Annotated in this window: 52 protein-coding genes (1 of these 52 only partly in view); 27 read left to right on the plus strand and 25 right to left on the minus strand. The window is 67.6% G+C overall.

Features of this window, described 5'->3' with window-relative positions; all coding sequences use genetic code 11:
- Positions 1-170 precede the first annotated feature (170 nt).
- The 7 genes from NOV74_RS07160 to NOV74_RS07190 all read left to right on the plus strand — a co-directional run bounded on the left by NOV74_RS07160 (position 171) and on the right by NOV74_RS07190 (position 8,994).
- On the plus strand, positions 171-1,214 hold the full coding sequence (locus tag NOV74_RS07160) for a rod shape-determining protein (protein WP_371748422.1): 1,044 nt from the start codon (positions 171-173) through the stop codon (positions 1,212-1,214).
- 18 nt (positions 1,215-1,232) lie between these two features.
- Positions 1,233-2,120: a rod shape-determining protein MreC gene (gene mreC / locus NOV74_RS07165; protein WP_257310589.1), complete on the plus strand. Its 888-nt coding sequence runs from the start codon at positions 1,233-1,235 to the stop codon at positions 2,118-2,120.
- Positions 2,117-2,605, plus strand: a complete 489-nt coding sequence (locus NOV74_RS07170; protein ID WP_257310590.1) for a hypothetical protein — start codon at positions 2,117-2,119, stop codon at positions 2,603-2,605. The genes mreC and NOV74_RS07170 overlap by 4 nt, the downstream gene beginning before the upstream one ends.
- Positions 2,605-4,476: a penicillin-binding protein 2 gene (mrdA, locus tag NOV74_RS07175; protein ID WP_257310592.1), complete on the plus strand. Its 1,872-nt coding sequence runs from the start codon at positions 2,605-2,607 to the stop codon at positions 4,474-4,476. The genes NOV74_RS07170 and mrdA overlap by 1 nt, the downstream gene beginning before the upstream one ends.
- Positions 4,473-5,558, plus strand: a complete 1,086-nt coding sequence (gene rodA, locus NOV74_RS07180; RefSeq protein WP_257310593.1) for a rod shape-determining protein RodA — start codon at positions 4,473-4,475, stop codon at positions 5,556-5,558. Before mrdA ends, rodA begins: the two co-directional genes overlap by 4 nt.
- A gap of 16 nt (positions 5,559-5,574) precedes the next feature.
- Complete coding sequence (gene ligA / locus NOV74_RS07185; RefSeq protein ID WP_257310595.1) at positions 5,575-7,575, plus strand: NAD-dependent DNA ligase LigA; 2,001 nt, start codon at positions 5,575-5,577, stop codon at positions 7,573-7,575.
- A 63-nt stretch (positions 7,576-7,638) separates the two neighbouring features.
- Entirely contained in the window at positions 7,639-8,994 is a 1,356-nt protein-coding gene (locus NOV74_RS07190) for a serine/threonine-protein kinase (protein ID WP_257310597.1), read from the plus strand.
- An 11-nt stretch (positions 8,995-9,005) separates the two neighbouring features.
- Here NOV74_RS07190 and NOV74_RS07195 read toward each other — a convergent pair whose 3' ends face one another.
- Positions 9,006-9,392 carry a hypothetical protein gene (locus tag NOV74_RS07195; protein ID WP_257310600.1) on the minus strand — a complete coding sequence of 129 codons (387 nt, stop codon included), beginning with the start codon at positions 9,390-9,392 and terminating at the stop codon, positions 9,006-9,008.
- A 69-nt stretch (positions 9,393-9,461) separates the two neighbouring features.
- On the opposite strand from NOV74_RS07195, the gene NOV74_RS07200 reads away from it, so the two are divergent.
- The gene (locus NOV74_RS07200; RefSeq protein WP_257310602.1) at positions 9,462-10,616 is read left to right on the plus strand and encodes a trans-sulfuration enzyme family protein; all 1,155 of its coding nucleotides are present in this window, start codon (positions 9,462-9,464) and stop codon (positions 10,614-10,616) included.
- 184 nt (positions 10,617-10,800) lie between these two features.
- Here NOV74_RS07200 and NOV74_RS07205 read toward each other — a convergent pair whose 3' ends face one another.
- Positions 10,801-11,325: a class IV adenylate cyclase gene (locus NOV74_RS07205; RefSeq protein WP_257310604.1), complete on the minus strand. Its 525-nt coding sequence runs from the start codon at positions 11,323-11,325 to the stop codon at positions 10,801-10,803.
- A 50-nt stretch (positions 11,326-11,375) separates the two neighbouring features.
- Between NOV74_RS07205 and NOV74_RS07210 the strand changes: the two genes are divergently transcribed.
- The 3 genes from NOV74_RS07210 to NOV74_RS07220 all read left to right on the plus strand — a co-directional run bounded on the left by NOV74_RS07210 (position 11,376) and on the right by NOV74_RS07220 (position 14,888).
- On the plus strand, positions 11,376-12,680 hold the full coding sequence (locus NOV74_RS07210; protein WP_257310605.1) for a hypothetical protein: 1,305 nt from the start codon (positions 11,376-11,378) through the stop codon (positions 12,678-12,680).
- A 111-nt stretch (positions 12,681-12,791) separates the two neighbouring features.
- Positions 12,792-14,201, plus strand: coding sequence for a response regulator (locus tag NOV74_RS07215; RefSeq protein ID WP_257310606.1), 1,410 nt, complete (start codon positions 12,792-12,794; stop codon positions 14,199-14,201).
- 42 nt (positions 14,202-14,243) lie between these two features.
- Complete coding sequence (locus NOV74_RS07220; protein WP_257310608.1) at positions 14,244-14,888, plus strand: RomY N-terminal domain-containing regulatory protein; 645 nt, start codon at positions 14,244-14,246, stop codon at positions 14,886-14,888.
- A 28-nt stretch (positions 14,889-14,916) separates the two neighbouring features.
- Here NOV74_RS07220 and NOV74_RS07225 read toward each other — a convergent pair whose 3' ends face one another.
- Positions 14,917-15,828 (minus strand): YoaK family protein, encoded by a 912-nt coding sequence (locus NOV74_RS07225; protein WP_257310610.1) that lies wholly within the window; start codon positions 15,826-15,828, stop codon positions 14,917-14,919.
- A 72-nt stretch (positions 15,829-15,900) separates the two neighbouring features.
- On the opposite strand from NOV74_RS07225, the gene NOV74_RS07230 reads away from it, so the two are divergent.
- From NOV74_RS07230 to NOV74_RS07240, 3 genes are all read left to right on the plus strand, one after another.
- On the plus strand, positions 15,901-16,908 hold the full coding sequence (locus NOV74_RS07230; RefSeq protein WP_257310612.1) for an asparaginase: 1,008 nt from the start codon (positions 15,901-15,903) through the stop codon (positions 16,906-16,908).
- Positions 16,909-16,993: 85 nt separating this feature from the next.
- Positions 16,994-18,262 (plus strand): serine--tRNA ligase, encoded by a 1,269-nt coding sequence (gene serS, locus NOV74_RS07235; protein ID WP_257310614.1) that lies wholly within the window; start codon positions 16,994-16,996, stop codon positions 18,260-18,262.
- 68 nt (positions 18,263-18,330) lie between these two features.
- The gene (locus NOV74_RS07240) at positions 18,331-19,032 is read left to right on the plus strand and encodes an ABC transporter ATP-binding protein (protein ID WP_257310616.1); all 702 of its coding nucleotides are present in this window, start codon (positions 18,331-18,333) and stop codon (positions 19,030-19,032) included.
- A gap of 14 nt (positions 19,033-19,046) precedes the next feature.
- Here the strand turns inward: NOV74_RS07240 and NOV74_RS07245 are convergent, their stop codons facing one another.
- Positions 19,047-20,951: a peptidylprolyl isomerase gene (locus NOV74_RS07245; RefSeq protein ID WP_257310618.1), complete on the minus strand. Its 1,905-nt coding sequence runs from the start codon at positions 20,949-20,951 to the stop codon at positions 19,047-19,049.
- A gap of 77 nt (positions 20,952-21,028) precedes the next feature.
- On the opposite strand from NOV74_RS07245, the gene def reads away from it, so the two are divergent.
- Entirely contained in the window at positions 21,029-21,532 is a 504-nt protein-coding gene (def, locus tag NOV74_RS07250; RefSeq protein WP_257310620.1) for a peptide deformylase, read from the plus strand.
- On the plus strand, positions 21,529-22,449 hold the full coding sequence (gene fmt / locus NOV74_RS07255; protein WP_257310622.1) for a methionyl-tRNA formyltransferase: 921 nt from the start codon (positions 21,529-21,531) through the stop codon (positions 22,447-22,449). The genes def and fmt overlap by 4 nt, the downstream gene beginning before the upstream one ends.
- Positions 22,450-22,555: 106 nt before the next feature.
- Here fmt and NOV74_RS07260 read toward each other — a convergent pair whose 3' ends face one another.
- From NOV74_RS07260 to NOV74_RS07270, 3 genes are all read right to left on the minus strand, one after another.
- Positions 22,556-25,378 carry a tetratricopeptide repeat protein gene (locus NOV74_RS07260; protein ID WP_257310624.1) on the minus strand — a complete coding sequence of 941 codons (2,823 nt, stop codon included), beginning with the start codon at positions 25,376-25,378 and terminating at the stop codon, positions 22,556-22,558.
- 97 nt (positions 25,379-25,475) lie between these two features.
- Positions 25,476-25,892 carry a cytidine deaminase gene (locus NOV74_RS07265; RefSeq protein ID WP_257310626.1) on the minus strand — a complete coding sequence of 139 codons (417 nt, stop codon included), beginning with the start codon at positions 25,890-25,892 and terminating at the stop codon, positions 25,476-25,478.
- 25 nt (positions 25,893-25,917) lie between these two features.
- Positions 25,918-26,856 (minus strand): DUF58 domain-containing protein, encoded by a 939-nt coding sequence (locus NOV74_RS07270; protein WP_257310628.1) that lies wholly within the window; start codon positions 26,854-26,856, stop codon positions 25,918-25,920.
- Positions 26,857-26,916: 60 nt separating this feature from the next.
- On the opposite strand from NOV74_RS07270, the gene NOV74_RS07275 reads away from it, so the two are divergent.
- The 5 genes from NOV74_RS07275 (at position 26,917) to NOV74_RS07295 (ending at position 30,468) form a co-directional block, all read left to right on the plus strand.
- Entirely contained in the window at positions 26,917-28,491 is a 1,575-nt protein-coding gene (locus NOV74_RS07275) for an amino acid permease (protein WP_257310630.1), read from the plus strand.
- Between the two features lie 19 nt (positions 28,492-28,510).
- Positions 28,511-29,161, plus strand: coding sequence for a riboflavin synthase (locus tag NOV74_RS07280; protein WP_257310631.1), 651 nt, complete (start codon positions 28,511-28,513; stop codon positions 29,159-29,161).
- A gap of 105 nt (positions 29,162-29,266) precedes the next feature.
- Positions 29,267-29,677, plus strand: coding sequence for a hypothetical protein (locus tag NOV74_RS07285; protein WP_257310632.1), 411 nt, complete (start codon positions 29,267-29,269; stop codon positions 29,675-29,677).
- A gap of 18 nt (positions 29,678-29,695) precedes the next feature.
- Positions 29,696-30,064, plus strand: coding sequence for a hypothetical protein (locus NOV74_RS07290; protein ID WP_257310633.1), 369 nt, complete (start codon positions 29,696-29,698; stop codon positions 30,062-30,064).
- A complete protein-coding gene (locus NOV74_RS07295; RefSeq protein ID WP_243287267.1) occupies positions 30,061-30,468 on the plus strand; it encodes a hypothetical protein in 408 nt (135 codons plus the stop codon). The genes NOV74_RS07290 and NOV74_RS07295 overlap by 4 nt, the downstream gene beginning before the upstream one ends.
- An 18-nt stretch (positions 30,469-30,486) precedes the next feature.
- Here NOV74_RS07295 and smpB read toward each other — a convergent pair whose 3' ends face one another.
- Entirely contained in the window at positions 30,487-30,942 is a 456-nt protein-coding gene (gene smpB / locus NOV74_RS07300; protein WP_257310636.1) for an SsrA-binding protein SmpB, read from the minus strand.
- Between the two features lie 45 nt (positions 30,943-30,987).
- On the opposite strand from smpB, the gene NOV74_RS07305 reads away from it, so the two are divergent.
- Positions 30,988-31,644, plus strand: a complete 657-nt coding sequence (locus NOV74_RS07305) for a DedA family protein (protein ID WP_257310638.1) — start codon at positions 30,988-30,990, stop codon at positions 31,642-31,644.
- Positions 31,645-31,762: 118 nt separating this feature from the next.
- Here NOV74_RS07305 and pip read toward each other — a convergent pair whose 3' ends face one another.
- The 5 genes from pip to gmhA form a co-directional block, all read right to left on the minus strand.
- Positions 31,763-32,725, minus strand: a complete 963-nt coding sequence (pip, locus tag NOV74_RS07310; protein WP_257310640.1) for a prolyl aminopeptidase — start codon at positions 32,723-32,725, stop codon at positions 31,763-31,765.
- A gap of 303 nt (positions 32,726-33,028) precedes the next feature.
- Positions 33,029-33,916, minus strand: a complete 888-nt coding sequence (locus NOV74_RS07315; protein WP_257310642.1) for a DMT family transporter — start codon at positions 33,914-33,916, stop codon at positions 33,029-33,031.
- Positions 33,913-35,103 carry a radical SAM family heme chaperone HemW gene (hemW, locus tag NOV74_RS07320; RefSeq protein ID WP_257310643.1) on the minus strand — a complete coding sequence of 397 codons (1,191 nt, stop codon included), beginning with the start codon at positions 35,101-35,103 and terminating at the stop codon, positions 33,913-33,915. The genes NOV74_RS07315 and hemW overlap by 4 nt, the downstream gene beginning before the upstream one ends.
- Positions 35,093-35,824 (minus strand): DUF4124 domain-containing protein, encoded by a 732-nt coding sequence (locus tag NOV74_RS07325; protein WP_257310645.1) that lies wholly within the window; start codon positions 35,822-35,824, stop codon positions 35,093-35,095. The genes hemW and NOV74_RS07325 overlap by 11 nt, the downstream gene beginning before the upstream one ends.
- A 6-nt stretch (positions 35,825-35,830) precedes the next feature.
- Positions 35,831-36,394: a D-sedoheptulose 7-phosphate isomerase gene (gmhA, locus tag NOV74_RS07330; protein WP_257310646.1), complete on the minus strand. Its 564-nt coding sequence runs from the start codon at positions 36,392-36,394 to the stop codon at positions 35,831-35,833.
- An 89-nt stretch (positions 36,395-36,483) separates the two neighbouring features.
- Here gmhA and NOV74_RS07335 point away from each other — a divergent pair, with 89 nt between their 5' ends.
- Complete coding sequence (locus tag NOV74_RS07335; protein ID WP_257310647.1) at positions 36,484-37,446, plus strand: hypothetical protein; 963 nt, start codon at positions 36,484-36,486, stop codon at positions 37,444-37,446.
- On the opposite strand, the gene NOV74_RS07340 is transcribed toward NOV74_RS07335, so the two are convergent.
- From NOV74_RS07340 to NOV74_RS07370, 7 genes are all read right to left on the minus strand, one after another.
- A complete protein-coding gene (locus NOV74_RS07340; RefSeq protein ID WP_257310648.1) occupies positions 37,443-37,862 on the minus strand; it encodes a hemerythrin domain-containing protein in 420 nt (139 codons plus the stop codon). The genes NOV74_RS07335 and NOV74_RS07340 overlap by 4 nt on opposite strands.
- Positions 37,863-37,969: 107 nt before the next feature.
- Positions 37,970-39,346, minus strand: a complete 1,377-nt coding sequence (locus tag NOV74_RS07345) for a rhodanese-like domain-containing protein (RefSeq protein WP_257310649.1) — start codon at positions 39,344-39,346, stop codon at positions 37,970-37,972.
- Between the two features lie 155 nt (positions 39,347-39,501).
- Positions 39,502-41,139, minus strand: coding sequence for a DNA methyltransferase (locus tag NOV74_RS07350; RefSeq protein WP_257310650.1), 1,638 nt, complete (start codon positions 41,137-41,139; stop codon positions 39,502-39,504).
- A gap of 702 nt (positions 41,140-41,841) precedes the next feature.
- A complete protein-coding gene (locus NOV74_RS07355) occupies positions 41,842-44,391 on the minus strand; it encodes an FtsK/SpoIIIE family DNA translocase (RefSeq protein ID WP_257310651.1) in 2,550 nt (849 codons plus the stop codon).
- Between the two features lie 45 nt (positions 44,392-44,436).
- Entirely contained in the window at positions 44,437-45,801 is a 1,365-nt protein-coding gene (locus NOV74_RS07360) for a polysaccharide deacetylase family protein (protein ID WP_257310652.1), read from the minus strand.
- Entirely contained in the window at positions 45,798-46,148 is a 351-nt protein-coding gene (locus tag NOV74_RS07365; RefSeq protein WP_257310653.1) for a 6-pyruvoyl trahydropterin synthase family protein, read from the minus strand. Before NOV74_RS07365 ends, NOV74_RS07360 begins: the two co-directional genes overlap by 4 nt.
- A 61-nt stretch (positions 46,149-46,209) precedes the next feature.
- Positions 46,210-46,878 carry an HD domain-containing protein gene (locus NOV74_RS07370; protein ID WP_257310654.1) on the minus strand — a complete coding sequence of 223 codons (669 nt, stop codon included), beginning with the start codon at positions 46,876-46,878 and terminating at the stop codon, positions 46,210-46,212.
- An 88-nt stretch (positions 46,879-46,966) separates the two neighbouring features.
- On the opposite strand from NOV74_RS07370, the gene NOV74_RS07375 reads away from it, so the two are divergent.
- From NOV74_RS07375 to NOV74_RS07385, 3 genes are all read left to right on the plus strand, one after another.
- Positions 46,967-47,239, plus strand: coding sequence for a (2Fe-2S)-binding protein (locus NOV74_RS07375; RefSeq protein ID WP_257310655.1), 273 nt, complete (start codon positions 46,967-46,969; stop codon positions 47,237-47,239).
- 60 nt (positions 47,240-47,299) lie between these two features.
- The gene (bfr, locus tag NOV74_RS07380) at positions 47,300-47,776 is read left to right on the plus strand and encodes a bacterioferritin (protein ID WP_257310656.1); all 477 of its coding nucleotides are present in this window, start codon (positions 47,300-47,302) and stop codon (positions 47,774-47,776) included.
- An 87-nt stretch (positions 47,777-47,863) separates the two neighbouring features.
- The gene (locus tag NOV74_RS07385; RefSeq protein ID WP_257310658.1) at positions 47,864-49,615 is read left to right on the plus strand and encodes a protein-disulfide reductase DsbD family protein; all 1,752 of its coding nucleotides are present in this window, start codon (positions 47,864-47,866) and stop codon (positions 49,613-49,615) included.
- Between the two features lie 80 nt (positions 49,616-49,695).
- On the opposite strand, the gene NOV74_RS07390 is transcribed toward NOV74_RS07385, so the two are convergent.
- The 3 genes from NOV74_RS07390 to nth are packed head-to-tail and all read right to left on the minus strand — an operon-like array spanning position 49,696 to position 53,124.
- The gene (locus NOV74_RS07390; RefSeq protein ID WP_257310660.1) at positions 49,696-50,736 is read right to left on the minus strand and encodes a TlpA family protein disulfide reductase; all 1,041 of its coding nucleotides are present in this window, start codon (positions 50,734-50,736) and stop codon (positions 49,696-49,698) included.
- A gap of 55 nt (positions 50,737-50,791) precedes the next feature.
- Positions 50,792-51,556, minus strand: a complete 765-nt coding sequence (locus NOV74_RS07395) for a TlpA family protein disulfide reductase (protein ID WP_257310662.1) — start codon at positions 51,554-51,556, stop codon at positions 50,792-50,794.
- A 32-nt stretch (positions 51,557-51,588) separates the two neighbouring features.
- Complete coding sequence (gene nth, locus NOV74_RS07400; protein ID WP_257310664.1) at positions 51,589-53,124, minus strand: endonuclease III; 1,536 nt, start codon at positions 53,122-53,124, stop codon at positions 51,589-51,591.
- Positions 53,125-53,200: 76 nt separating this feature from the next.
- Here nth and NOV74_RS07405 point away from each other — a divergent pair, with 76 nt between their 5' ends.
- Positions 53,201-54,061 carry a bifunctional 5,10-methylenetetrahydrofolate dehydrogenase/5,10-methenyltetrahydrofolate cyclohydrolase gene (locus NOV74_RS07405; RefSeq protein WP_257310666.1) on the plus strand — a complete coding sequence of 287 codons (861 nt, stop codon included), beginning with the start codon at positions 53,201-53,203 and terminating at the stop codon, positions 54,059-54,061.
- Between the two features lie 420 nt (positions 54,062-54,481).
- Here NOV74_RS07405 and NOV74_RS07410 read toward each other — a convergent pair whose 3' ends face one another.
- Positions 54,482-55,027: a GNAT family N-acetyltransferase gene (locus NOV74_RS07410; protein WP_257310667.1), complete on the minus strand. Its 546-nt coding sequence runs from the start codon at positions 55,025-55,027 to the stop codon at positions 54,482-54,484.
- Positions 55,028-55,037: 10 nt separating this feature from the next.
- On the minus strand, positions 55,038-55,359 hold the final stretch of the coding sequence (gene kdsA, locus NOV74_RS07415) for a 3-deoxy-8-phosphooctulonate synthase (protein ID WP_257310668.1). 509 nt of this gene lie beyond the right edge of the window; the window shows 322 of its 831 coding nt (coding positions 510-831); the start codon falls outside the window, past its right edge — the gene reads right to left on this strand; it ends in the stop codon at positions 55,038-55,040.

The following is a 55,359-nucleotide window of genomic DNA, read 5'->3' on the forward strand; positions in this document are numbered from 1 at the left end:
CTCCGCAGGCTGCCCCGCAGCCTGCGGAGTGGGGCCCCACAGGGAGCGAGGTCGAGGAACTTCTGGCGGCCGAGGAGTAAGACGGTCCCGGGGGATTTGCCTGCCAGGTCTTCGGCGGCTGGCCCGAGGGGGCAGTTCATGCCACCCTAAGAGGTTCTAGGGAGCCACCAGTGGCCAGCATTTTCTCCAGTCAGTTCTGGTCCAATATCTTCAATTCGGACCTCGCCATCGATCTTGGCACCGCCTCGACCCTGATCCATACCAAGCAGGCTGGTCGCATCGTCATCTATGAGCCTTCCATCGTGGCCGTGAACACGGTCACCCATGACGTGGAGGCCGTCGGTGACGAGGCCAAGCAGCTGTTGGGCCGGGCCCCTCAGGGCGTTCGGACCATCCGGCCCATGAAGGACGGCATGATCTTCGAGGTGGACGCCGCCGAGAAAATGCTGGCCCAGTTCATCTCCAAGGCCCGCCCCAACCGCGGCATCGCCCGCACCCGCATCGTGGTGAGTGTGCCGCCCCGGGCCCACCAGGTGGCCCGCCGCGCCGTGAAGCAGGTCTGCTATGACGCCAAGGCCGGAGAGGTCTTCATCGTGGACCAGACCATGGTGGCCGCCATCGGCGCCGGGCTGGCCATCAACGAGAAGCGCGGCTGCATGATCGTGGACATCGGTGGCGGCACCACGGATGTGGCCGTCATCAGCTACAACGGCAAGGTGTTCTCCGACTCCATCCTCATCGCCGGTGACGAGATGGACGAGGCGGTGGTCAAGTACATCCGCGAGAAGTACAACGTTCTGATCTCCGAATCCTCGGCCGAGGAAGTGAAGTGGACGCTGGGCTCGGCCTTCCCCTCGGACCTGACGCGCACCATGGAGGTAAGCGGCCGGGACCAGTTCGAGGGCCTGCCCAAGACGCTCACCCTCAACGATGCCGAAATCCGCGAAGCCCTGGCCGAGCCCATCAACGCCATCATCGACCTGGTGCGCAAGGCCCTGAACGAGACGCCTCCCCAGCTGGCGGCCGACCTCATCGACCGGGGCATCTGCCTCACGGGCGGTGGTTCCCTGATCCAGGGCCTGGACGAGCGGCTGCGCAAGGAGACCCACTTGCCGGTCTTCCGAGCCGAGGATCCCCAGACCGCCGTGGTGCGCGGCACCGCGCTGCTGCTGGAGAACATCCCGCTCCTGCGCCGCATCCAGATCCTCGATTAGCCTCCGCCCGGAGGGGGCATGGTCGTCCACAGGTCCAAATGGGGATGGAGTCGCGCGGGGTGGCAACGCCTCGTCTTGATCCTCCTTTGGCTGGGTCATGGCATCTGGGTGCTGCTCGGTCCCTACCCTGGCGGGCATTGGACGAGACTGGCGGACACCCTGGCGCGGCCGTCCCAGCACCTGGCCTCCCGCTGGGCCCAGTGGCGGACCACCCGCAAGGAGGCCGCCCGCGATTTCGTGGAAACCCGCGCCGAAAATGTGCGGCTGACTGCCGAACTCGCTCAGCTCCGCACGCAGGCTGCCCAGGAGGCCCCCCGGCTGGCGGAGGCGGATGAGGCCGTGCGGCTCCTGGGGCTGAAGCGGCAGATTCCCCTGGAGCTGAAGGCTGCACGGGTCATTTTCAGCACGCGGCCCGCCACATACGGGGGTCTCATCCTTGACCGGGGCCGGGACCTGGACCTGGTACCGGACCAGGGGGTGCTGGTGCCCGAGGGCATCGTGGGCCGGCTCTGGTCCGTGGGCCCCACCCAGGCCAAGGTGCTGCTCGCGGACGCGCCCAACGCTTCCGTGGCCGTGATGCTCATGCGGAGCCGCGCGACGGGCGTGCTGCAGGGCCTGGGCTCGGGGCGCGCCCTGATCCGCTACATCAGCAACCAGGAAGTGGTGCAGGTCGGCGAGGCCGTGCTGACCTCCGGCCTGGACCGGGTGTTTCCGCGCGGACTCCTGGTGGGGTATGTGGCTGAGGTGGTCCCCGGTGACCTGGAACTGCGCGTGCAGGTCAACCTGTCGGCCCCCCTGGACCGGATCTCCACGGTGCTTCTGCTACCTTTCCAACCCCCGCTGGAAGTGCAGCCGCCCTTCGTCGTGCAGGAACCGAAACCCCAGCGCAAAAAGGGGACGCCATGAGGATCGCGGCCCCCTCCGCCACTCGGCAGAACCTGCTGTGCGCCGTCACTCTGGGCCTTGTGTTTCTCACCGCCCCCTTCCCGCGGATCCAGTTCGTGGTCCACGTCCTGCTGGTGCTGGCCTTGGCGCCCCGAGCTGGGTCCCCCCTTGCTGGCGCGCTCTGGGCCGGGGCCGCGGGCTGGGCCCTGGAGGGCACCCTGCGGCTCTACCCCCACCTGGGGGGCACCGCCTGGGCTGACATGACCCTGGCCCTGCTGGCGGGCTGGATGGCCGGGCGCTGGCCCCTGGAGGGCGTGAAGGGCTGGTTCGCACGCCTGGCGGGGTTGCTGGCAGCGCATACCCTGCTGGTTCATTTGGCGGTGCGTCTGGCTTCAGGCCCGCATCCCTGGGGCTTCGGCTGGCTCTGGGCCCTGGTCAGCCTGCCGGTGTGGGGCTGGGCCGTCTGGCGCCTGATGTACACCGGGCCTTCGCCGCGGCTGGGCTGATGGACCCCCGGCAGCGCCCTCTCCTTCACCGCCGCCTTGGGGTGCTCAAGGCCCTGGCCTGGAGCCTGGTGGCCACGCTGATCCTGATCTATGCCTGGCTGCAGCTGGTGCGGCACGCCGAGTTCAAACAGCTGGCCATGCAACAGGCGGTGAAGATCCGACCCATCGCCGCGCCCCGGGGGCTGGTTCTGGACCGCAACGGCTTCCGCCTGGTGGACAATCGCCGGGCTTTGCATCTCGTCATCCAGCGGGAGGATCTGCCCACCCGCCCCGAGGTGATCCAGTCCCTGGCCTTGGCCCTGGAGCTGGAACCCGCCGCCCTGGCGCGGAAGATCCAGAGCTACCGCTTCGCCGGCAAGGGCCGGCCGCTGGTGCTCAAGGAGAACCTGGACGACGCGGGCATCGCGTTGGCGGAGCGGGTTCGGGCCCGCTTTCCCTTTCTCAGCGTGGATGTGGCGCCCCGGCGGGTCTACCTCGGCGATGAGCTGGCGGGGCATGTGCTGGGGTACGTGGGGGAAGTGGATGAAGAGCTGATGAAGGCCAAACCCGGCGTCTTCCATCTGGGCGAGACCATCGGCAAGGAGGGCTTCGAGGCCAGTGGCAACGACAAGCTCAAGGGCGTGGACGGGCAGAAGCGCATCCTGGTGGACCAGCTGGGCACGGAGGTCGCCAATTTCGGCCAGACCGACGCGACTCCGGGCCGCAGCCTCTACCTCACCCTGGACGCGGGCCTGCAGAAGGTGATGCAGGACGCCTACGGCGAGGAAGCTGGCGCGGCCGTGGTGCTGGACTTGAGGGATGGCGGGATTCTGGCCATGTACTCCAGCCCTTCGTACGATCCGAATTTGTTCCTCAACCGGCTCAGCCAGGAGATGGTGGACCGCTACCTGAACAATCCGACGCGACCCATGTTGAACCGGGCCATCCAGGGCATCTACGCCCCGGGCTCCACCTTCAAGCTGCTGGTGGCGCTGACGGGCCTGGAGAAGGGCGTCATCACGCCCCAGACGGTCATCTACTGTGCGGGCAAGAAAAATTTCTACGGCCGTGATTTCCGTTGCGACAAGCCCACGGGCCACGGCGGCCTGAACCTGGTGCAGGCCATTGCCCAGAGCTGCGACGTCTACTTCTACGAAGTCGCCTCGCGCTTGGATATTGATGATCTCTATGCCACGGCCGAGAAATACGGCTTCACGGATCGCACCGGCGTGGACCTGCCCCAGGAGAAGCGCACCCGCATTCCCAGCCGAGCCTGGAAGCGCAAGGCCTCGCCCCGGGATCCCAAGTGGTACGCGGGCGAGACCATCAGCGTGGGCATCGGCCAGGGTGCCGTGGGGGTGACGCCCATTGGTCTGGCGCGCTTCTACGCCACCCTCGCCACGAAGGGGAAGGTGCTCACGCCCCATCTCTTCTACGGCTTCCGCGATGACCAGAGCAACCAGCTGACACCCGCCCCGCCCCCGCCGCCCAGGGACACGCCCCTGGATCCCAGGATCTGGTCGGTGCTGGACGAAGGCCTCTATGAAGTGGTGAAGGACGGTACCGCCCGGGCCTCGGCCCTGACCGACATCACCATGGTCGGCAAGACGGGCACGGCCCAGGTGGCGACCTTCGTGGACAAGGCCCACTACGCGCGCCAGGCCAAGCACTTGAAGGATCATGCCCTGTTCGCCGGCTATGCCCCCCGGGAGCATCCCCAGATCGCCTTCGCGGTGGTGGTGGAGAACGCGGGCTTCGGCGCCGACATGGCGGCGCCGATCGCGAAAAAGCTGGTCCAGTACTGGTTCGTGGACCGCCTGAGGAATCCCCTGCCACCGCCGCGCGGCCGGATGGTCGATCCCTTCGCCCCGGCTCAAGAGGCGGAACAATGAAGGATCGCGTCCGCGCCCTGGATTCCCGCCTGCTCTGGGTCATCCTGGCCCTGATCGTCCTGGGCACGTTGACCCTCTATTCAGCGGGCCGGAACACGCCCCAGGCCACCATCTGGATCAAGCAGACCGTCTGGAACCTCATGGGCATGGCGCTGATGCTCCTGCTGGCGGCCACGGATCCGCGCCGCATCTTCCGCTACAGCTTCATCGCCTACCTGGTGGGGCTCGTGGCCCTGGCCGCTGTCCTGGTGGTGGGCAAGAAGATCGGCGGCGCCACGCGCTGGTTCGTCGTCGCGGGCCAGACCTTCCAGCCCTCGGAGCTCATGAAGTGGGTGACCTTGCTGTACGTGTCCCAGCGCCTGGGCTCGCGGCCCGCGAATACGATCGGGCGCCTCGAACTGCTGGGTGCTGTGGGCCTGGTGGTCTTCCCGATGCTGCTCATCCAGCGCCAGCCCGACCTCGGCATGGCCCTGAGCTTCCTGCCCATCCTGCTGATCATTCCCCTGATGAAGGGGTTGCGGGCGCGCTGGGTGATCGCCCTGATCCTGCTCGTCACTGTGGGAGGTTTCGGTGCCTGGAAGTTCGCCCTCAAGCCCTACCAGAAGCAGCGGGTGATGATCTTCCTGGATCCTTCCAGCGATCTCCAGGGCAAGGGCTACCAGGTGAACCAGAGCCGCATCGCCATCGGCGCGGGGGGGCTCATCGGGAAGGGCTTCATCAGTGGCTCCCAGACCCAGCTGAACTTCCTCCCCGTGAAGACCACGGACTTCGCCTTCAGCGTGTGGGCGGAGGAGCGCGGCTTCCTGGGGGTGCTCCTGGCCCTAGGCCTCTTCGGCCTCCTGCTCAGCCGGATCCTCGATGCCGCCAAGGCCGCCCACACGAACACCGAGACCTATTTCTGCGCCGGCGCCGCAGGCATCTTCGCCCTGCATCTGATGGTGAACGTGGGCATGGTGGCCGGCGCCCTGCCCAACAAGGGCATGGTGCTGCCCTTCTTCAGCGCCGGGGGCAGCAGCACCCTGAGCTTCTTCCTCGCGCTGGGCCTCATCATGGGCATCCTGTACCGGTCCAGGGTGAAATGAGGGCGAGGGTGAAGTGATGGACCTGCGGCAGCGCATGAAGGATCTGGCGGACCAGGTGCGGATGCACCGGCACCGGTACTACGTGCTGGACCAGCCGGTGGTGTCTGATGCCGAGTACGACGCCCTGGAGCGGGAGCTGCGCGACCTGGAGGCGACTCATCCCGAGCTGGCGGATCCCAACAGCCCCACCCTGCGCGTGGGGGCGCCACCCATCGACGCGTTCGAGAAGCGCCGCCACGCCGTCCCCATGCTGAGCCTGGATAACGCTTACTCCGAAGCCGAGCTGCGGGAGTGGGAGGCCAAGTGGCGCCGGCTCGCGCCTGATGCCCATCCCCGCTACGCCGCAGAATTGAAGGTGGACGGGTTGTCGCTGTCCCTCCGTTACGAGAACCGATTGCTCGTGGAGGCCCTCACCCGCGGCGATGGCGAGACGGGCGAGCTGGTGACCGAGAATGCGCGGACTCTCTCCGACATTCCGCTGCGACTACCCGGGGACGCCCCGGAATCACTCACGGTGCGAGGCGAGGTGTTCCTGTCCCGCAAGCGTTGGGAGGAGCTGAACCGGCAGCGGGACACCCGGGGCGAAGCCCGCTTCGCCAACCCCCGCAACGCCGCCAGCGGCACCATGAAGCTGCTGGACAGCCGCGAGGTCGCAGCGCGCGGCCTGTCTTTCCTCCCTTGGCAGGTGCTCTGGAGCGAAGGCCGCGAGGAGGACCACGCCCGGTCCATGGCCCACCTGGGCGAGTGGGGTTTCGGGGTCATGCCCGGCCACGCCACCGGCGACCTGGAAGCCGTGCTCGCCTTCATTTCGGATCAGGCCCAAGCCCGCCTGAAGCTGCCTTTCGATACGGATGGCGTGGTGTTGAAGATCCTGGATGCCGCGCTTCAGCAGCGCCTGGGCGCCACGGATCGTGTGCCCCGCTGGGCCATCGCCTTCAAGTATCCGGCCACCCAGGTCACCACCACGGTGCTGGGCATCACCTGGCAGGTGGGACGGACGGGCAAGCTCACACCGGTGGCCGAGCTGGAGGCCGTGGAAGTGGCGGGCTCCACAGTCCGCCGCGCGACGCTGCACAACGCCGACGAGCTGGCCCGGCTTGGCCTGAAGATCGGTCATCGCGTGTTCATCGAAAAGGGCGGAGAGGTCATCCCCAAGGTGGTGGCCCTGGTGCCCGGTGAGGAGGCGCGCGATCTGCCCCCCCCCCTCATTCCCGCGACCTGTCCTGTGTGCGGGGGCGAGGTGGGCAAGGCGGACGACGCCGAGGTGGCCATCCGCTGCCTGAACCCCGAGTGTCCGGCCAAGCTGGTGGCGCGGCTGCTGCACTTCGGCGGCCGGGCAGCCCTGGACATCGAAGGCATGGGCGAGGCCCTGGTCGAGCAGCTCGTGGCCTCGGGGCGCTTCGAGCAGCCGTGGGACATCTTTGGGCTGCTGGGGGAACCCATGCAGGGCCTGGCCTACTTGTCGGGCCTGGAGCGCATGGCCGAGAAGTCGGCGCAGAACGTCCTGGACGCCCTGGCCGCCGCCCGCACGAAGCCTTTAGTCCGCTGGATCCACGCCCTGGGCATCCCCATGGTGGGGGCTCGCACGGCGGAGCTGCTGGCGGAGGCCTACCCCGACCTGGAAGCGCTGTGGCTGGCGGAGGAAGGCCGCCTGCAGGCCGTGGAGGAGGTGGGGCCCAAGGTCGCCGCGGCCCTCCGGGCGTTCGCAGCGCTGCATCCGGACCTGCCAGCCCGCCTGGCTGCCCTGGGCGTGCACCCGACCGCACCGGAGCCCAGGGATCTGAGCGGCCTGCCCCTGGCGGGCCAGGTTGCGGTGGTGACTGGCACCCTGCCCACCTTGTCCCGAGAGGAAGCAGAAGTGCGGCTGAAGCAGCTGGGCGCGAAAGTCACCAACAGTGTCTCCGCGAAGACCACCCTGCTGGTGGCCGGGGAGAAGGCCGGCTCCAAGCTCGCCAAGGCCGAGGCTCTGGGCATTCCGGTGCGGGACGAGGCCTGGCTGCTGGGGCAAGGGGGCTGACAAAGGCCTGGACGGGAACTCGGGAGGCATCCCATCATCAGGGCCGCATTCCTGGAAAGTCCCGTGCTGACGCGTCTTGGCAAGTTCGACATCATCCGGCTGCTGGCCCAGGGGAGCATGGGCGATGTCTACGTGGGCCGGGATCCGATCCTCGGCCGGGAGGTGGCCATCAAGGTCATCCAGGCCTCGGCCGCCGCGGGGCCGGAGGCCCGGGAACGGTTCGCCCGGGAGGCCCGCGCCGCCGGGGCGTTGAACCATCCGAACATCGTGACCATCCACGAAATGGGCGAAGAGCAGGGCGTGCTCTACCTCGCCATGGAGCTGGTGAAGGGCGAGGATCTGGGCACGCTCATCCGGGCGGGCACCCTCACACCGCATGACATCCTCGAGGTGCTCGCGCAGGTCTGCGACGGTTTGGCTGTGGCCCACCGGCACCAGGTGCTGCACCGGGACATCAAGCCCTCCAACATCCGCGTCCTTTGGGATGGGAAATCCCTCCAGGCCAAGGTGCTGGATTTCGGTGTGGCCAAGATCTTCAACACTGATACGACGGACGAGGGCACGGTGTTCGGCACCGTGAACTACATGGCGCCGGAGTATCTCCAGAGCGGGCGCGCTGACGCCCGCAGTGATCTCTTCGCCGTGGGGGTGATTCTCTACGAAGCGCTGACGGGCAATCCTCCCTTCGATGGGCCGAGCCCGGGTTCCGTGATCTATCGCCTGTTGCACGAAGCGCCGCCGCCCCTGCTGCCGACCGCCTTCCTGGGCATCAGCCGCGATGTGCAGAGCCTGCTGAATTGCGCCCTGGCCAAGGAGCCGGCGAACCGGTTCCAGGTCGCCGAGGAACTGGCCGCCGCGCTGCGGGCGGCCAAGGATCCACACTGGCGCTGGAGCCAGGTGGAGCTCACGCCAGCTTCCCCAGCCTCTCGCCCGGTACCGGGCCCACCCGTCATGGCCCCTGGGAACATGCCAGCCCGGCCGCCGAAGGAAGAGCCCACGGGAATCCCCGCAAGAGCCGTCCCGCCCGGGAAGCTGCTGCGTGAAACAGCCGAACCCAGTCGGGTGATGGGTAGTGGCCCCATCCACCCTCCGGTCCAGGAGATGCCTCCGCAGCCAAGCTCGGCGGGGCGGGCCGAGGTCCGCAAGGACGTTCTCGAAACCACCCGACGGCAGCTGCTGCAGGCCATCAAGAACGACCCCGCCAATGCCAGGGCCCATGCGTTGCTGCTGGTCACGCTCTACCGCTTGGGGTGGATGGACGCGGTGATGCAGAGCCTGCGCCGAGCCAGGAATGGCGGCATCCCCGCCTCAAACCTGCTGGCAGTGCCTCGCTGTGCCCAGCTCGTGGACGAGGAGGCGAGGAGTTGCCGCCTCCCCCTGGACCTGCACCAGGAGTTCATGGCGTACCTGGGGAGCTGAGCGGCTTCGGTTCAGCGTTCCTGGAGCTCGAGGAGCCGCCAGTCGCCGCCGGCCTTCCGCCAACGCAGCCCGAAGGAGCGCCGGGAGGCGTCCTGGGGCAGGAGGCCGCCGCTGCGACCCGTGATGAGCAGGTCCACCTCCTGGAAGGCCTCGTTCCCGGTCACGGTGACCTCGTTGCGGACCACGGTCAGGCCCACCTTTTCCTGCCGGAAGATGCCCATGAGGAAGAGCCGTGCGGCGGGCTTGTCCATCCCCTCGGGCCCTCGGAAGCCGGCGTCCAGGGGCTCGGCGGCCGCGGCGGCGTCCCCGGCCTCCACCGCGGCCACGCAGGCGCCGAAGGCCTTCCGCACCTGGTCCTCGGGTTTGTCGGATCGGCAAGCCAGGAGGGTCAGAACCATAGACACCGAAGCGATGCTTTTCCTCATGGCGGCTCCCCCTCACACTGATGGATCACGAAGGATGGTCCCATGAACTCCGAAGGCCGTTTCGACACCCGCTGCATCCACGCCGGCCAATCGCCGGATCCCACCAGCGGCGCCATCATGACGCCGGTCTTCTTCACCAGCACCTACGTGCAGGAGGGCCTGGGCCAGAACAAGGGCTTCGACTACGCCCGCGTGCGCAACCCCACCCGCGATGCCCTGGAGGCCAACCTGGCGGCCCTCGAGGGCGGGGCCCACGGCATGGCCTTCGGGTCGGGCATGGCGGCGGTGCAGGCCATCTTCGAGCAGCTCTCCAGTGGCGACCACGTGGTGCTGGGCGACAACGTCTACGGCGGCACCTTCCGCCTGCTGGACAAGGTGATGACGCGCTTCGGCCTCACCTACACCCAAGTGGACACGGGCGACCTGGCGGCCTTCAAGGCGGCGCTGCGGCCCAACACCAAGCTGGTGATGCTGGAGACGCCCACCAACCCCATGCTGGGGCTCACGGACATCCCCGGGGTGCGTCAGGTCATGACCCTGATGGGCTGCAAGGCCGTGCTGGCCGTGGACAACACCTTCGCCACGCCCTACAACCAGCGGCCCCTGGAGCTGGGCGCCGATCTGGTCTTCCACTCCACCACCAAGTACCTGAATGGCCACAGCGATTCCATCGGCGGCATCGCCATCACCAACCGCGAGGACCTCGCCGAGGGCCTGCGCTTCCACCAGAAGGCCGCCGGCGGCATCCTCTCGCCCATGGAATCCTGGCTCATCCTGCGGGGCACCAAGACGCTGCACCTCCGCATGGAACGCCATAACGCGAGTGCCCTCACCCTCGCCCGCTGGCTGGAAGCCCGGAAGGACCTCAAGGCTGTCTACTATCCTGGCCTGGAGTCTCATCCCCAGCACGCCCTCGCGAAGCAGCAGATGAAGGGCTTCTCGGGCATCGTCAGCTTCGACACGGGCGACGCCGAGCGCACGCGGCGCATGGCGTCCTCGTTCAAGGTCTTCTCCCTGGCCGAAAGCCTAGGCGGCGTGGAGAGCCTCGTCTGCCACCCCGCCAGCATGACCCACGGCAGCGTGCCCGAGGCCGACCGCCAGCGCCTCGGCATCAACGACAACCTGCTGCGTCTCAGCGTGGGCGTGGAGGACGTCCAGGATCTGATCGAAGACCTGGAGCAGGTATTGAAGGTCTAAAACAAAAGCGGAACACAGAGGACACAGAGTTTGCACAGAGGACGCAGAGAAGAACAAGAATGGCCTTTTTCTGTGTTTTCTGTGTTTTCTGTGTTTTCTGTGTTTTCTGTGTTTTCTGTGTTTTCTGTGTTTTCTGTGTTTTCTGTGTACCTCTGCGGCCTCTGTGTTCCAGCATCCTTGATGCTTAACCCAGGCCGTGCGCCTCGTACAGCTCGGGGTAGCTGCGGGGTTCGGCGCGGTCGGGGGCGAGCCCCAGGCCCTCCATGGCGGCGCGGATGGCCTGGGGGTCGCCCTCCAGCTCCAGATAGCAGCCGAAGGGGGTCTCGTCGAGACAGGCCTCCAGCTCATCCCGCTCCCACACAGCCCGGACCTTCTCCATGCGCATGACGGGGACGTAGCCCAGGGCTCGGAGGATCGCCTCGATGGCTTCGCCGTCCTCGATGCCAGTCTCGTGCTCGGGGCGGATCTTCAGCATCGCGTCGGGGACCTTGGGGCCCTTCCAGGTCAGGCGTACGGTCCCAGCGAAGCGTCGGGTCCGCAGGGCCGAACTGGCGGCCCGCAGCTCGCCGTTCCGGTCCCACAGCACGCTCACCTCCGCCTGGGCGGGGACGACCTCGCGGAAGCCGAGGGCCTCGAGCAGGGGCCGATAGGGCCCCGTGGCCGGGATGCGCAGCTTCAGCTCGGTTTCCACGGCGGGTTTGTGCTTCATCGCGGCGCGTCTCCAATCAGTCATGATGGTTCTGTTTCCGCGGCCACCACGTGATCCCACAACGGTACATCATCGCCACCCTCTTCATTGCCGCCATGCTGCTGCTCTTCGCGGTGGTGCAGGCGCCGCGTCCGGTCAGCTCGGGGGGGGTGTCCGCCGTGGAGATGCCGGCTGTCATGAGTCTCGGGAACTACGAGTCCCTGGCGGAGCTGCGGTTGGAGGACGGCTGGGCCCCTCGTTTTCAGGGAACCCTGGATCCGGATCAGTCCGACCCCTGGCCCTTTGAAGGGGGCTTCGGCACCCCCTGGGAGCCCGCCTCACCTTACCTTGGGGACCAGGGTCTGGCTCTGAACGGCCCCCAGGGACGCAGCGAGGTGGTGCTTTGGAAAGGGCTGGAGTGGCGCCGCTACCGCTTTGACGCCCCCCTTGCCTCGGCACGGCTCGATCCGGTCAAGGGCAACCGGCTGCTCGTGACCCTGCAGATGGGGAATGGCCACTTCGAGACCCGGTTGCTGGAGGTGCCCGAGGGCCGGGTGCTCTGGTCCACGGAGTCTGGTCCCTGGAGCCGCTTCAGCTGGGATGGCAAGAGCGTGCTGTTGGGCTTCTTTGAAAAGGTGGAACCCAAGGGGGAATCCCGCCTGCTGGTCAGCGCCCTCCCCCTGGATGCGGATCTGGGTGAACCCACCCTCGCCGCTTGGGATGAGCCGGGCCTCCCGCCGCCACCCCGCGGCCTGGCCACGAAGGCGGAGGCCCTGTCCGACGATGGCCGGGACCTGCCGGGCGCCCGCCTCGAACTGCCCTGGCACGCCGGGGACCGGCTCTGGTTGCCGCGAGCGGACCGCCTCTGGTACGGCGGTGTCCAGGGTTGGGCGGCCTGGATTCTGCAGGGCGGTCGATGGCGTCGCGCCGCGGCGGGTCCGGGCCTGCTGACGGCCCAGCCACCCCAACGCATGGCCCTGGCGGCGCCCCTCCCGGTGGAAGGGATGCTGCGGAGCACCTGCCCGTTGAACGCGGTGGAATGGACGCCGGTGCCGGAGGGGTCGCTGCCCTGGCCGGCCTGGGACGCGGCCTGGGCCTGGCGGGAGAACGGTGCCTTTGATGCTTGGGATCAGCGGTGGAACGAAAGCGCGCTGCCGCCCGAGCGCCAGCGCCAAGCCCTGCTTGAGACCTATCGCCCAGAGTGGCGAACGGCCGTGAACCTGCGGGCTTCCGTGAAGGGCTGGCTGCCGGGTGGCCCCGAGGTCGCCCTGCGGGAACCCCTGGGCGTCGCGTGGATCTGGGTGGGGGACCGGGTGCTGCTGGTCCGCCTGGTGGAGGCGGAACGGGTACGGGTCTTGAAGAAGCTGCTGCGCTAGCGTCAGGTTTCAGACTGCCTGCCGATCCATTCGATTGCCATGGAAGTGCAGATTTCTGGTAGCGTTGTGCCCAGCCTCTCTTTCTTCCTTCAGGCCTCCCGAGGTAACCAGATGCCCCGCCTCCTCCTCGTGGACGACAACCCCAGCATCCACCGCATCGCCGAATCCCTGCTGGCCCCCACGGATGTGGAACTGGTCTGCGTCGATTCCGCCGCGGAGGCCCTGGATCGGTTCGGCCGTGGGGAGCACTTCGACGTGGCCCTCGTGGATACGGCCATGCCCGGCATGGATGGCTGGGCTCTGCTGGCCCGCCTGAGGGAGATGGAAGCGACGGCCCACCTGCCCATCGCCCTTATGGCCGGGGTGCTGGATCCCGTGGATCCCGTCAGGCTGGCCAAGGCGCCGATCCAGGGTTTCCTGAAGAAGCCCATCGAGCTGCGTGAGCTGGGGGACCGCGTGAGGGCCCTGCTGGCCATGCCGGTTGTGGGTGCCGAGCCTCCAGCTGCCGAACCCCCGGCCTTTGTCCCTGCGCCGGCGGCCTTTGTCCCCGAACCACCAGCCTTGACCCTTGAGTCATTGGGCTTCGCCGCCGAGCCGCCGAGTTTCGCCGATCGGCCCGCCGCGGCGGCCCCGGAGCTGGCCAAGACGGCTGAAATGGCCTTGCCGGACCTCTCGCCGGACTTTTCCTTCGAAGGGATGGATGCCCTGTCTCCTCTGGCATTGGCGTCGGAACCGGCGCGCCCAGCTCAGGAACCAGCCCAGGATGAGGATCTGCTGATTCTTACGGCCGAGGATCTCTGGCCCGAGGAAAGCGCTGCCGAGGCCATCCCAGTTCCCGCCGCAGAGCCTGTGGCGGTGGCGGAAGTGCACCTCGAGTTGGAAGAACTGGATCTGGAGAGCCTCCACGGCCTGACTTCGGCGCCCCTTCCCTCTGAACCGGCGCCCGCCCCACGAGGGCTTGAGGCCCCACCTGCTCCGCCGGTTGAAGCCGCGGCCCCCGTGGCCGAGGCCCTGGCTGAGGAAAGCCTGGTCTTCACCAATCTGGAATCCCTGGACGATCTGGGGGCCGGGCTGGAGTTGGCACCGCTGCCCGGGTCGCCCATGGGAGCCGTGGCCCCTGCGGCCCCTCCCATCATCGGTGGCGTGGCCTTTGCCGGCCTTGCGGCCGCGGCCGCCCCCCTGCTGGAGAAGGCCCAGGAAACCCACGAGGTGCCAGTGGCGGTAGCCCCGACGACCCCCGTTCCTGCGCCCCGTCAGGAGCTTGCCGAAGCCGCCTGGCCCATGCCGGTCCCTGAGCCCAAGCCGGTGCCCTTGGTGGATTCGGCACCTGCCGTCCCTGGTCAGGTTCCTGCCGCGCCCGGTCAGGCCGCGCTCACACCCGGGCAGGTCCAGGCGCTTTTGGCGGATCCAGCCGTCATGGATGTCCTCGTGAAGGCCGTGGTGGCGCGCATGGGCGATCAGGTGGTTCGGGAAATTGCCTGGGAAGTAATGCCGGAACTGGCGGGAAGATTGCAGAGGTAGGTCCATGACGCGTCCTGCCTCTCCGTCCTCCAGGCCTCTCCCATGATCACCGGCTACAACACGGACGTCCGCCATGGGAACCGGGTCTACCACGTGCAGACCGAGGATAAGGGCCTGTCGAACCCCAGGATCGAAACCCTCATTTATGTGGGCGGCGAGATCCTCGACAGCTACCGGTCCTCGTACGAGGATCTGCTGGCCGCTCCGCCCATAACTGATGGCGCCATCCAGGGCCGCATGGATGAGCAGCACCGGGCGGTGATCCGGGAAATCAAGAACGGCAAGTACGACCTGACACCGCCGGACCTGCTGGAAAAGCAGGCCTTCAACGACCGGCCCTTGGACCAGGCCATCCTGGAATTCCTCCAGTTGGAAGGCGATGTGGACACCCTGGAACTGGTGCTGGACCAGCCTCTGAAGCCCGCCTTCGGAGAGTCCTTTCAGGTGCGGGTGCGGGCACGCCTCTGCCAGAGCCAAAGCCCCGTGGCCGATGCCGAAGTGTCGGTCAAGCTGGTGTCCAGTCTGAAGAAGGCCACCAGCCTGCTGTCGGGGCGCACCGGAAGCGATGGCCACTTCACCGGGGAGGTCCAGCTCCCTCCCAGCCAGCCGGGCCAATGCGCGGTGGTGGTCAGCTGCACTTGCGAACAGGGCTTCGATGAACTGAAGGCGTTGGTGGTCGCGCTTTAGACGGCTGTCAGGCGTCGGCGAACAACATTCAGCGGTCCGGAGTGGCTTGGTCGGGATCCCACTGGCGCCGGAGGCGATGCAGCAGCAGGCGCACTTCCAGCAGCAGGGGGCGGGCCGCGAGGAACCACAGGAAGCCGGCCAGGGGCACCGTGACCTTGAAGCCGATGTGCCGGAAGCCCAGCGCGCCGGTGACGCCGCCCGCCATGAAGGAGACCAGGATCAGCAGCAGGAGGGTCAGCTTCTGGCGGTTGGCGACAATGCGTTCCCGACCCTGCCGGTGGTGGACGTTCACGTAGGTGAGGCGGCTCAGCTCGATGCCGATGTCCGTGACCGTGCCCGTGAGATGGGTGGTGCGCACGGCAGCGCCCGAGATGATGGAGGTGACCGTGTTGTGCATGCCCATGATGAAGCAGAGCAGCATCACGGTGCTGGGCAAGGTGAAGCGGATCTCCTGCTGAAGGCGGTTCCCCATGAAGCCGAAGACCATCATCAGCACGGCCTCGATCACCAAGGTCAGGGCGTAACGGCTGCGCATGCGTCGGCGCTGTCCGAAGCTGATCAGGGTGGTGCAGAAGAAGGCCCCGGCGAGGAAACTCAGCATCATGGCCAGGGCTGCGAGGGCGGTGACGAGGTCGCCGTCGGCCAGCTCGTCCGCCATGGCGGAAACCACACCGGTCACGTGGGACGTGTAGTGGCTGACAGCCAGGAAGCCGCCGGCATTCACCGCGCCGGCCACAAAGGCCATGGCCCAGGCCAGCTGCCGGTTGAGCGATTCCGAACGGAGCGCCCCTTCCCGCACCAGCAGCTTCTCCTGGATGGGCAGGGTGGCCAGCGCCGTCTCCACGGCCGCTTGCAATTGCTGACCCGATAGACGCTTCCTCAGCAGCCGCCGGAGGTAGCGGCCTGCAATCATCTGGAAATAGCGGGGAATGCGGCGCATGCAGAGCGTTCAGTCTACCGGGCCGGAGCCGCCTGTGGCCTGCAACCAGGGTCCAGACGGTAGACTCCTCTCATGCGCACGATCCTTCTCCTCCATACCGGCGGCACCCTGGGCATGATGCCCAGTGGCGATCCAGCGTCCCTAGCCCCCGGGCGGTTCCTGGACCACCTGCTGGAGCAGGTGCCGGAACTGGGCCAGATGGCCAAGCTGTCCGTGGAGGTACCCTTCAACCAGGATTCCTCCTGCCTGGAACCGTCGGACATCCTGGCGCTGGCCTCCCGGGTGCGCGCCGCAGCCCAGGATTTCGATGGCTTCGTCATTATCCACGGTACGGACACCATGGCCTTCACCGCCTCCTGCCTGGGCTTCCTCCTGGCGGACCTGGGGAAGCCGGTCGTCCTCACGGGCAGTCAGCGCCCACTCGCCTTCGTGCGCAGCGACGCCCGCAGCAACCTCGTCAATGCCGTGGACCTGGCGTGTCGGGGCCTCCCCGAGGTGGGTATCTGCTTCGGCACTCACTGGATCCGGGGCGTGGCAGCCGACAAGCTCAGCGTCCACCAGTTTGAGGCCTTCCAGAGCCCGAACCTGCCGCCCCTGGCCGAGATCGGGGCGGAGATCCGTCTGCATCCAGAGGTGGGCCAGTTCGTCCGCCAGGTGCCTGCGGGGCTGGGCGACGCCCTGGATCTGGCCGTCCACACCCTGACGCCCCATCCGGGCATGGCCTGGAGCTTGGCCCCGAAAGGGGCCCGGGCCCTGCTGATCCAGGCCTTCGGTGCCGGCAATCTGCCCATGGGCCGGGGGGACCTCCGGGCCACGCTGGAGGACGCCCAGCGGCGGCAGCTGCCGGTGGTGGTGATATCGCAGTGTCCCTATGGCGGCGTGGACCTCTCGGCCTACGAACTGGGGCGGCAGATCGAAGACATGGGCGCCATCTCCGGCAGCCTGCACACCCGCTGGGCCGCTCTCGCCAAGCTGGGCCTGGTGTTGGGCGCCGGAGGCGGAATTGAAGAAGTCAGGGAGGCGTTCGGGGTCCGGTGGGCTGGTGAACCGATGCCCGAAGGGGCGTGGACTCAGGCCTGAGTTCCGGCCAGAGGCAATCTCCAAAACACGCCCATGGCGCATTTTGGAGCCAGGTAAACTGATGGATCATTAGGAAAACCTCCCCATGATTGATGCCAACCTTCTGCGCAACGACCTCGATGCCGTGGCGGCGCGCCTGGCCGAACGGGGCTACTCGCTGGACCGGGCACGCTACCAGGAGCTGGACCAGCGCCGCCGAGTGGTGCTCCAGGAAGCCGAGGCCCTGAAGGCCGAACGCAACCGCGTGAGCGATGAGGTCGGCCGCCTCAAGCGGGCTAAGGAAAACGCAGATCACCTCATCGCCCAGCAGCGAGAGGTGGGCGATCAGCTCAAGACGCTGGAGGCCGCCGAGCGGGAGATCGAGGCCGCCTTCAGGGATTTCCTGGCGGACATCCCCAACCCGCCACATGCCAGCGTGCCCCCGGGCCGCGACGAGCACGCCAATGTGGAGATCAAGCGCTGGGGGCAAATTCCGGAGATCGCCACCCCCCGCGATCACGTGGACCTGGGCACGGCCCTTGGCATCCTGGACCTGGACCGCGCAGCCAAGCTCAGCGGTGCGCGCTTCGCCGTGCTGAAGGGCCTGGGGGCCAAGCTGGAGCGATCCCTCATCAGCTTCATGCTCGATCGCCAGACCGGCGCGGGCTACACCGAGGTGATCCCGCCCTATCTGGTGAACGCCGACAGCATGTACGGCACGGGCCAGCTGCCCAAGTTCGAGCAGGACCTCTTCAAGACCTCGCGCGGGGACGGCGGCGCGCTGTACCTCATCCCCACGGCGGAAGTCCCCGTCACCAACCTCTACCGCGACGAGATCCTGCCCGCGGAAGCACTGCCCCTGCGCCACTGCGCCTTCACGCCCTGCTTCCGCAGCGAGGCCGGCAGCTACGGCAAGGACACCAAGGGGATCATCCGCCAGCACCAGTTCCACAAGGTGGAGCTGGTCACCTTCGCCGCCTCGGACCAGGCCGAAGCGGAACTGGAACGACTCACGGAAAACGCCGAGGCCATCTTGGAAGCCCTGGGCCTGCCCTACCGCCGCGTGCTGCTCTGCACGGGCGACATGGGCTTCAGCAGCCAGAAGACCTACGACCTGGAGGTGTGGCTGCCCTCGCAGAACACCTACCGCGAGATCAGCTCCTGCAGCTGGTTCGGGGACTTCCAGGCCCGCCGCGCCAACATCCGCATGAAGGGCAAGGAGGGCAAGCCCGCCTTCGTGAACACCCTGAACGGCAGCGGCCTGGCCGTGGGCCGCACCTGGGTGGCCATCCTGGAGAACTACCAGCAGCCGGATGGCAGCGTGGTGGTGCCCGAGGTCCTGCGGCCCTACCTGGGGGTCGAGGTGATCCGCTGAGGTCAGGGTCCGTCCTTTGCGCTGAAGGCCTGCGCCTTCAGCGCCTGGGAAAGGATGTGTTGAGGGATGTGTCCTTCTCTATCGCCCCAGGCGAAGCCTGGGGCGTGTTCGGCGCCAGCGGGGCGGGGAAGACCACCCTCCTGAACCTGGTGCTGGGACTCCTGGAACCCACCGAAGGCCGGATTCTGCTCGACGGCGTGCTCTGGTCGCCCCTTCCCGAAGGGGAGCGCCGGCACCGCCGCCCCCGGATCCAGGCCATATTCCAGGATCCCCTGGCCAGCCTGCCACCCCACCGCACGGGCTGGGAGATCCTCCAGGAGCCGCTGGAAATCTGGAACCGTGGGACCTCGGCCTCCCGGCGCGAGGCCGCGGCGCGCGTGGCGGCCCAGGTGAGGTTCCCTGAGGCAGCTCTGGAACAGCGCCCTGCGGCCTGGTCCGGTGGCCTGGCCCAGCGGCTCTGCCTGGGTCGCGCCCTCATGCTGGAGCCGGCCCTGCTGGTGCTGGACGAGCCCTTCTCGGCCCTGGACCCCACCCTGACCGGGCACTTGATGTCCCTGCTGCTGGACCTGAAGCGAGGAGGCACGGCCCTGCTCTTCGTGAGCCATGATCTGGCCTCGATCCAGGTCCTCTGCGACCAGATACTCGTGCTGAGGGAGGGTCAGCCTCTCGGGCAGGGGGCTATTGGACAGTTGCTGTCCGATCAACCCCACTCGCATCTGGAACAGCTATCAGCTGCCAGCTATCGGCTACCAGGAACTGCTAGCCGATAGCTGACAAGCGAGAGCTACTCCTCCACCGACACCTGCGCGGCGTCGGGGTTCACGTAGATGCCACCGAAATGACCCCAGAAGCTGCTGAGGCCGGGGCGCAGGCGGCCCTGCTGGTCCAGGGACTGCAGCTCGGCGGAAAGAAGCTTCTGGGCCTCGGTGGTCTGGACCTCCTGGATGAGGGCCCGACGGCCTTCGAAATCCAGGGCCGGGGCCGGTTCCCGGGAGATGATGCGGGCCACCCAGAGTTTGCCGTCCTGGGCCCACAGCAAGGGCGTGGTCTGACCCACGGGGGTGTCCAGGAGGGCCTGGCGGATGCCGGGGTGGGCCACCAGATCCCGCAGCCCGCTCAGGGGGGCCGGAGCCTGGTCGGTGACGGGACCCACGGCCTGGAGGCCGCCGGTCTTCAGGGCCTGCTGGGCCTTGGCCAAGGCCTGCTTGCGGGATTCCTCCAGACGGTAGGCGGCCAGCACCTTCGTGCGGATCTCCTTGAAGGGCGGCACGGCCTCCGGCAGCTGCTCCTGCACCCGGAAGAGGATGTGGCGGTCAGCGAACCGCATGGGCTTGGAGACCTCGCCCACCTTCAGACGGAAGGCCTCGGCGGCGAGCTGGGGCAGCTCGGGCAGGCCTTCGGACTGGGCGCTCGGCTCGTTGCTGAACGGCTGGCTGAGCTGGGCCTGGCTGCCCAGGCTCTTGGCGGCGGCGGCGAGGTCGCCGCCATTGGCGCGCTTGCGGATCTGCTCCAGGCGCTCCTGGGCGCGCGAATTGAAGCGGTCGTCGGAGATCTCCTTGGCGAGCTGGTCCTTCACATCCTCGAACCGCTTCTCGCGGCGGCCCTCCAGCTGGATGAGGTGGATGCCGTAGATGGTCCGCACGGGCTGGCTGATCTCGCCGGGCTTGAGGGCCGCGGCAGCTTCCGAGAAGGGCTTCTGCATCTGGGGGAAGCGGAACCAGCCCAGGTCACCACCGTTGCCCTTGGCGCTGGGATCCTCGCTGAGCTCCTCGGCCGCCTTGGCGAAGCTCTGCCCCTTCAGCAGGCGCTCCCGCAGCAGCTGAGCCTTGGCCGTGGCCTCCTGGATCTGGGTGTCACCCTCGGCCTTGAAGAGGATGTGGCGGGCCTTGAATTCGACGAAGTCGTTCTTTCGGGCTTCGAAGGCAGCCTTGAGGGTGGCCTCGTCCACTTGGACATCCTTGCCCAGGGCAGCACGGTCCACGGCCACGAACTGGATCACGCGGCGGGGGGGCTGGAGGAACCGCTGACCACCGGCCTTGTAGAAAGCTTCCAGAGTCCCGTCCCCGGGATCCGCAACGGTGGTGGGGTCCACAGCGAGGGTGGCCTGCTGGAAGGCGACCTTCTCATTGCGCAGACGGTCCTCCACGGCCAGCCAGGTGGCGTCCACGGGCACCTGGAAGGCCGCCTGCTGGATCAGCTTGGTGCGCAGCAACTCGCTGCGCAGGTTCCGTTCCTGGATGGCAGGGTTGAACCCGGTCTCCTGGAAGATCTGCTTCAGTTCCGCGGTGGATTTCAGGTTGCCCTGGGCGTCCAGGAGGACGGGGTACTGCTTCAGGAAGGCTCGCAGGCGCGCGCCGACTTCCTCGTCGGTGACCACCACGTGGTGGCGTTCCGCCAGCTCCTCCATGAGCTTCTGGTTGATGAGGTCACGCAGGGCCTGGGACTGGACGAAGGGCTTGAGAGCCTCGGGGCTGGCCTGCTTGCCATACCGCTGGTAAAGCTCCTGCATGTGCTCGGCCATGTCGCGCAGCAGTATTTCACGGCCATAGACCCGCGCTACCACCGTGTCTGGCGTGTCCACCCGCCCGGACGGGGCCAGGTAGGCCACCAGGCCCAGGAGGACCACGACCATGACCGCCGCCATGGGCGTGCGGTTGGATTTGAAGACTTGGCGAAAAGAACGCAGCATGCGGGGCTCCGGTGGACGGACCTCCCAGATTACCAAGGGATGGGTGATGGATTACACTGGAATGCTGGAGTGTTTGCATGGCCGTCCTGCCCGTACTGACCTGGGGCGATCCCCGCCTGAAGAAGAACAGCGAGGATGTGGGGGTTTGGACCCCTGAGCTGGAACAGCTCGTGGCGGACATGTTCGAGACAACCCTCGACGAGGAGGGGGTGGGCCTGGCGGCACCCCAGATCGGCGTGAACCTGAACCTCGCGGTGATCGACTGCTCCTGCGGCGAGGATCCTTCCCAGCAGCTCGTCCTCATCAACCCGGAGATCATCCGGGAGGAGGGCAGCCAGGTGGGGCCAGAGGGCTGTTTGTCCATTCCCGGCATTCGCGAAGTGCTGGAGCGCCCCCAGAAGGTCGTCATCCGCAACCGGGCCAAAGACGGCACCTGGCACGAGCTGGAGGGCGAGGACCTGCTGGCCCGGGCCTTCTGCCACGAGATCGACCATTTACGGGGGCGCCTCTTCGTGGAGTACTTCGGACCCGTGAAGCGTCAGTTCCTCCAGAAGAAGTATCTGAAACAGGCCCGGGGATGACGCGCATCGCGTTTCTCGGCACTCCCCGCGCGGCCGTCCCGGCCCTGCGGGCCCTGGCCGAGGAAGGTATCGCGGCGGTGTTCTGCAATCCGGACCGCCCCGCGGGCCGGGGGCGCCACCTGGAGGCCCCGCCGGTGAAGGTGGCGGCGTTGGCCCTGGGCCTGCCCGTCCACCAGCCCCTGAGTTGGAAGGCACCCGAGGTCCGCGAGCTGTGGGAATCCCTGCAGATTGATCTGGCGATCGTGGTGGCATATGGCCACCTGCTGCCCCGGTGGATGCTGGACGCCTGCCCCAGCGGCGTCTGGAATCTGCATTTTTCCCTGCTGCCCCGGTGGCGCGGTGCCGCCCCCGTGAACCACGCCCTCCTGGCGGGGGACGAAGAGACGGGCGTGAGCCTCATGAAACTCACGGAAGGGTTGGATGAGGGCCCCGTCCTCGCCCAGTCCCGCCGCTGGATCGGCCACGGGGATACGGCCGAAAGCCTGCTGGCGGCCCTTTCTGCGGATGCCGCGGAGCTGCTCATGGACCAGCTGCCCCTGCTGCTCTGCGGCTGCGGAAAACCGGTGGAGCAGCCCCTCGGCCAGGCCACCTACGCCACCAAGCTCCGCAAGGACATGGGACGCCTGGACTGGCGGCGCCCCGCGGCGGAGCTGCACCGCCAGGTCCGCGCCCTCTGGCCCTGGCCTGGCTCCGAATTGCAGATGGAGGGCCAGCCGCTGAAGGTCTGCGGCGTGGGCGCTCTCCGGACGTGCTACCGCGATCCCGGCCAGCTGGTCTGGGGCAAGGAAGGCGCCTGGCTCACCACGCCCGATGGCGCCCTGGAACTCACGCAGCTCCAGCGCCCCGGCAAGCCCGTCCAACCCGCGCTCCAGGCCCTCCAGCCCTGGGGAGCCAGCGGGAGCCGCGCGCTGAACTGAAGAAAAATGGAAACAGGATTAACAGGATGAAATGCTGGATTAACAGGACCAAAGCTTTATTTTTTGGTATCTGAATCCTGTTAAGCCTGTCTCCGCCTTCCTTCGGCTACGCCAATCGCGCTGCGACGTCGCGGTAGTCGGGATCCATGTCGCGAACGGCCTTGAACTCACTGGCGGCCTGGGCAGTCTGGCCCTGCTGGAGGTAGATCTCGGCCAGGTCGTAGCGAAGGCCGATGCTGTCCTCGGGGGGGAAGCCGGGGGCTTCGATGCCCTGGCGCAGCCACGCCACCGCGGCGTCGAGATCGCCCCGGTCCTGTTCGCAGATGCTGAGCATGGAGCAGCATTCGAGGGTGCGCTCGGGATCGCCCATGGCGATCTTGAATTCCTCGATGGCGGGTTCGATGAGCGCCATCTCCTTGTAGGCGATGCCCAGGTTGTAGTGGGTGTCGTAGTCGTCGCCCTTGACCTGCTTCTCCACGCCCTCGCGGAAGGCGCTGAACAGTTCGTCGACGCTCTGGATCTTCTCCACCACATGGGTGGCGTCGTGCATCTCCTCGTCCTCACCCTCGTCCATGAGGGCGGTACCCAGCACGTCCGTGAGGTCGAAGAAGGAGTTGGCGAAGTCGCCTTCGTCAAGGGCGCTGGCCTTGGCGGCGAGGCCCAGCTTCTGGAGGGCGCTGACCGAGCGTTCCAGGCGGGCTTCCAGTTCCGGGTGGCCCGGAAACTGTTTGAGGGCGACGTCGATTTCGGCCTTGGCTTCCTCGGGGCTGCCGTAGTCAAGCTGGAAGTCGATGTCGCCGAGGAGGCTGGCCAGTTCCTCTGGGATGGCTGGGGGTTCAACGGCCGCTGAGAGGGGTGGCAGGGCCTCGACCACCTCCGGTGACAGGATGCCGGTGGGCATGGGGGGGAGCTGCGCGGTGGGGGCGGAGAAGGAGGCCGGCTCGGGCGCCAGATCCGCCAGGGTGTCGTCCATCCAGCTCAGGTCGGAAGCGTCCAGGGCGGCGGGCTCGGACGGAAGCGGCAACCGGTTGGCCGCCGAGGCGAAAGGGTCCGCCAGGGCGGGCAGGCCCTCGCCCATGGGAATCGCCTCCCGGACCGGCGGGGCTGGAGCCTGGGCCGGCGGGGCCGGAGCCTGGACCAGCGGGGCCGGAACCTGGGCCGGCGGGGGTGGCTCGAAGCCGGAAAGGTCAAGCCCAATGAGCTCCTCCATCTCCGGGGGAGGCGCAGGCAGGGCGATGGGCGCGGCGGCCGCCGCTGGGGGAGGCAAGGCCGCCTTTGGGGCCGGTGCCGGGGCGGGGGCCGGTGGTGGGGGCGGCATGGGGACGGGCATCGGCGCCGGCATGGAGACCGGCGCGACGGACTCGGGCAGACGGGCTCCGGGTTCGGGCAGGCCCATGGTCCGACGGTGGATCCGGGTGGAGCCCGGGAAGAGCTGCTCCGCCATGTCCAGGAGCTGGGCGGCCTCGCGCTTCCTGCCGAGCTGGATCAGAGCCTGCGCGCTCTGCACATACTGCATCTGCACCTTGGTGAGGTGCCCGGTGGTGCGATGCACGGCGACGATGGCTTCGATGAGGGTCAGGTCCGACGGGTCCAGTTCCAGGGCCTTCTTGAAGGTCTCCACGGCGCGCTCGGTGCTGCCGCTCCTGAGCAGGGCCTCGGCTTCCCGGGTGAACTGCTCCATCCGGAGCCTTCGGACGGGGTCCAGCTCGGACTCCCCGCCATGCACGGTTTCCAGGGCCGCCGGGGACTGGAGGGTGCCCGCAAAGCCGGGTTGGGGCGCGCTCGCGGGGGGTGGTGCTGAGGCGTCGGGGACCGCACCCAGGGCCCGCAACTGACCGGAGAGATGCCCGATCAAGGCCTGGTCATGGCCCTGGTGGGCCAGCCCATAGGCGCTTTGGAGGGCATGGATCTGGTCGGCCCGGTTGCCGCTTTGATGGGCGATCTCCGCGAGGAGCGTCCAGGCCTCGATGCCCATGTGATTCTGCATGGCCGCCCGCAGGCTCCGGCCGACGGTGTCACCGGAACCCCGACGGGCCAGCTCGCGGGCGATGGGCGTAAACAGCCGGAGGCCTTCCTCCGCCCGGTCGGCATTCACCAGGTTGCGAAGGGCTTTTTCAGCAAGGGGAAGGGACTTCTCGGGGATCTGCGCGATCTCGGTCAGCGCCTCCAGCGCACGATCGGGATGGCCACTGCGCAGCTCGATCTCCGCCAGAGCCTCCAGCAGGTCCGTGTCTCTCGGGTTGCTTGCCAGGCCTTCCCGCAGGTGCTGGGCCGCGTTGGCGTAGTCTCCCTGGATCACCCCCAGCCGGCTCTGGGTGAGAAAGACCTGGGGCGTGGAGATCATCGCCTTGGCGCGCTCGAGGATCTGGTTCGCTTCGCCGTGCATCTGCTCCATGGCCAGGGACTCGGCCACTTCGAGGTAAATGCCTGCGGCGCGGTCCTTCATGCCCTCCTTGTTGTAGAGGTCCGCGAGCTTGACCTTCATCTTCAGGTTCTTGGGATCCAGGTCGACGACCTTGTTGAACTCCTCCAGGGCCCGCTTGATGAGGCCCTTCTTCTGGAAGTGCTCGGCCACCTGCAGGTGGACCTTCACCGCGTCGGTGACCTTGTTCATCTGGCGGTAGAGGTCCGCCAGGCGCTGGGCCGCGTCGATGTCCTCCGGCGCGTTGCGCACGACCTTCTGGAAAATGGCGGCCGCCCGGGCGTGGAACCCATCCCGTTCATAGGCGGTGCCCAGGCGCTTGTGGATCTCCACACCTTCCCGGGACCGGCCGATCTGCACGTAGAGATCGCCGATCTGGTTCAGGGTGGAGTAGTCCTTGGGGTTGTCGTCGACGAGCTTGTGGAATTCCTCGATGGCCCGATCGACCTTCCCCGCCGTCAAGAGCTTGTCGGCTTCCTTCTTGACTTTGATGCGATCAATGGCCATTCACTGCCTCGGGATGCCAGCTGGGTTCGGAAAGTGTAGGCGGGGGGGGACGCCTTGGATAGATCCAGAGAACTAGGGCCTGTGTTCAAGATAGGCCCTAGCTGAAGTTGCGACCCGTGAAGCTGTGGGGCAGCAGATCCTCCAGGCGGTGGAGCTCGCGGGAGTTGCGGTTGGCAAGCAGGACCGGCAGGGCCTCGGCAAATTCGGCCAGTGCCTGGCGACAGGCCCCACACGGTGGGGTGAGCGCCGCGACGTCAGTGACCACCACGGCTGCCACCAGGCCGTCGGGACGCAGGCCGGCGGCCACGGCCGCGCTGAGGGCGCCCCGTTCGGCGCAGAGGGTGACGGGATAGGCGGCGTTCTCCACATTGCAGCCCGCCACAATGTGGCCCGACGCGGTCAGCAGGGCCGCCCCGACCTGAAAGTGGGAATAGGGGGCGTGGGCGTGGGCCCGGGCTTTCCAGGCCGCCTCCAGCAGGGGCGTCCAGGCGGGGGATTGGGGATCGTCGAACACCGGCGCCTCCTGCGTGGCCTTCAGCTTAACGGAGGTTCCCCGCCCCAGGCCGATCCCCGGAGCCCTCAGCCTGGGCCAGGGCCAGGGCCCGCCAGCAAGGGGTGTGCCCCCGCACCGCGCGGACTGCCATGGATCCATGAACCTCCAGGCTGACCTCCCGCTTCTGGAGGCGGGCCTGGAGCACGGCGCCGGAGAGGCGTTCCAGCTCCCGCTCGAAGGGCCGGCCTGGGGCCCAGGCGCTGAGGTCGAGCCTCAGGTGCAGGCCCTGGGGCCGTTCCTCCTGGAAGGTGCGGACCCAGAGCTGGTTGCGCTGGGCCGTGCGCTTCCAGTGGACCCGGCCGGGAGGATCCCCCTCCCGCCAGGGCCGCGCCCCTTCCGGGCTGCTGGTCCCTTCCTGGGCCACGGTGCGATGGCCCTCGCCCCGCCAGCCGGCGGGCGGGGCCGGGGGCGTGCGGGGATGGGGCAGGACCAGCAGCTCCTGGTCCAGGTCGATGAAGCGGGCCTTCTCCACCAGGCCGAAGGGAAACCGCGTGCGAAGCTCGAGGCGCCGGACCCGGGCCCAGCCGCGGTGCCCGGGCCGGGCGTGGAGGACCACCAGGGTTTCGCCGGTGCGGGCGGCCCGGCCCAGGAACCCGGGCTCCACCTGGCCATCGTCTAGCGAGAGGTGGAGTTCCAGGCCCCGAAGTCGGCCCCGCCCCCCGTCCTGGAGCCGGAGCCGGAGCCCCCCTCGCACTCGGGCGAAGAGGTTGCCTTCCTCCAGACCCAGCACCGTCAGACCCTGAAGGGCCCGGCGGCTCAGGACGCCGGACACCAGGAACAGGCCCAGCATCAGGGAGAACACCAGGTAGAGCAGGTTGTTGCCCGTGTTCACAGAAAAGGCGCCCACCGCCAGCAGGACCAGCAGGCACTGCACGCCCAGGCCCGTGAGGGACAGGCGCAGGCGGCGGTCGCTCCACAGTCTCATGGCCTCCAGCCTATCCGGCCGGGCCTGCCTGCTAGCATGGTCCTTCTCCCCAAGGCCCCCATGTCGACCCGCCTCTTCCGCACGAAGTCTCTGGAACAGCTGCGCGCCAGCGCCGATGAGCCGGAGCACCAGCTCAAGAAGAACCTCACGGCCTTCGACCTCACCATGTTCGGCATCGGGGCCATCATCGGCGCGGGCATCTTCTCCAGCATCGGTACGGCGGCGGCGGGGAACATGGCCGACGGGCGGCTGCCCGCCGGGCCGGGCCTGGTGCTCAGCATCCTCATCGTGGCCCTCATCTGCGGGTTCACGGCGCTGGCCTATGCCGAGCTGGCGTCCATGATTCCCGTGTCTGGCAGCGCCTACACCTACGCCTACGCCACCCTGGGCGAACTCATGGCCTGGATCATCGGCTGGGATCTCCTGCTCGAATACGCCATCTCCAACGTGGCCGTGGCGATCTCCTGGGGCGACTATGCCCGCAGCTTCCTGTCCACGGTGCTGCACGTGGACATCCCCGGCTGGCTGGGCATGGATCCCCGGTCCGCCTTGAAGCTTGTGGAGGGCGTTCCCGCCATGGAGCTCGGCGCCAAGCTGCACGCCCTGGCCCAGGCCAAGGCTGGCCTCGTCAACGGCGCCACCACCTTCCTCAACTGGGAGGTGGTGAAGACCGCCCCCACCGTGGCCGGCTTCCCCATCACCATCAATCTCCTCGCGGTGATCATCACGATCCTGATCACCTGGCTCTGCTACATCGGCATCAAGGAGAGCGCCCGGGTGAACAGCGTCATGGTGGTGATCAAGGTGATCATCCTGCTGGCCGTGGTGGGCCTCGGCATCCGGTTCATCAGCCCCGGCAACTGGCATCCCTTCGTGCCCCACGGCTGGAAGGGCATCCAGGCGGGTGCCGCCATCATCTTCTTCGCCTTCATCGGCTTCGATGCCGTGAGCACCACGGCCGAGGAATGCCGCAATCCGGGCCGCGACCTGCCCCGGGGCATCCTGGGCTCCCTGGTCATCTGCACCGTCATCTACGCCGCCGTGGCCCTGGTGGTGACGGGCATGCTGCACTACACGAAGCTGGGGGGCATCGCCGATCCCCTGGCCTACATCTTCACCCAGCACAAGATGGCCGGCATCGCGGGGGTCATCAGCTTCGGGGCCGTCATCGCCACCACCGCCGCCCTCCTCGTCTACCAGGTGGGCCAGCCCCGCATCTTCATGAGCATGAGCCGGGACGGCCTCCTGGGCCCCTGGTTCGGCAAGGTCCATGACCGCTTCAAGACACCTTCCAACGCCACCGTGCTCACGGGTTTCCTGGTGGCCATCCCGGCGGCCCTGCTCAACATCGACGAGGTGGTGGAGCTGGCCAACATCGGCACCCTCTTCGCCTTCGTCATCGTCTGCGTGGCCGTGCTGATCCTGCGGAAGCGCCGGCCCGAGGCACCCCGGAAATTCGTCATGCCCTTCGCGTGGATCGTGGCGCCCCTGGGCATCCTGGGCTGCTTCTGGATCGCCAAGGGCCTGCCGGCCCTCACCTGGTACCGCTTCTTCGTCTGGCTGGGCATCGGGCTGGTGATCTACTTCTTCTTCGGTGCACGGAACAGCAAGCTGGAGACGCCAGCTGCGCGATGATGGACCTGGAGTTGCCCCCATGTTCACCGGACTGATTCGACACCTCGGCACGCTTGAATCGCGCACCTCCCGACCGGGCGGGGCCCGGCTGCGCATTGCCGCGCCGGCGGAGCTGCTGGCCCGCGCCGAGCAGGGGGCCAGCATCGCCGTGAATGGCGCCTGCCTCACCAGTGTGGCCGTGGACGGCCGCGCCTGGGAGGCGGACCTCAGCGAGGAAACCCTCGACAAGACCACCCTGGGTCGCCTGGCCCTGGGCGCGATCCTGCACCTGGAGCCGGCCCTGCGGGTGGGCGATCCCCTGGACGGTCACCTGGTCTCGGGCCACGTGGATGGGGTCGGACAACTGCTGTCGCGGCCCCAGACTCAGGGTGGCCTGGACGAGGGCATCTGGCGCTTCGCCATGCCTGCAGCCCTGGCGCCCATGACGGCCGCCAAAGGCTCAGTGGCCGTGGACGGCATCTCGCTGACGGTGGTGGACTGCGGGATCGACTGGTTCACCGTGGCCCTCATCCCCGAGACAGTGACACGCACGGCCCTGGCCACCCTGCGCCCCGGCGACCCGGTGAACCTGGAGGCAGACCCCGTCGGCCGCTTCGTGGCCCGCGCCCTGGCCCTCCGTGGCAGAGAGGAGAAGCTCGCCAGGTTCGCCCAGGGCGGGTGGAGCGGCTGATCCGAAGTGGCATCTCCGGCTCGACCGCCGGCCAGGCCTCTTTTGACGGAGACCGCCCTGCGCGATACATTGACCGCGACACGCCCATCCCCTCTCCGAGGCCCTGTGCTCCCTCGAGCTCTCCTCCTGATGCTCTCCATGGCCTTGGCTCTCGGGGTCGCCTGTGTCAGTCCAAGCGCGAGACAGGAGAAGGCGCGGACCTTCGAGGCCGGGCTGCTGGGACCCATTCAGGACGGGCGGACCACCCGCCAGGAGGTTCTGCTGCGGCTCGGCACCCCGACCTCGGCCTTCGAGGGAGGCCGGATCCTCACGTACGATTTCGTGGTGGACCTGAATGGGGAGTGGCGCCGGGCTGGGGGCGGCGGGGCGAGCGATTGGACCTATCCCCATCCGCGCACCTCAAGTCTGGTGCTGGTGTTCGGACCGGATGACCGCCTGGTTCGGCACAGTCTGGTGAAGGATCCGCGTCAATCCGATCCTTCTCCTCAGGATGTGGCGGCCTCATCGCCCCAGTAGGTTCTGAAGGAGTCCACCTTGGGCCAGCCTCTTCCTCTCGGTCTCCTCCTGGGCATGGCTCTCCTGGTGGGCTGCACTCCTCCGCAGCTGAGGCAGGCGGCGCCAGCGGAGAGCGAGCTGGAGTGGTTCGCCTTCCTGAGCGATGGGAAGACCACGCGGGAGGACGTGCTGCTCCGGCTCGGGACGCCCAGCGCGCGCCTCGAGGGGGAGCGGATCCTCACCTATGCCTTCTCGCGGAACGCGGCGGGAGCCTGGGGTCCCGTGGGACGGCGCTGGGACCGGGCGCTGAAGACACCTGTCTTCTCCGATCACCATGTGCACAGCCTGGTGTTGGTCTTCGCGGTGGATGGAAGGCTGGTCCGCCATAGCCTCGTGGTATCCGGATGAAGCGCTCCCGCGGGTTGCTTCTGGGCTTCCTGGCCCTGTCCCTCCAGACCGGATGTCTGATCTGGCCCTTCCCCACGGGAGACCTGCTCGCTGGGCGAGGCCGGATCACCCCGCAGTACGTCTCCTCCCTTCGGGTGGGCGCGTCCACCCGGGAGGACGTGTTGCTCCATCTGGGGGAACCAGACGAGGTGGTGGACGGCGGGAAGATCCTCGTCTACCGCTGGACCGAAGCGCGGGGATTCATCGCCGTCGCGGGCAGCTATGGCGGAGGCGTGGTGGCACCCTTTCCCGGCCACCGGGCGCTGAGGCTTGAGTTCGGGCCCGACGCGCGCCTGGTCCGCCTCGCCTTCGAGCGCGGAACACCTCGGCCGCCGGCCGGGCCGGTTCCCAGGGGGGAGTCCTGAGGCTCCGCCGGGAGCAGCTTACTCCCGCGCGCCCTTGCGGATGCGGTCCATCTCGCGCTTCTGCTCGCGCTGCTTGAGGGCCTCACGCTTGTCGCCCACGGCCTTGCCTTCGGCCAGGGCGACCTTGACCTTGATCATGCCCTTGTCGTTCAGGTAGATGGCGAGGGGGATGATGGTGAGGCCCTTGCGCACCACTTTGGCGGTCATCTTGGTGATCTCGGCCTTGTGCAGCAGCAGCTTGCGGGGCCGCAGCGGGTCGTGGTTGGCGTAGGTGCCGAACTCGTAGGGGGAGATGTGGGCCTGTTTCAGCCACAGCTCGCCGGCCACCGCATCCACATAGGCGTCCTGCAGCTGGCCCAGGCCCGCCCGCAGGGCCTTCACTTCGGTGCCTTGCAGGGCGATCCCCGCCTCCCAGGTCTCCAGGACGTGGTAGTTGTGGAAGGCCTTGCGGTTGCGGACGAGATCCTCGGACATACGGACAGTGTAGCGTCCCGCTAGACTCGTCCTTTTGGGACACCCATGCTGCAGAAGATCCTCGCCCCTGTCATCGCCTGGATGCTGATGGTCATGGCCGCCATGGGGCCCCTGGGCGTCATGCTGCTCATGGCCATCGAAAGCGCCTGCATTCCGCTGCCCAGCGAGGTCATCATGCCCTTCGCGGGGTATCTGGCCTACAAGGGGCAGATGACCCTGTTCGGCCTGGGCGCTGGCCATCCCGTGGCCCAGATCTGGATCGCGGGCGTGTTCGGAGCCCTGGGCTGCAACCTGGGCAGCCTCCCCGCCTACGAGGTGGGCGCTTGGGGCGGCCGCCGCGCCATCGAGAAGTATGGCCGCTATATCTGGCTGCACACGGGCCACCTGGACCAGGCCCACCGCTTCTTCGAACGCTTCGGTTCCGAAGCCATCATCATCGGCCGCCTGCTCCCCGTGGTGCGCACCTTCATCGCCCTGCCCGCCGGCATCGCCCGCATGAACCGCACCCGCTTCCACCTCTACACCTTCGCCGGGAGCCTGCCCTGGTGCCTGGGCCTCGCCTGGATCGGCTACAAGCTCGGCGAACGGTGGAACACCCTGGGCCAGTACTTCCACAAGCTGGACGCCGTCATCGGCGTGCTCATCGTGGCCGGCGCCGCGTGGTTCGTGTACGACCACGTCAAGAACAGGGCGAAGGGCTGAAAAGCGGGGACAGGATTAACAGGATTCGGAAGGATTAACAGGATTAGAAAAGCCATGCAGTTAATGCTTTAATCCTGTTAATCCAGCATTTCATCCTGTTAATCCTGTCTCCGCTTTTTCATTGGGCAAATCGATCCGTGGCCGCCACGAGCGCCCGCGAGATGCCGGGCTCGTAGGCGCTGTGGCCGGCGTCGGGGACGATGATGAGGTCGGCGTCGGGCCAGGCTTTCGATAGGGCCCAGGCGCTCTCGATGGGGCAGACCATGTCGTAGCGGCCCTGGATGATGGCGCCGGGGATGCCCTTCAGCTTGTGCGCGTCGCGCAGCAGCTGGGCCTCGTCCAGCCAGCCCTTGTGGAGGAAGTAGTGGCACTCGATGCGGGCGAAGGCCAGCGTGGTGGCCTCGTCGCCATAGGAGGCGATGAAGTCGGGATCGGGGATGAGCTTGCTGGTGGCGCCTTCCCAGATGCTCCAGGCCTTGGCGGCGGGCAGGTTCACGGCCGGGTCCTCGCTCAGCAACCTTTTGGCATAGGCCCGCAGGAAGTCGCCGCGTTCGGCCTCGGGGATGGCGTCGCGGTAGGGCTCCCAGGCGTCGGGGAAGACGCGGCTGGCGCCCTCCTGGTAGAGCCAGTCCACTTCGCGCTGGCGCAGCAGGAAGATGCCGCGGAGGATCAGCTCCGTCACACGCTCCGGGTGCTTTTCCGTGTAAGCCAGGCCCAGCGTCGCGCCCCAGGAGCCGCCGAAGACCATCCAGCGGTCGATGCCCAGGTGTTCGCGGATGCGCTCCATGTCGGTCACCAGGTCCCAGGTGCCGTTCTCCCGGACCTCGGCGTAGGGCGTGCTCTGGCCGCAGCCCCGCTGGTCGAAGAGGATGACGCGGTACGTCTCCGGGTCGAAGTAGCGCCGGTGCTTGGGGCTGGTGCCGCCGCCGGGTCCTCCGTGGAGGAAGATGACGGGCTTGCCGTTCGGGTTGCCACTCTCCTCTACGTACAGCTCGTGCAGGTCCGACACCTTCAGGCGCTGTGTTTTGTTGGGCTCAATGGCGGGGTAGAGCCAGCTGACGGGATCCTTGCGCAGCGACATCGGAACTCCTTTTCGGCTATCTCAACATGAATGTGGATAGAGGCATGCCCGACTTTTCAAACCCAAGAATTGAAACCGCAGATGACGCAGATGGCCGCAGATGGATGAGCCAGGATTCGCACTATCCCAGGCGCACACTGGCTCAAGGCCTGAAAGCCTATCCTTGGCGTGAAAGCCCTGAACGACAAGGCACAAAACCCATGCGGAGGGAGGCCCGTCGGGGAGGCGGTGCATCTGCGCCATCGGTGTCATCTGCGGTTGGCTGTTTTCTTGTCAAAGGTGGCGCCCATGCTTGAAGCAGACCTAGACGAAAAACAGCGCCGCGGCGCCCGCGAGGGCCAGCAGGGTGCCCAGGATCGCATGGCCGCCGACCTTCTCCTTGAAGACGAAGTGGGCCACGGGCAGCAGGATGACCGGCGACAGGGACATCAGCGTGGCCGCCACACCCATGGGTGCCTTGGCGATGGCCACGAGAGACAGCACCACGCCCAGCACGGGGCCCGTGACGGCGCCGAGGCCGATGAAGGCTGCGGCACGACCATCGTGCAAGCCGCCTAGGGTCCTGCGCAGCCGGTCCGTGGCCCCGAAGTAGAGCAGCAGGGCCGCCAGGCCCGCGGTCACGCGGATGAGGTTGGCGGAGATGGGCGGGAAGCCTCCTGCTAGACCTTTCATGCTGAACACAAGGCCTACCGATTGGCCCAGGGCGCCCCCCACGCCCAGCAGGATGCCGCGCCACAGGTGCGGGTGGGCCTCGTGCTCGCCATCGCCCCACACCACCCAGGCGATGCCGCCGAGGGTGACCACCATGGCCAGGAGTTTTGGCAGGCTCAGGCCCTGGCCCAGGAACAGCCAGGCCAGGAGGGCGCTGAAGATGGGCGAGAGGGTCATCAGCAGCATGGCCAGCCGCGGGCCGATGAGCAGGAACGACTCGAACAACACGGCATCCGCCAGGGCAAAGCCGATCAGCCCCGAAACACCCAGCCAGCCAAGACGGGCGGTTCCGGCTTGCAGGGGGAAGGGGCTGCCGTAGAGGGCCAGGTGCAACAGGACCAGTACGCCCCAGGCCATGAGCAGCCGCACCAGGTTCACGCTGGCCGAACCCACCCGTCGGCCGGCCACCGTGAAGCACACGGAATTGAGCGCCCAGCAGGCAGAGGTGAGCAGGGCGGCGCTTTCGCCGAGGTACGTCATACGAACATCTGCAGGATCCCGTTGCTCATGAGCATGCCCCGGGGGCTGAGGCGCACCTGATCGCCCTCCCAGATCGTGAGCCCTTCCTTCGCAAGGGCGCGGAGCCGGGCCTCCCACCCATCCGTCAGGGGCCGCAGGTTCCGGTCCTCCGCCTGTTGCCGCAGGGCGTCCCAGGCCACGCCACGGTGCAGGCGCAGGCCCAGGAGGGGGATTTCGCCTAACGCTTCGGCCGCGTCCAGCTCCTGAAAATCCACCTCGCCGCGCCCTTCGATCCAGGCGGGGATGACGGAGGTCTCTGTCCAGCGGAAGTCGCCCAGCTGCGAGGCGGCGCTGGGGCCCAGGCCCAGATAAGGGCGGCGCTCCCAGTAGCGGGTGTTGTGGATGGATTCGCCGCCGGGCCGGGCGTAGTTGCTGATCTCGTAGGGCGCCAGACCGAGCCGCGGCAGCTCCGCCTGAAGGGCCTCGAAGACGTCGGCCACCTCGTCTTCGGAGGGCAGCGCCAGGCGGCCCGCGTCGATCTCGGCGCGCAGGGGGCAGGCCTTGTCCAGGTCCAGGAGGTAGATGCTGAGGTGATCGATGCCGGTAGCCGCCAGAGTCCGGGCATCTTCGACAACTTTGGACAAGGATTGTCCAGGAATGCCCACCATGAGGTCGGCGCTGCGGCGGCGGAAACCCGCCTGCTGCGCCAGATCGAGGGCCTCCATAGCTTGGGCGGCGCCGTGGATGCGGCCCAGGCGCCCCAGCAGGGCATCGTCCAGGGCCTGCACGCCGAGGCTGACGCGGTCCCAGCCCAGATTGCGCGCACCCTGCAGCCACGCCAGGTCCACGGTGCCCGGGTTGGCCTCGAAGGTGGCCTCCACCAGGGGGCCAAGCTCGAAGGCTTCATGCAGGGCCCCGGTGAGATCCGCCAGTTCCTGGGCGGACAGCAGGGAGGGCGTGCCGCCACCCAGATAGAGCGTGTCCACCGCGGGCCGGTCCAGGGCAGCGCCCCAGGCGCGCACCTGGGTGATGAGGCGGGCTGTGGTGTCCGGCTGCAGGCTCCGGTCCCGGGTGGTGGCGAAGGAGCAGTAGGTGCAACGGTCCAGGCAGAAGGGGATATGCAGGTAGAGCCCGAGGGGTTCCGCGTGGGCGGCGGTCCTGAGCGCCGGCAGCCGCACCGCCAGGGGCGGAGGAAGGTCAGGGGTCAACCATCACCTGCTTCACGGTCTCGCGCAGGGCGCGGACCTCTTCCGGGAAATGCCACGGGGCCCGGGTGGGCTGGGCGGCCCGCTCCAGGGCCTGATAGCGCTGCTGCATCAGGGCGTGGCGCTCGGGACGGGGGATTCGACCGCCCATGTGCAGTTCGAGCAGTTCGAGGTTCTGCTCCAGGCGGGCCGCCTGGGGATGGTAGAGGAAGACGTTCAGGAGCAGATGCCCGAAGGTCAGTCCGAGGAGCAGGAACCCCCCGACCAGGGGGAGGCGGAGACCGGCGTTCAGCCCCAAGGCCAGCCACCAGCCCATGAGGCCCATGAGCGCCAGGGCAAGGATGGGGACCAGGGGCATGGCCCACAGGCCGTTGCCCCACAGGCAGTCGTGGATGAGGGAATCGGCTACGGCCTCCAGGGTGCGCTGGTCCTTGGCGACCCGGGCCTTGAGCAGGTGCTGGTCCAGGGCGTCCCAGGCCTGCTTCTGGACGGGATTGAGCACCACCTGGCGATCCCCGAGATTCCCGCTCGGGCGGAGGGGCTCAATGCGGTGAGGCCGGCCCGGCTCCACGGCCGGTGGGGGCGGGGGGTCCAGAAGCTCCGCATCAGATGGCGGAGGTGTGTTGGTGACGTGCGTCTGCCCGCCGGAGTCGCGCCAGTAGTAGGTCCGCGACGGCGGACCGAGCAAGGCGAGGATCAGCAGCCCAGCGGCGACGGTCACCATGCACTCTCAGAACTGGGCATCGAGGGCCTCGCACCAGAAGTGGTAGATCATCTGGTGAATCTCCTGGATGCGCGCGGTGACGGTGGAGGGCACCACGAGGGCGTCATCCATCAGGCCCACCAGCTTGCCGCCATCACGGCCCAGGAGGCCCAGGGTGCGCACGCCCAGCCCCTTCGCGGAGGCTACGGCCCGGATGACGTTGGGGCTGTTGCCGCTGGTGCTGATGCCGATGAGGAGATCCCCCGGCCGGCCCAGGGCCTCCACCTGCCTGGAGAAAACCTGGTCGAACCCGTAGTCGTTGCCGATGGCCGTCAGCGCCGAGGTATCCGTGGTGAGGGCGATGCCCGCGAGGGCCCGCCGCTCCTTCAGGTAGCGGCCGCTCAACTCGGCGGCCAGGTGCTGGGCGTCCGCGGCGCTGCCGCCATTGCCACAGACGAGGACACGCCCTCCGCGCTTCAGCCGCTCGGCCATGTCGTCCGCCTGGGCAAGGATGTGCTCCAGCTCCTGGGCCAAGAAGGCCTGCTTGAGCTGGACGGACTCCTGGAGGTGCTGAAGGAGGATCTGCTTCATGCCGCCGATTGTGACAGGAATTCCATTCCCAGGATCCGCCGTGCCCTGGCAGACTGCGGTGAGTCTTGCCCCTTCCGAGCGTGGGTCCCATGGAATGGATTGCCCTTAAACACGCCCTGCTGGCCCACCTACCGGTGGCGACCGGACTGCTGCTGCCCTGGGCCCTGTTCGCTTCCCAGCGGGCCGGGCGCGGCATCCGTCCCTGGTGGACCGTGTGCCGCTACCTCGGGTGGGTGGGGCTCCTGGGCCTGCTCGCCGCACTTGTCAGCGGCGCTGGGGCGGGACGGTTGCTTGCCTTGATCCCCGCTGGACGGATCTTCCCCCTGCCGGCTTCCGGCCTCGGGGCGGATGCCCAGTTGTTCCGACATGCCTTGATCGCCACTACGGCCGGAATCTTGGCGGTGCCGGCGCTCTGGTCCATGAACCGGGCCCGGAAGGATCACCAGAGCCTGGGCCTCCTGGCGCTGCTCTTCGGGCTCCTCTGGTCGGGGGCCCTCCTGGCGACCGGCTATTCCGGTTATGGGCTGGCCCACCCGCGTCGTCCCGTCATTGTCCTGCCCACATCGGCCAAGGTTGCTGAAGTCCCCCCCACCCCGGTGGACCCAGAGGCGCAGGCTCCCCTGCGGGCCCTGGACTACGCCGCGCTGGAGGCGCTCCACGCCGAGCCCGTGAAGTCACCTGCCCACGGCGGTCGCTGGATCCGCGCCTGGGCCAATGCCACCGCGGCCTCCGCCTACCGGGCGGGCCGGGCGCTGCCGCCGGGCGCGCTGGTGGTGTTGAGCAGCGTGGAAGACCGCTGGGGCCGACCTGGCACCGAGCCCGGCCCCTTGTACGCCCTGGAGATGAAAGGGGAGACCCCCACGCTCACCTTCTACTGGCCCCAGGTTCCCGTGGATCGTCGCCGGGAGACCGGGGGCGAGGCGCGGGCCTATTGGCGGGGCGAGAACGCCCATCTGGACGCCTGCCGCGCGTGTCACGCCAGCGGCATGGCCGACCCCGCCCAGCGCAGCCGGTGGCGCGTGCCGCGGGTCCGAGCTATTCCAGCGAATTAAGCCCGTTCCACCAAGGGGAACAGCCGGGCCTTTTCCTGATCGATGCGTTGCCGGAGGGTTTGGAGCAGATCCTTCGAGGTCTGGACGAAAGCCTCCGGCGCCAGCCGGATGGTTTCCGCGCTGGTCCAGTGGTGGCTGAACTGGCCCAGCCGGGCCTTCAGCTCACCCAGGTCGGCTTCCAGGCCCTTGGCGGCCAGCTGGATATCGGCATCCACGGCGCCGAACAGGGCCGGGTACAAGATCGTGTTTTCCATGGACAGATGGGCCTTCACCGAGGCGACGAGGCGCTGCGCAACGACGAGGCACAGATCCGGATGGCTCCGCACCAGCGCGGGGGCCAGACGGGCCTCATGCTCACGGGCCAGACGGAGCAGCTCAAGGTGGTGGTCGTGGTAAGGCGTGAGACTGGCGTCCATGACAGGGCCTCGTGTACAGGATATCGGCATCGACGCCGCACACTTGAATGGTGATGGCAAAAAAAAGGCCGACCTGAGGGCCGGCCCTTGCATTTGCAACCCAGCCCCTAATCGATGGTGAACTCGCCACTGTCGATGATGGTGATCTCCGTGGGCAGGAAGCGGGCGTCGAAGCCCTTCTCCTTCAGCAGGTGGTAGGCCAGCTCGGCGCGGATCCCGGTGGAGCAGTGGCAGAGGATCTTCGCATCCTTCGGCAGCTCGGCCAGGCGGGCCAGGAGCTGCGGTTCGGGGATCGTGAGGGCGCCCTTGATGGTGCCGTTCTTCGTCTCGTCCGGATTCCGCACATCCAGAATCACCACGCCGCGCTGGGCGGGGGTCAGCTCCGCGACCTTCGTGAACTCCGCTGAGGAGATGGAACCCGGCCGGGGCTTGGGCACGAAGGTGGCCTTGGCGGCCAGGGCGCCGGTTTCGAGGGGCAGCGCCGCGGCCTGCCAGGCCCTGAAGCCGCCGGACAGAATGTTCACGCCCACATACCCGGCCTTGACGAGCTCCGTGGCCACGGCCTTCGCGGCGTCGCCACCCGTGGCATCCACCACCACCACAGGAGGCTTCAGCCGGGCCTCGGGGAAGGTCTTGAGCAGGTCGGCCACCTTCGCGGGATCGGCCGCCACGGCGCCCTTGATGAAGCCCTTGGCAGCTTCGGCGGCGGGCCGCGCGTCGAGGATCACCAGCGGGGTGTTGGGATCGAGGTAGGCGGCCTTCAGGGAGGCGGGGCTCAGCACACCGTAGTGCTTCCGGGTCCAGGCGGGCATGCCCTCCACGAACACCTTGGCGTGCGTGTAGCCCAGCTTCTTGGCCTTGGCGAGCGAGCCGGGGCTCATGTTGCAGGTCTTCCCGCTGCAGTAGAAGATCACCAGCGCGCCCTTGTCGGCGGGCAGCTTGTCGAGGTTCTTGTCGAAGGCGGGGAAGGGCAGGTTCACGGCCGTGGGGATGGCGCCCTCCATAAAGCGCGGCGCGGGCCGGGAATCAAAGAGGAAGTACTTCCCCTGCTCAGGGCCCATGGCCACCAGCTTCTGGACCTCGTCCAGGGTGGCGATCTCCTCCGCCGCCAACTTGACGGGCGGCTTGGCGAACACCGCCACGGCGGTCTTGACGCCATCCTGCTCGGTGTATTCGACCCGCACCTCGTGGCCCTTGGCGATGGTTTTCAGCGCCGCCTCGGCGTTCGCCGCGGGCTCAGGCGTGACGACCTTCACCTGGTTCTTGTCGAAGCGCAGCACTTCCGTGCGCTCGTCGATCTTCATCTGGAACGAGTTGTTCTTCAGCACCAGGTTGTCGAAGTGGCCACGCAGGTTGTTGGCGGCGGTGGTGTGGCAGGTGGTGCAGAGCTTTGCGGACGCCGGCTTCGGGGCCGGCGCGTCGGTGGCGGACACCAGAGCGCAGGCGGCGGCCAGCGGCAGGATGAGGCGAGCGCGGAATGCCATAGAATCTCCCTTGGTCGTGTACGCTTGGAGTCTAGGGTTGATTGGCCGCACATGCCGACAGGTTGTGACCACGGTCTACGGACACCAGGGTGGAAGCTTCAGCCCACCTCGCGAGGGAATGAAAAACCAGGCCTACCCGATCACTCACCCTGGGATCAGTTTTCGTTCGTGAATAGGTTGGGCGTTTCCGCGGCCATGCCCAGGTTTTCCTTCTTCGCCTTTTTGAAGGTGTACGAGCCCATGGACAGATCCGGGAACTCGGCCCGCTTGCGGCCCTCCAGCAGCTCGGCCACGGTGAGGATCTGCAGGCGCGGATAATCCTTGCCGTTGCCACCCTTGTAGAAGCCCGCCGAGGCCGCTTCCACGCGCATGGGTTTGGTGGGTTCCTCCAGCGTCACGAAGAGGCCGATGGGCGCCTTCTCGCGGTCCAGCACGCCCTTGAGGTCCCGCACCTGGGCCACGTTCACGCTGCCGCCCTTCACGCTCACCACGAGGCGCTGCGTGACGGCCTTGCCGCCCACGGCGTCGGCGAAGTAGATCACGCCGTCGATGCCGCCGTCGGCGCCCTTCTTCTTGCCCTGGAAGGGCTGGGCGTCCACCAGCGAGCAGGCCCACCATTGGAACTGGTACTTGTCGCGCTCCGCCAGATCCCGCGCGCCCTCCAGATCCTTGGGCGTGCCGTGCACCTCGAAGCTGATGCCCGGGAAGGCGTCCTTCAGGCGCTTCTCGATGAGGCTGATGGCCAGGTGCGTGATGTCGATGCCGATCCACGACCGCCCCAGCTTCTGCGCCGCATGGACCGCCGTGCCGCAGCCGCAGAAGGGATCGAGGATCACATCGCCGGGGTTAGAGCTGGCGTTGAGGATGCGTTCGAGGAGGGCGATGGGTTTTTGCGTGGGGTAGCCCAGGCGTTCCTGGGCTTGGGAGTTGATGGGAGGAATGTCGTCCCAAATATCTTGAACCGCGGTTCCTTGCATCTCATCAAGGTACCGTTTGTATTGTGGAACGGTGCCTTTCGGAGGCCAATAAATACGGCCATTTGCGTCGTGTTCTTCTAGATTTTCGATCGTGTACTTCCAGTGGCATCCCTTGGCGGTGACATCGATGCCGTGCCAAGGTTTCCCAGAAGATCCATGGCGAACTCCAGCGGCAGTCAAATCGCTCAATCGGTACCTCCGACCGTCCTTGTCGGTGTATCGATATTTTGTTTCTAGATAGGCCTCGTCATGATCTGTGTACTGCTGGTTCCATAGGACTGGCTTGGCTTTCCCGTAGTACAGGATGGTGTCATGGATAGGTCCATATCTATTTGCGGAACTGTGAGCCGTCGTTCGTTTCCATATCACTTCGTTTAGAAAATTCTCAGGTCCGAACACGCCATCCAGCACCAACTTTAGATAGTGACTCGCCGCCGGATCACAGTGCAGATACAGGCTCCCCGTGGGTTTGAGGACGCGGTGCAGCTCCAGCAGGCGGTTGGCCATCATCACCAGGTAGGCCATGACATCGTTCTCGCCCAGGAAGCTGCGGAAGGCGCTGATGAGGTCGGCCATGCGCGTGTGGCCGCTCTGCAGGATCTCGCCGTACTCGCGCTCGGCCTGCTCGCCCCAGTGCCAGCTGTCCTCGAAGGCCGTGATCTGCGCGTGGCTCTCGCCGCCCTCCGGCGACTTGAACAGCAGGTTGTAGTCGCGTTTCGAATTGAACGGCGGATCCAGATACACCAGATCCACCGAGGCATCGGCAAGGCTCTCCCGCAGCACATGCAGGTTGTCGCCGAAAAAGAGCTGGTTCACGGAAGCTCCGGGGAGTGAACTCAGCATAGCGGAGCCGCGCCCATCCCGCGCTTCGGCCAAACCCAGCTTCAAAAGCCAAGGCAACCGGTGATGAACGGTGATGAAAGATAAACCTGCTTATCGGCGAGCCTCAGCCATAAAAGCAGGAACACAGAAGGCACAGAAGCGCCCGTTGGGCGCACACAGAGGGCGCAGAAGGGGCCCGGCCCACTGCGGACATCCCTTCGCGGGCGGCGGCCATGGCGGCCCCTGGAAGCCGCCCGGAGCCGCCGCCCGCGAAGCAGGCCGCGCGAAGCGCGACCTGGGGCCGTAGGCCCGGATGTCCTGGCTGGAGCCCCAGGTGCATGTTCCTTTCCTCCGCTTTCCTCAGCTCCTCCGCAAACCTCCGCTTATGGATGCCCTTTCTGCGACCTCTGCGGTTTCCGGCTTTCAGGCTGAGGCTCGCCGATCAGCAGGAAGAAGAATTCAGCCACCGATTCCAGTGATTCCGCTGATGGCGCCCCGGAAGCTTCCCCCATGAACCCATGCTGCCCCGGGACAGGGCCCTATCCTTCTCATCACTGAAATCACTGCAATCGGTGGCAAAAAGACTTGGTTCTTTGGCAAGGGGGTGAGGATCTGTTTTTCTGCGCCCTCTGTGCTTCTCCGTGTGCTCTGTGTTCCAGCTCTTTGGCGCTGGAAGCAGAGCCCACACGCACGGTCTTACTCCGCCTCGACCAGCACTTCCCGCGGCTTTCCTGCGCCCCGGTCCGGCCCCACGATGCCCTCTTCCTCCATGCGGTCGATGAGCCGCGCCGCCCGGCCGTAGCCGAGGTTCAGCTTGCGCTGGAGCAGGCTGGTGCTCGCCTTCCGTTCGCGGCGCACCACGGCGAGGGCGCGCACGTAGATGTCGTCGCCGCCGCCCATCTCCGCCTCGTCGAAGAGGGCGGTCTCCTCCTCGGTCTCCATGGCGCTGATGAGGGCCTGGTTGTAGTCGGGCCGGCCCCGCTCGCGCAGCCAGGTGACGAGGCGCAGGGTTTCCTCCTCCGTGAGGAAGGGGGCATGGATGCGCTTGGGATGGCTGGCGCCGTTGGGCAGGAAGAGCGCGTCGCCCGCGCCCAGCAGCTGCTCGCCGCCGCCGGAATCCAGGATGGTGCGGCTGTCGATCTTGGTGCGCACGCGGTAGCTGAGGCGGCTGGGCAGGTTTGCCTTGATGACGCCCGTCACCACGTCCACGCTGGGACGCTGGGTGGCCAGGATCAGGTGGATGCCCACCGCACGCGCCTTCTGGGCGATGCGGGCGATGCTGTCCTCCACCTCGCTGCGGGCCACCATCATGAGATCGGCCAGCTCGTCGATGACCACCACCACATGGGGCATGGGCTCTAGCACCGCGGGGCGGTCGGGCCAGCGCGGGTTGGGCGTGCGCTCGGAGATGTCCAGCGAGCCGCCGGCGTCGGCGACCTTGGTGTTGAAGCCCTTCACGTCGCGCACGCTGAGCAGGGCCAGGCGGCGGTAGCGGTCCTCCATCTGGGCCACCACCCACTTGAGCACGCGGCCCGCCTCCTTCATGTCCGTGACCACCGGCGCCCACAGGTGCGGGATGTCCTCGTAGACGCCCAGCTCCACCATCTTGGGATCCACGAGAATGAGCTTCACCTCGTCGGGCTGGGCGCGCACGAGGCAGGAGCAGATCATGGCGTTGACGCCCACGCTCTTGCCGCTGCCGGTGCTGCCACCGATGAGCAGGTGGGGCATCTTGTTGAGGTCGGCCACCACGGGCTTCCCGGAGATGTCCTTGCCGAGGGCCAGTTGCAGCAGGCCCGGCGCGTCGCGGAAGGCGGGGCTGTCGATGACCTCGCGGAAGGTGATGATCTCGCGCTTGGGATTGGGCACCTCGATGCCCACCAGGTTCTTGCCGGGGATGCGGTCCATGCGCACGGCCTCGGCCTGCAGGGCCAGGGCCAGGTCTTCCTCCATGCCCAGGATGCGCGACAGCGGGATGCCGGGATCGGGCTGGAACTCGAAGACCGTGACCACGGGGCCGGGCTGCATGCCGGTGACGGCGCCCTTGATCTTGAATTCGGACAGTTTCTGTCCAATCACATCCTTGATGAGTTCCAGGGCCGCCAGGTCAGCCTTGGCGTGCTGGCCCGGGGGATCGAAGAGGCGGCGGGGCGGCAGGGTTTCGCGCGACGCGGGGCCCGGCTGCGGGTCCGGCGGAAGGGCGGGCAGGGGCCGCGACGGGGTGGGTTCCAGGAGGGGCAGGGGCGGCTGAACGCTCTCGCGGCCGTAGCGGTCCTTCGCCACCTGGGGCTTGGCGACGGTGGGCCTGGGTTTGGCGGGCACTGGCGCTTCGGCCAGCAGCTTGGCCCGGTAGGGGGCGTCCGCGGCCAAGGCCGCGGTGGGCGCGGAAGTGACCGGAAGGGGCTGGGCTTCGATGAGGGTCGGGTCGGCGTCGAGGTTGACGGACAGGATGGGCGGCAGCAGGTCCTCGGTCCGGATGAGGGGCTTCCTCTTTCGGACTTCGGCCGTTTCCAACTCGGCCTTCAAGAGGGACTCGCGCTGGGATTCCAGGGCCTGCTGGCGATGGGCCAGGGCCAGCAGGGCCGCGCCGTCCGAAGCATCGAGGTCCGGCTGGTCAGGGTTGCGGCCGCGCAGGAAGGGCCGCTTCACCATGCTGAGGAAGCCCTGGAACCCTTTGGCTGGCATGGGCTTCACCCAGGGCCAGGCGGTTTCGCCCAGCCAGCGGTGGAGGAGTCTGCCCAGGGCCCGGGTCAGGGACGGGGCCAGCACCAGGGCGCAGATGAGGGCCACCAGGGCCAGCAGCAGGGGCAGTCCCACGGGGCCGAGGAAGCGGCGCTGGGCGGGCCAGAGGGCGCTGCCCAGCCAGCCGCCCCAGCGGAATTCCACGGTGCCGCCGCCTTCCAGGCCGGTCCAGGTCCGGCTGCCGAAGGCGCCCAGGGAGGTCCACAGGGCCAGGGCCAAGCCCAGCCAAGCCAGGCGGCCGGGCCAGCGGTGGCCGTCCTTGGGCCAGGCCTCCCAGAGCAGGTAGGGCGGCGCGAGCCACGCGCCCATGCCCATGAGGGTCTGCAGGAGGCCCGCCACCGTGGCGCCCACGACGCCGCACAGGTTCTGCACACCCGCCACCGCGGTGCCCTGGGTGAAGGGGTTCGGATCCAGCGGATGGAAGCTGGCCAGAGAGAGCAGCAGCACGAGGGCCACGAAGCCCAGCACCGCCCGCAGCATCCAACGGCCAATCCCCTGCAACACGCCTCCATGGTATCTGGGCATCAGTGTAGCCCAGCGACGGGGGCGTCAGCGGGACGGTGCGACGGAGCCGGAAGGTGGCAGCAGCGCGAGGCGCAGCTGGGGGTTCCAGGTCGGCTTCCCCAGATCGTGGAGGAAGGTGCCCGCTCGGACGAAGGTCCATCCCTCCTGGCTGGCCCGGTCCATGAAGGCTCCGAGACCGGCCGAGGGGCGGTCCTTCTCGACCCGCTCCGAGCCCAGGTGCATGAGCACGATGAGGCCATCGCCGTCGCGGTTCAGGCGCTGCCGCAGGCGCTGGAGAATGGCGTCGCCACTGCGATAGAGGCGACGCTCCTTCGGGGTGGCCCAGTCGAGGGTGTCCGCCCCCTCGCTCCAGCCCACATGCCGGTAGCCCAGCTCCTCGGCCCAGCGGCGGATCTCCGGCGTCTGCTCGCCGTAGGGCGCGCGCCAGTAGGGATCCATGGGGCGACCGAGGAGCTTCACCAGGGCCGCGTCGGCGTCCAGCAGTTCCCGCTGCACCCGCTCCCGGGTCCACTTGGGGTCGCGCTTCATGCCCGGCGCGAAGTGGGGATGGTTCATGGTGTGGTTGCCCAGCTCGTGCCCCTCGGCGGCCATGCGCTTCACCAGGGCCGGATAGCGCTGGATGAAGGCCCCCGTCAGGAAGATCGTGGTGTGCACTCCCCGGGCTTGGAGCGTATCCAGGATTTCGGTGGCGACCTCGGCGCTGGATCCCCCGTCAAAGCTGAGCAGCAGGCGCTTCGCCCCGCCGGGGCCGCGGGTGAGGTTGAGCGCTTCGCCCATACCGGGCCAAGGGGCCGCGCCCGGAGCCGCGGCGGCGGCGCGAAGGAGGAATGGGGAAGGGTCCGGAACGTGCGGGGTGGCCCGGTCTGGGACCGCGGTGGGCGATCCGGGCAGGGCTTGCGGAACCCGGGCCGCCAGGAGGGTCGGACCCCCTCCGGCCCGGATCTGTGGGCTGGTGTGCCAGCCCTTGGGCGGGATCGTGGAAGCGGAGCGGACACTGGGTTTCAGGGGAGGTGCGACCTTGGCTGGCGGCGGCAGCGTGAACTCGAAGCGGGCCAGGATCTGGCCAGAGCTGGTGCGCAGCAGGGCGGTCTCGCCCACGGGGGGCCGGAACAGCTCCCAGCGCACTGGACCAGCCTCGGCAAAGCGGGCTTCCCGGATCGAGCGCCCCTCCAGCACCAGCTCCGCAGGCGTGGCCAGCTCGCCCTCCAGGATGGCCAGCCCCCCCACGGGGCGCCAGGACCAGTCCTTCCGGGCCGAGGGGGCGGCCTCGGGCGGGGGGATGGACCGCGCGCCCGTGTTCTGGGCCGCCTGGCGCCCGCAGCCCGCGAAGGTGAGGGCCAGCGCCAGGCACACGCCTGATCCCAAGCCCGGCTTGCGGGGGGACCTCATGAGGTGGCGTCTCCCCGGCAGAGCGCCCAGTAGTTGGCCTTTTCCCGGATCTTAACGCTCTGCGGCTGCAGATCCGCCTCCCGCAGGTAATTGAAGGCCCATTCGGCCAGGACCTCGGCGGTGGGGTTCCGCCCCTCCAGCGCAGGAAGGGTGTTCAGCAGGTGGTAGTCCAGGACTGCCAGCCAGGTATCCAGGGCCTTGCCGAAGGCGACCTCGTCGGCTTCGGAGGCCAGTTCCGCCGTGGCCTCCACCTCCCAGTTATGCCCGTGGCGATCCTCCTGGAAGCCAGGAAGGTCATGGAAATGATCGGCCACGAAGGGGCGCTTGAGGGAGAGGGTGAAGGGCATGGCTGAGTATAGCTATCGGCCAGCGGACTGCGGGCATGAGGAACGGCGGATTCCCTGCCGGCTATCGGCCATCGGGATCCAGTTCCTCCCGAAGTGCGTCAAGGTAGGCGGTCATGGTCCGCTGGCGGCTCTCGGCCCGGCGGCGGCCGGCGGCGGTGGTCATGCCGGCGGCCAGCTTGAGGAGCTTCCGCTCGAAGTGATCGAGGCTCCAGGCCTTGTCGTCCAGGTCGCGGGCTTCGCCCCAGGGATCCTCCGGGTGCCAGAGGCCCGCGCCGAAGCTGGCGCCGGTGGCGAAGACCCGGGCGATGCCAATGGCGCCCAGGGCCTCCAGGCGGTCGGCGTCCTGGAGCACGGCGGCTTCGAGGCTGCCGGGCGCCTGGCCCCCGCTCCAACTGTGGGTGGCGACGGCGGCGGCGATGGCGTCGGCCTTGTCCGCCAGGCCCAGCGTCTCCCGGCACCACTGGGGTACCAGGTCCGCGGCCAGGCGGGCGGTCAGGGGCGATTCCGGGTGGTTCTTGGGGCGGTAGACCAGGTCATGGAGGAGGGCCGCGGCCACACAGACCTCGACGGAGGCGGCCTCCTCGGCGGCCAGTTCCCGCGCCAGCCGCGCCACCCGCAGGATGTGGCCCAGGTCGTGGGCTGCGTCCCGGACAAAGGGCTCGCTGGCCAGGTGGGCGCGGAGCTTGGCCAGCAGCGGGTCGAACCAGGGAAAGGGGGAGTCCGGCGTCATGGCTCCAGGCTACCGGTTGTGCCGAGGATCACGATATTTAATATTGAGACTCGATCTCTTTTGGTTAAACTGGGGCTTGAGGTCGGGCATGTTCCTCTGCGTCTGCAACGCCATCACCGATGATCAGGTCGTCTGGGCCGTGCGGGAGCGCGGGGCGGAGTCGGTGGCGGCGGTCTTCGAGGCCCTGGAGGCGCGGCCGGACTGTGGCCGCTGCCAGGACGCCATGGCGGAGGCGGTGCTCGCCATCCGGTCCGGCGAGCCCGTGCGCGTGGGCCACGATCCCATGGCCACGCCCTGGGGCTGCCGCGGCCGATGCCGGCCGGCCTGGGGTCAGGCTGCTGACGTGGCCAGGGCGAGCTGAAAGGGGTTGTGAAGAACCGGCAAAAGTCGCTATCGTGAGCCCCTTTCCAGAGGAGGCTCCATGCAAGGCGACGCCACCCTCATCCAGCACCTGAACCGGCTGCTCCGCAATGAGCTCACAGCCATCAACCAGTACTTCCTGCACGCCCGCATGTGCCGCAACTGGGGGCTCAAGGAGCTGGGCGAGCACGAGTACCGGGAATCCATCGACGAGATGAAGCATGCCGATCGTCTGCTGGAGCGGATCCTCTTCCTGGAGGGCCTGCCGAACATGCAGGACCTGCACAAGCTCCGCATCGGCCAGAACCCCAAGGAGGTCCTGGAGGGCGATCTGGCGCTGGAGATGGATGCCATGAAAGACCTGCGCGAGACCATCGCCTACGCCGAGGGCATCCGGGACTACGTGAGCCGGGACCTCGCCCGGGACATCCTCGCCAGCGAAGAGGAACATGTGGATTGGCTGGAGACCCAGCTCGACCTCATCGGTCAGATGGGCCTGCCGAACTTCGTCCAGCGGGCCGCCGGCGGGATCTCCTGACGGGAGCCCAACACAGGGGTCTCCACCAGGATGGTTGGTGGAGCCGCATGGATGCAGCCATGTAAGATGGGCCTTCCTGGAGGACCCATGCGGAGCCTGACCACGCTGCTGTTGAGCCTGTTGCTGACGGCGGTTGCCTGGGCCCAGAGGGCGGATGCCTCCTTCGACGCCGTGAAGAGCGTGAACGTCGCCTTCCAGAAGGGTGTCGTGGTCTTGACGGTGCCCGCCGGAGCCCACCTGAAGGCCTCCTTCATGGAGGTGACCAAGAAGGGTGGCCCCGGAAGGCTGAAGGTGGGTCCCCTGCCCGCCACGGACGCCAAGGATGAGATCGGGGATGGCATCTGGCACGGCACAGTGCGCATCCCCCTGCGAGGCGAGGGCCTCAGCGGCACCGTAAAGCTCGACGTCACCTATCAGCCCTGCACCGAGGGCGAAGGCGGCGTCTGCTTCCCACCCACCACGCGGACGTTGGAGGTGAAGGCGTCTGAGATTCCGGCTGCCGCGCCCACTGCCGTGGTGGCGGAGAAACCTGCGGTTTCTCCGGTGGAAAAAGCGGCAGAGCCCGCCGTCCCTGCGGCCTCATCTTCTCCCACGGCGCAGGCGGCTGCGCCTGCGCCTGCACCGACCTCGACGCATGATGGCCTGATCTGGTCCCTCCTCGTGGTCTTCCTGGCGGGTATGGGGGCTTCGCTCACGCCCTGCGTCTACCCGATGATCCCCATCACCATGGCCATCGTGGGGGCGAAGGGGGGCGGCAAGGCTCGGGGTTTCGCTTTGTCGGCGGTGCTGGTGCTGGGCATGGCGGTGACCTACACCACCCTCGGCGTGCTGGCGGCCAAGAGTGGCGCGGCCTTCGGTGCCTTCGCGCAGAAGCCGGCCTTCCTCATCCCGGTCTCGCTGCTCTTCGCGGCCTTCGCGCTGTCCCTGTTCGGGGCCTTCGAGATCGCCCTGCCACAGGGCCTCGCCCAGAAGCTGCAGGGCGACGGCACCCGCAAGGGCTTCGGCGGCGCCTTCCTCATGGGCCTGGTGCTGGGGCCGCTCTCAGCCCCTTGTGTCGGGCCTGTCATCGGCGCGGTCCTGGTGGGCATCGCCCAGCGGGGGGACGTCTTCATGGGTGGCCTCCAGCTCTTCGTCTTCGCCCTGGGCATGGGGGTGCTGTTCCTGGCCGTGGGCACCTTCTCGGCGGCGCTGCCCAAGAGCGGCGACTGGCTCACGCGGTTCAAGCAGGGCATGGGCCTGGTGGTGCTCGGCTTCGCAGCCTGGAATGTGCGCCTCGTCGTGCCGGATTGGGCGAACTTCGCCATGTGGACGGTGGTGATGCTGGCGGGCGCGGCGGTGTTCGGCGCCTTCGAGGCGGGTGAGGGCTTGGTGGGCCAGCTGCGGAAGGGCTTTGCCCTGCTGATGCTAGCGCTGGCTCTCCTGCTGGGCGTGCGGACCGTGGAGACCTATCTGAAGGTGGAGCTGCTGCCCAAGGGTGGCGCGGCAGCTGTGGCGGACGAACACGCCGGCTGGATGGAACAGGACCTCGAAGGGGCCCTCGTCAAGGCCAAGGCCGAGCACAAGGTCGTGCTGGTGGACATCTACGCGGATTGGTGCGCCCAGTGCAAGGAGCTGGATGAGAGGACCTGGCCCGATGCCGCCCTGAAACAGTGGATCGCCCAGAACGCCATCCCCATCCGCATCGACACCGACGCCACGCGCAAGGACCTGGCCGGGAAGCTCCAGATCCGCAGCTACCCCACGGTGCTGTTGCTGGATGCCGAGGGCCGAGAATTGCGCCGCATCCTGGGTTTCCAGAAACCCGAGACGATGAAGACCTGGCTGGAGGGGAAAAGCTGAAACAGGATGAACAGGATGAAAAGCTGGATGAACAGGATTTAATCCTTTGCTTCTGAATCCTGTTCACCCTGTCCTGCATTTTATTTCCCGAGGAACCGCTCCAGCGTCTTCGCCAGGTTCTCGCCGCGCAGCTGCGTGCCGCTGGCCACGATCTTGCCGTCGGGACCGATGAGGAGGGGCTTGGGGATGCCCTTCACGCCGTAGGCCTCGGCCACCGGGTTTTGGAAGCCGCCTACGATGAAGGCGTGTTTCCAGGGCATGGGCGAGCCGGGCAGCTGCCGGTAGGGCGCGATGTGTTCGATGCGGCGATCGAAGGAGAGGGACAGGATCTCGAAGGGCTTGTCCTTGAACTTCGCCCAGGCCGCATGCATGAGGGGCATCTCGGCGCGGCAGGGCGGGCACCAGGTGGCCCAGAAATCGAGAAGCAGGTACTTCCCCTTGAAGCTGTCGAGCGTGTAGGTCGTCATCGGGTCGCCCAGGGCCTTGAGGTTGAAGGCGGGAGCGGGATGACCGATGGCCGTCTTGAGTTCGCTGTCGAGGAGTTCCTTCGCCTGCTTGGTCTGCCGCGAATCCGCGAACTCGGACTGGAGCGTGGCATAGGCGGCTTTCCAGGCGGCCTCGTCCTTGGCGTCGAGACGGTCCCAGAAATGCTCGAACAGCAGATGCCGGCGCACGGCCGGGTCGGGATGCTTCTCCCGGGCCTGGGTCACGTAGGGCCCCCAGCCGGGCGTCGTTTCATCGGCGAGCTGGAGGACCAAGGCCGGGTCCAGGCTCCAGGCCGGAGCGGTGGGAGGCACCTCCTTCTGGATCTGGGCCAGGAAGGCGGGTGAGGGTTGGGTCTTGGCCAGCTGCAGGTGGAACAGCTTGCTGACGAGAAGGGCCTGATGAACCTCGGGGCGCTTTTCAAGGGCGAGGCGGGCGTCGAGGTCCGTGATCTCCTTCGCGCAGTCGCCCCTGAAGTCCTTGGTGTTGCCGCCCGCCTTCATGAAAGCGGCGCGGGCTTCCATCACGGACTTGGCCTTCGCACGGGCGGCGTCGAGCACGGCCTGCGCGTCATTCACCGGGGCCTGGGCCTGGAAAGCAGGCAAGGCCGTCATTAGGCAGATCAAGGGCAGCGACATGCATCCTCCGGCGAGTGGTTCGACTTCGCCGCCTAGGATACCTCGGGTGGTGAGGTTACGGCTGACTGGGCTTGGCGGGTTCCGGTGCGGGCGCTGATGCCGGAGCTGTTGCGGGGGCCGGTGCGGGGACTCGCTCCCTGAGGGCCCGCATCAAAGCCTGGCCCACGAAACCATCCTTGTAGCCGATGTGAAGTTCGGCCAGCTTCCCCTGCCGGTCCACCACGAAGAGCACGGGTACGGAATACACCATGTCCATGAAGTTCGAGGGGCCCTCCTTGCCGAGGCCCGGCGTGTAGATGGGCATCTTGCTGGTCTCGAAGAATTGCCGGTTCTTGATGCGGAACTTGCTGATGGCCCGCCAGCCGCCTTCAAGGCCGCCGCCATCCTGCTGGTTCTCGTCGAAGTTGACCGCCAGGATCTCAAAACCGTACTGGCCCCGCTTGGGATAGAGGCTGGCGAATTCCATGAGCATCTTGGCAGAGGGGTCGCAATGGGTGCTCCACAACCCCACCAGCACCACCTTGCCCTTGAGGTTGGCGATGGAGGTGCCCTTGGCCTTCTCGTCATAGGCCGCAAAAGGGGAGACATCCTTGCGTTCCGCCAGGGGGAAGAACTGGTCACCCCACTGGGAATAACGGACCGCGGAGGCGTCCGCCCCGTTGCGGCCGTACTGGCTCTTGTAGTTCAGCTCGGTCTTCTCCTGCATGACTCTTGGGCAAGTCGCGTCGGTTGGACTGTTGGCATTGGTGAAGACCCCCTGGGCACTCAAGGCGAGGCCAGAGCTCACGAGAATCAGGCTGCTCAGCAGACGATGCGACATGGAACACCTCTCGGCGGGGATTGCCCACCACCTTATCGGAAGTTCCGCACCAGATCGAGCCCGGTTTCCGTCCGGCTGAGGTACCAGGTGAGGGCCTGGCCGTCGACCAGGTGCACGGCGGCCTCTGGAAACCGCTTCTGCAGCTCGCCCTGGTGGCGGCGGTTGAAGCGGTAGGGTTCCGTGGGAAGCAGGATCACCTCGGGGGCCAAGGCCGCCAGATCTTCGTCAGATAGCACCGGGTAGCGGTCGGGGCCGATGGGCGTGAAGCCGCCCTGGCGGAGCAGGTCGCCCAGGTAGGTGTCGGGCCCGGCGCTCATCCAGGGCTCCTTCCAGATGAGCACTATGGCCCGGGGGCCCTTGCGGCGGCGGCCCTTCAGGGAGGCTTCCAGGGCGGTGGCGCGGGCCTCGCCGGCCTCGGGCACGCCCAGGCGGAGGCCGAGCTCCCGCAGGGCGACGACGCAGTCTTGCACCGTACGGATCTCCAGGGCCAACCAGGGGATGCCGAGGGCCGTGAGGGCGTCGGCCACGTCTTTCGGGTTCTCGTCCCGTTCGAGGATCACGAGATCCGGCGCCAGGTCCCGGATGCGGTCCAGGTCGGGGTTCTTGGTGCCGCCCACGGCCGGCACGGTGTTGCGGATCCACCTCGGCTCGATGCAGTAGCGCGTGCGCCCCGCCAGCCGCGCCGCCAACCCCCACTGCACCAGCAGCTCCGTGACCGAGGGCACCAGGCTGACGATGCGCTGGGGGCCCGACAGGATCCGGGGGGACCGCCTGCTCGCTTCGCGCGCGAGGTCCCCCCTGGCCCCCACAGGATCTTCAGGCAAAGCCTGATGATCCTGCCTGACAGCTCCTGGTCGGGAAGGGGACGCCGCAGGGCGAGGCGCGCTCTGCCCGGGATCTGCGGTCAGCCTCACCCCCAGGTGCGGGTCCCTCATCTGCCCGAGCCCGGTGGGGCAGAGATCGAGCAGGGGGCAGGCCGCGCAGTCCGGGCGGCGCGCGGCGCAGATGCGACGGCCATGGAAGATGAGCTGGTGGTGCAGCTCGATCCAGTCCTCGCGGGGGAAGAGGCGGCAGAGGTCGGCTTCCACCTTTTCGGGCGTGGTGGCCTTCGATAGGCCCAGGCGGCGCGCCACGCGGAAGATGTGGGTGTCCACGGCGAGGGCGGGCACGGCGAAGGCGTTGGCCAGCACCACATTGGCGGTCTTCTGCCCCACGCCGGGCAGAGCCCCCAGCTCGGCGGGGTCCGAAGGCACCCGGCCGCCATGCCGCGCCATCAGGGCCTGCCCGAGTCCGATGAGATTCTTGGCCTTGTTGCGGAAGAAGCCCGTGGATCTGATGAGGGCTTCGACATCCTCCGGGCGGGCCTCCGCCAGGCTGGCCGCATCGGGGTAGCGGGCGAAGAGGGCCGGGGTGGTGAGGTTCACCCGCGCGTCCGTGCACTGGGCGCTGAGGATGGTGGCCACCACCAGCTGGAAGGGATCCCTATGGTCCAGCGCGCACTGCGCGTCGGGATAAGCGGCGCGAAGCCGGACCTGGAGCTCGCGGGGCTGGGGCTTGGGCGGGCGCATGGGATCAGGATACGGGGAGAAGGGCTCGGACCGCCGCATGGACGCCGGATGGCTAAACTGAAAGGTGAGGTGCCGCATGCCCACCACGCTCACGGGGAAGCTCGACTGCCAGGAAACCGCCCGGCACTACCTGGATCTGGTGCGCTTGAACGTGAAGAAGCTGGGTTTCTCGCCTGGCCTGGGCGTCATCCTCGGCAGCCACGACCCCGGCAGCGTCACCTACCAGCGTTGGCTCATGAAGGACTGCGAGAACCTGGGCATCAACGCCGCGGACCTGCGCGTGGAGAACGGCATGCAGCTGGTGAAGCTCATCGCCCGACTCAACCAGGACGAGAAAACCCACGGCCTGTTCATCTTCTATCCCCTGCGCTACCCGGAAATCAAGGACGACGAGGTGATGGACTTGGTGGATCCCGGCAAGGATATCGAAGGCCTGCATTCCATCAACATCGGCTACCTGAACAAGTACCGGAAGCGCATGGACGATGGCACCCAGCACCGCTGCATGACGCCCTGCACGGCGCGGGCCATCGTGAAGACCCTCAAGCGCGGCTTCGGGGAGGGGTGGCTGACGGGCAAAACGGTGCTCGTGATCAACGACAGCCTGCGCATCGGCCGGCCGCTCACGGCCATGGTGGCCAACCTGAAGGGCACCCCCATCCTCTGCCACGCCGCCACCAACCAGGCGCACCTCGAAGGCTTCATCCGCATGGCCGACGTCATCGTGAGCGCCGTGCCCGCGCCCGGCTACGGAATCAACACCGACTGGATCAAGGACGGGGCCCTTTGCTTCGACCTCAGTGGCGACGGCAACTTCGACTACGAGGCCCTGGACCGCCGCGGGATCCCCTACACCGACACCACCAAGAACAGCGTGGGCAAGGTGACTCGGGCCATGGCCCTGCTGAACCTCACCTACGCGGCGGGGCTGGAGTAGGGACGCGGCGGGGCTGTCGTTGGGGCCGGGCGGAGCCCCCTGCTTCTGACGGCCATCGGCTATGCGTTGGACTGGAAGTTCCAGCCTGCTCTCCTCGACGGCGTGCCCCAATACGCCCGGTTCCGGCTGACGATGCCCTTCCGGTTGCGCTAAGAGTGTGTTTTAGAATTCGCACGGGCCGCGCTGGGAGCGCCGGGCGAGCATGGCTAGGACGGAGCCCGCAGGCATGGTGGTTCCATGTCAAGGGTTCCGGTCGACGCCAGGCGACGCCCGCCGCCCCAGCCCGGAGGGACGGTGGTCAGCCGCGCGCCCAGCTGCGTCACCGCGCTTAGGCGATGTCCCGCATCGCCCTGCACGCGCCTCCTTCCTGGATCACACGGCTGGCCGCCGTCGCGGCTCGCGGGAATTCTAAAACACACTCTAAGGCCGCCACTCCTCGGCCAGCATCCCGTAGACGGCGTGGTCCACATAGCGGTCCGCAAGGCGTTCCGCCTGCCGCAGGGTGCCCTCATGGCGGAACCCCAGGCGCTCGGGGATGGCGCGGCTGCGGCGATTGCGAACGCCGGCCCGGATCTCGATGCGGTTGAGCTGCAGGGTGTGGAACCCGTGGCGCGCCAAGGCCGACACTGCGGCGGTCATCAGGCCATGCCCCTCGACCTCCTGGGCCAGCCAATAGCCGATGGCGGCGCTCCGATTCGCGGGATCGATCCACACGAAGCCCACCACGCCAACCAGGCTTCCCTTCCACCAGAGCCCGAAGGGGAGTGCCGCGCCCAGCCGCGTCTGGGCGCGCACGTGCAGGATGTAGGCGCGGGAATCCAGCACGGTGAGATTGGTGTCGGGCCAGGGCAGCCAATGCCGAAGCCGGCTGCGGTTCGAGTCCACCAGGGCGAACAGGGCTCTGGCATCACGCAGACACAGAGGACGCAGTTCCAGGGCACGCCCGGCCTTGATCGCCTCCGTCACCTCAACCTCCTCACTTCCCGGCGGGGTCCAACTGCGCTGCGGCCCGGCCGGCCCGCCACAGGACCAGCAGCTCGTCCAGGAGGGCGCCGAACTGCTCCAGGCGCATCGCATTGGGACCGTCACTCCAGGCCTTCTCCGGGCAGTCATGCACCTCGAAGAAGAAGCCGTCCACGGCGGTGGCCGCGGCGCGGGCCAGGGTGGGGATCATCTCCCGGGCCCCGCCCGTGGTGCTGCCGAGGGCGCCGGGCTTCTGCACGCTGTGGGTGGCGTCGAAGACCACGGGGCAGCCGGTCTTGCGCAGGTGCGGGAAGCTCTGGAAGTCCACCACCAGG

Origin of the sequence: Geothrix fuzhouensis (assembly GCF_024609325.1) — a bacterium.
GTDB lineage: Bacteria > Acidobacteriota > Holophagae > Holophagales > Holophagaceae > Geothrix > Geothrix fuzhouensis.

What these genes read in the sequence shown, in the direction of transcription:
- NOV74_RS07215 (WP_257310606.1), top strand. Translation starts at nt 12,792, where the DNA reads ATGCCCCGCCTCCTCCTCGTGGACGACAACCCCAGCATCCACCGCATC.
- gmhA (WP_257310646.1), bottom strand. Translation starts at nt 36,394, where the DNA reads ATGAAGCAGATCCTCCTTCAGCACCTCCAGGAGTCCGTCCAGCTCAAG.
- NOV74_RS07230 (WP_257310612.1), top strand. Translation starts at nt 15,901, where the DNA reads ATGCGCACGATCCTTCTCCTCCATACCGGCGGCACCCTGGGCATGATG.
- NOV74_RS07220 (WP_257310608.1), top strand. Translation starts at nt 14,244, where the DNA reads ATGATCACCGGCTACAACACGGACGTCCGCCATGGGAACCGGGTCTAC.
- NOV74_RS07245 (WP_257310618.1), bottom strand. Translation starts at nt 20,951, where the DNA reads ATGCTGCGTTCTTTTCGCCAAGTCTTCAAATCCAACCGCACGCCCATG.
- fmt (WP_257310622.1), top strand. Translation starts at nt 21,529, where the DNA reads ATGACGCGCATCGCGTTTCTCGGCACTCCCCGCGCGGCCGTCCCGGCC.
- NOV74_RS07170 (WP_257310590.1), top strand. Translation starts at nt 2,117, where the DNA reads ATGAGGATCGCGGCCCCCTCCGCCACTCGGCAGAACCTGCTGTGCGCC.
- mreC (WP_257310589.1), top strand. Translation starts at nt 1,233, where the DNA reads ATGGTCGTCCACAGGTCCAAATGGGGATGGAGTCGCGCGGGGTGGCAA.
- NOV74_RS07195 (WP_257310600.1), bottom strand. Translation starts at nt 9,392, where the DNA reads ATGGTTCTGACCCTCCTGGCTTGCCGATCCGACAAACCCGAGGACCAG.
- NOV74_RS07335 (WP_257310647.1), top strand. Translation starts at nt 36,484, where the DNA reads ATGGAATGGATTGCCCTTAAACACGCCCTGCTGGCCCACCTACCGGTG.
- NOV74_RS07275 (WP_257310630.1), top strand. Translation starts at nt 26,917, where the DNA reads ATGTCGACCCGCCTCTTCCGCACGAAGTCTCTGGAACAGCTGCGCGCC.
- NOV74_RS07325 (WP_257310645.1), bottom strand. Translation starts at nt 35,824, where the DNA reads ATGGTGACCGTCGCCGCTGGGCTGCTGATCCTCGCCTTGCTCGGTCCG.
- mrdA (WP_257310592.1), top strand. Translation starts at nt 2,605, where the DNA reads ATGGACCCCCGGCAGCGCCCTCTCCTTCACCGCCGCCTTGGGGTGCTC.
- NOV74_RS07205 (WP_257310604.1), bottom strand. Translation starts at nt 11,325, where the DNA reads ATGAAGCACAAACCCGCCGTGGAAACCGAGCTGAAGCTGCGCATCCCG.
- NOV74_RS07345 (WP_257310649.1), bottom strand. Translation starts at nt 39,346, where the DNA reads ATGGCATTCCGCGCTCGCCTCATCCTGCCGCTGGCCGCCGCCTGCGCT.
- NOV74_RS07280 (WP_257310631.1), top strand. Translation starts at nt 28,511, where the DNA reads ATGTTCACCGGACTGATTCGACACCTCGGCACGCTTGAATCGCGCACC.
- NOV74_RS07315 (WP_257310642.1), bottom strand. Translation starts at nt 33,916, where the DNA reads ATGACGTACCTCGGCGAAAGCGCCGCCCTGCTCACCTCTGCCTGCTGG.
- NOV74_RS07370 (WP_257310654.1), bottom strand. Translation starts at nt 46,878, where the DNA reads ATGACGCCGGACTCCCCCTTTCCCTGGTTCGACCCGCTGCTGGCCAAG.
- NOV74_RS07200 (WP_257310602.1), top strand. Translation starts at nt 9,462, where the DNA reads ATGAACTCCGAAGGCCGTTTCGACACCCGCTGCATCCACGCCGGCCAA.
- serS (WP_257310614.1), top strand. Translation starts at nt 16,994, where the DNA reads ATGATTGATGCCAACCTTCTGCGCAACGACCTCGATGCCGTGGCGGCG.
- NOV74_RS07270 (WP_257310628.1), bottom strand. Translation starts at nt 26,856, where the DNA reads ATGAGACTGTGGAGCGACCGCCGCCTGCGCCTGTCCCTCACGGGCCTG.
- bfr (WP_257310656.1), top strand. Translation starts at nt 47,300, where the DNA reads ATGCAAGGCGACGCCACCCTCATCCAGCACCTGAACCGGCTGCTCCGC.
- NOV74_RS07385 (WP_257310658.1), top strand. Translation starts at nt 47,864, where the DNA reads ATGCGGAGCCTGACCACGCTGCTGTTGAGCCTGTTGCTGACGGCGGTT.
- pip (WP_257310640.1), bottom strand. Translation starts at nt 32,725, where the DNA reads ATGTCGCTGCGCAAGGATCCCGTCAGCTGGCTCTACCCCGCCATTGAG.
- NOV74_RS07375 (WP_257310655.1), top strand. Translation starts at nt 46,967, where the DNA reads ATGTTCCTCTGCGTCTGCAACGCCATCACCGATGATCAGGTCGTCTGG.
- NOV74_RS07260 (WP_257310624.1), bottom strand. Translation starts at nt 25,378, where the DNA reads ATGGCCATTGATCGCATCAAAGTCAAGAAGGAAGCCGACAAGCTCTTG.
- NOV74_RS07340 (WP_257310648.1), bottom strand. Translation starts at nt 37,862, where the DNA reads ATGGACGCCAGTCTCACGCCTTACCACGACCACCACCTTGAGCTGCTC.
- smpB (WP_257310636.1), bottom strand. Translation starts at nt 30,942, where the DNA reads ATGTCCGAGGATCTCGTCCGCAACCGCAAGGCCTTCCACAACTACCAC.
- NOV74_RS07395 (WP_257310662.1), bottom strand. Translation starts at nt 51,556, where the DNA reads ATGTCGCATCGTCTGCTGAGCAGCCTGATTCTCGTGAGCTCTGGCCTC.
- NOV74_RS07360 (WP_257310652.1), bottom strand. Translation starts at nt 45,801, where the DNA reads ATGAGGTCCCCCCGCAAGCCGGGCTTGGGATCAGGCGTGTGCCTGGCG.
- NOV74_RS07365 (WP_257310653.1), bottom strand. Translation starts at nt 46,148, where the DNA reads ATGCCCTTCACCCTCTCCCTCAAGCGCCCCTTCGTGGCCGATCATTTC.
- NOV74_RS07295 (WP_243287267.1), top strand. Translation starts at nt 30,061, where the DNA reads ATGAAGCGCTCCCGCGGGTTGCTTCTGGGCTTCCTGGCCCTGTCCCTC.
- rodA (WP_257310593.1), top strand. Translation starts at nt 4,473, where the DNA reads ATGAAGGATCGCGTCCGCGCCCTGGATTCCCGCCTGCTCTGGGTCATC.
- NOV74_RS07225 (WP_257310610.1), bottom strand. Translation starts at nt 15,828, where the DNA reads ATGCGCCGCATTCCCCGCTATTTCCAGATGATTGCAGGCCGCTACCTC.
- nth (WP_257310664.1), bottom strand. Translation starts at nt 53,124, where the DNA reads ATGCGCCCGCCCAAGCCCCAGCCCCGCGAGCTCCAGGTCCGGCTTCGC.
- NOV74_RS07390 (WP_257310660.1), bottom strand. Translation starts at nt 50,736, where the DNA reads ATGTCGCTGCCCTTGATCTGCCTAATGACGGCCTTGCCTGCTTTCCAG.
- ligA (WP_257310595.1), top strand. Translation starts at nt 5,575, where the DNA reads ATGGACCTGCGGCAGCGCATGAAGGATCTGGCGGACCAGGTGCGGATG.
- NOV74_RS07405 (WP_257310666.1), top strand. Translation starts at nt 53,201, where the DNA reads ATGCCCACCACGCTCACGGGGAAGCTCGACTGCCAGGAAACCGCCCGG.
- NOV74_RS07305 (WP_257310638.1), top strand. Translation starts at nt 30,988, where the DNA reads ATGCTGCAGAAGATCCTCGCCCCTGTCATCGCCTGGATGCTGATGGTC.
- def (WP_257310620.1), top strand. Translation starts at nt 21,029, where the DNA reads ATGGCCGTCCTGCCCGTACTGACCTGGGGCGATCCCCGCCTGAAGAAG.